At 71.6% G+C, this 45,553-nt stretch carries 48 protein-coding genes; 29 read left to right on the top strand and 19 right to left on the bottom strand.

Going from position 1 to position 45,553, the window contains the following annotated elements; all coding sequences use genetic code 11:
* From ASF17_RS14805 to ASF17_RS14820, 4 genes are all read left to right on the top strand, one after another.
* Window positions 1–253: RpiB/LacA/LacB family sugar-phosphate isomerase (locus tag ASF17_RS14805; RefSeq protein ID WP_200913512.1), on the top strand; the 253-nt coding region annotated here is incomplete at its 5' end.
* Window positions 250–1,050, top strand: coding sequence for a triose-phosphate isomerase family protein (locus ASF17_RS14810; protein ID WP_055801978.1), 801 nt, complete (start codon window positions 250–252; stop codon window positions 1,048–1,050). The genes ASF17_RS14805 and ASF17_RS14810, both read left to right, overlap by 4 nt.
* Window positions 1,047–1,850, top strand: a complete 804-nt coding sequence (locus ASF17_RS14815; protein ID WP_055801982.1) for a sugar phosphate isomerase/epimerase family protein — start codon at window positions 1,047–1,049, stop codon at window positions 1,848–1,850. Before ASF17_RS14810 ends, ASF17_RS14815 begins: the two co-directional genes overlap by 4 nt.
* Complete coding sequence (locus ASF17_RS14820; protein WP_055801987.1) at window positions 1,843–2,748, top strand: phosphogluconate dehydrogenase C-terminal domain-containing protein; 906 nt, start codon at window positions 1,843–1,845, stop codon at window positions 2,746–2,748. Before ASF17_RS14815 ends, ASF17_RS14820 begins: the two co-directional genes overlap by 8 nt.
* Before the next feature lie 139 nt (window positions 2,749–2,887).
* Here the strand turns inward: ASF17_RS14820 and ASF17_RS14825 are convergent, their stop codons facing one another.
* On the bottom strand, window positions 2,888–4,393 hold the full coding sequence (locus ASF17_RS14825) for a DHA2 family efflux MFS transporter permease subunit (RefSeq protein WP_055801990.1): 1,506 nt from the start codon (window positions 4,391–4,393) through the stop codon (window positions 2,888–2,890).
* A 274-nt stretch (window positions 4,394–4,667) separates the two neighbouring features.
* On the opposite strand from ASF17_RS14825, the gene ASF17_RS14830 reads away from it, so the two are divergent.
* Window positions 4,668–5,804: an AI-2E family transporter gene (locus tag ASF17_RS14830; protein WP_055801993.1), complete on the top strand. Its 1,137-nt coding sequence runs from the start codon at window positions 4,668–4,670 to the stop codon at window positions 5,802–5,804.
* A gap of 96 nt (window positions 5,805–5,900) precedes the next feature.
* Here ASF17_RS14830 and ASF17_RS14835 read toward each other — a convergent pair whose 3' ends face one another.
* The 3 genes from ASF17_RS14835 to ASF17_RS14845 all read right to left on the bottom strand — a co-directional run bounded on the left by ASF17_RS14835 (window position 5,901) and on the right by ASF17_RS14845 (window position 8,339).
* Entirely contained in the window at window positions 5,901–6,545 is a 645-nt protein-coding gene (locus ASF17_RS14835; protein WP_082475445.1) for an MOSC domain-containing protein, read from the bottom strand.
* A gap of 64 nt (window positions 6,546–6,609) precedes the next feature.
* Window positions 6,610–7,335 (bottom strand): TSUP family transporter, encoded by a 726-nt coding sequence (locus ASF17_RS14840; protein WP_055802000.1) that lies wholly within the window; start codon window positions 7,333–7,335, stop codon window positions 6,610–6,612.
* Entirely contained in the window at window positions 7,332–8,339 is a 1,008-nt protein-coding gene (locus ASF17_RS14845; protein ID WP_055802004.1) for an EamA family transporter, read from the bottom strand. The genes ASF17_RS14840 and ASF17_RS14845 overlap by 4 nt, the downstream gene beginning before the upstream one ends.
* A gap of 73 nt (window positions 8,340–8,412) precedes the next feature.
* Between ASF17_RS14845 and ASF17_RS14850 the strand changes: the two genes are divergently transcribed.
* Window positions 8,413–8,970 carry a CGNR zinc finger domain-containing protein gene (locus ASF17_RS14850; protein ID WP_082475446.1) on the top strand — a complete coding sequence of 186 codons (558 nt, stop codon included), beginning with the start codon at window positions 8,413–8,415 and terminating at the stop codon, window positions 8,968–8,970.
* A 59-nt stretch (window positions 8,971–9,029) separates the two neighbouring features.
* Here the strand turns inward: ASF17_RS14850 and ASF17_RS14855 are convergent, their stop codons facing one another.
* Window positions 9,030–9,362, bottom strand: a complete 333-nt coding sequence (locus ASF17_RS14855; RefSeq protein WP_055802008.1) for a DUF3140 domain-containing protein — start codon at window positions 9,360–9,362, stop codon at window positions 9,030–9,032.
* Between the two features lie 99 nt (window positions 9,363–9,461).
* On the bottom strand, window positions 9,462–10,244 hold the full coding sequence (map, locus tag ASF17_RS14860; RefSeq protein ID WP_055802010.1) for a type I methionyl aminopeptidase: 783 nt from the start codon (window positions 10,242–10,244) through the stop codon (window positions 9,462–9,464).
* An 81-nt stretch (window positions 10,245–10,325) separates the two neighbouring features.
* On the opposite strand from map, the gene ASF17_RS14865 reads away from it, so the two are divergent.
* The 5 genes from ASF17_RS14865 (at window position 10,326) to ASF17_RS14885 (ending at window position 15,836) form a co-directional block, all read left to right on the top strand.
* Window positions 10,326–10,604 carry a helix-turn-helix domain-containing protein gene (locus ASF17_RS14865; protein WP_055802013.1) on the top strand — a complete coding sequence of 93 codons (279 nt, stop codon included), beginning with the start codon at window positions 10,326–10,328 and terminating at the stop codon, window positions 10,602–10,604.
* Between the two features lie 83 nt (window positions 10,605–10,687).
* Window positions 10,688–11,662: an NAD(P)-dependent oxidoreductase gene (locus tag ASF17_RS14870; RefSeq protein WP_082475447.1), complete on the top strand. Its 975-nt coding sequence runs from the start codon at window positions 10,688–10,690 to the stop codon at window positions 11,660–11,662.
* Window positions 11,663–11,693: 31 nt separating this feature from the next.
* Window positions 11,694–12,350, top strand: coding sequence for a hypothetical protein (locus ASF17_RS14875; RefSeq protein WP_235476676.1), 657 nt, complete (start codon window positions 11,694–11,696; stop codon window positions 12,348–12,350).
* A gap of 226 nt (window positions 12,351–12,576) precedes the next feature.
* A complete protein-coding gene (locus ASF17_RS14880) occupies window positions 12,577–14,478 on the top strand; it encodes a flippase (RefSeq protein ID WP_055802016.1) in 1,902 nt (633 codons plus the stop codon).
* Window positions 14,475–15,836, top strand: coding sequence for a glycosyltransferase family 2 protein (locus ASF17_RS14885; RefSeq protein WP_055802018.1), 1,362 nt, complete (start codon window positions 14,475–14,477; stop codon window positions 15,834–15,836). The genes ASF17_RS14880 and ASF17_RS14885 overlap by 4 nt, the downstream gene beginning before the upstream one ends.
* Before the next feature lie 48 nt (window positions 15,837–15,884).
* Here ASF17_RS14885 and ASF17_RS14890 read toward each other — a convergent pair whose 3' ends face one another.
* Window positions 15,885–16,925, bottom strand: coding sequence for a glycoside hydrolase family 16 protein (locus tag ASF17_RS14890; RefSeq protein ID WP_055802021.1), 1,041 nt, complete (start codon window positions 16,923–16,925; stop codon window positions 15,885–15,887).
* 407 nt (window positions 16,926–17,332) lie between these two features.
* Between ASF17_RS14890 and ASF17_RS14895 the strand changes: the two genes are divergently transcribed.
* The gene (locus ASF17_RS14895) at window positions 17,333–19,636 is read left to right on the top strand and encodes a hypothetical protein (protein WP_055802025.1); all 2,304 of its coding nucleotides are present in this window, start codon (window positions 17,333–17,335) and stop codon (window positions 19,634–19,636) included.
* Window positions 19,637–19,707: 71 nt separating this feature from the next.
* On the opposite strand, the gene ASF17_RS14900 is transcribed toward ASF17_RS14895, so the two are convergent.
* The 3 genes from ASF17_RS14900 to ASF17_RS14910 are packed head-to-tail and all read right to left on the bottom strand — an operon-like array spanning window position 19,708 to window position 20,865.
* The gene (locus ASF17_RS14900; protein WP_055802028.1) at window positions 19,708–20,061 is read right to left on the bottom strand and encodes a PRC-barrel domain-containing protein; all 354 of its coding nucleotides are present in this window, start codon (window positions 20,059–20,061) and stop codon (window positions 19,708–19,710) included.
* Window positions 20,062–20,110: 49 nt separating this feature from the next.
* On the bottom strand, window positions 20,111–20,425 hold the full coding sequence (locus tag ASF17_RS14905) for a winged helix-turn-helix domain-containing protein (protein WP_055802031.1): 315 nt from the start codon (window positions 20,423–20,425) through the stop codon (window positions 20,111–20,113).
* On the bottom strand, window positions 20,422–20,865 hold the full coding sequence (locus ASF17_RS14910) for a hypothetical protein (RefSeq protein ID WP_055802036.1): 444 nt from the start codon (window positions 20,863–20,865) through the stop codon (window positions 20,422–20,424). Before ASF17_RS14910 ends, ASF17_RS14905 begins: the two co-directional genes overlap by 4 nt.
* An 89-nt stretch (window positions 20,866–20,954) precedes the next feature.
* On the opposite strand from ASF17_RS14910, the gene ASF17_RS14915 reads away from it, so the two are divergent.
* The 3 genes from ASF17_RS14915 (at window position 20,955) to ASF17_RS14925 (ending at window position 24,888) form a co-directional block, all read left to right on the top strand.
* Window positions 20,955–21,698, top strand: a complete 744-nt coding sequence (locus tag ASF17_RS14915; protein ID WP_162236440.1) for a gamma-glutamyl-gamma-aminobutyrate hydrolase family protein — start codon at window positions 20,955–20,957, stop codon at window positions 21,696–21,698.
* Window positions 21,699–21,975: 277 nt separating this feature from the next.
* Window positions 21,976–23,331, top strand: a complete 1,356-nt coding sequence (locus ASF17_RS14920) for an MFS transporter (protein WP_162236441.1) — start codon at window positions 21,976–21,978, stop codon at window positions 23,329–23,331.
* Between the two features lie 174 nt (window positions 23,332–23,505).
* On the top strand, window positions 23,506–24,888 hold the full coding sequence (locus ASF17_RS14925; protein WP_055802042.1) for an NtaA/DmoA family FMN-dependent monooxygenase: 1,383 nt from the start codon (window positions 23,506–23,508) through the stop codon (window positions 24,886–24,888).
* 121 nt (window positions 24,889–25,009) lie between these two features.
* On the opposite strand, the gene ASF17_RS14930 is transcribed toward ASF17_RS14925, so the two are convergent.
* The 6 genes from ASF17_RS14930 to ASF17_RS14955 are packed head-to-tail and all read right to left on the bottom strand — an operon-like array spanning window position 25,010 to window position 30,990.
* The gene (locus tag ASF17_RS14930) at window positions 25,010–26,476 is read right to left on the bottom strand and encodes an AMP-binding protein (RefSeq protein ID WP_055802045.1); all 1,467 of its coding nucleotides are present in this window, start codon (window positions 26,474–26,476) and stop codon (window positions 25,010–25,012) included.
* Window positions 26,433–27,587, bottom strand: coding sequence for an MSMEG_0565 family glycosyltransferase (locus tag ASF17_RS14935; RefSeq protein WP_055802048.1), 1,155 nt, complete (start codon window positions 27,585–27,587; stop codon window positions 26,433–26,435). The genes ASF17_RS14930 and ASF17_RS14935 overlap by 44 nt, the downstream gene beginning before the upstream one ends.
* A 25-nt stretch (window positions 27,588–27,612) precedes the next feature.
* Window positions 27,613–28,461 (bottom strand): carbon-nitrogen hydrolase family protein, encoded by an 849-nt coding sequence (locus tag ASF17_RS14940; RefSeq protein ID WP_055802051.1) that lies wholly within the window; start codon window positions 28,459–28,461, stop codon window positions 27,613–27,615.
* Window positions 28,462–28,470: 9 nt separating this feature from the next.
* Window positions 28,471–29,760, bottom strand: coding sequence for an MSMEG_0569 family flavin-dependent oxidoreductase (locus tag ASF17_RS14945; protein WP_055802054.1), 1,290 nt, complete (start codon window positions 29,758–29,760; stop codon window positions 28,471–28,473).
* Window positions 29,757–30,092 (bottom strand): MSMEG_0570 family nitrogen starvation response protein, encoded by a 336-nt coding sequence (locus tag ASF17_RS14950; protein WP_235476681.1) that lies wholly within the window; start codon window positions 30,090–30,092, stop codon window positions 29,757–29,759. The genes ASF17_RS14945 and ASF17_RS14950 overlap by 4 nt, the downstream gene beginning before the upstream one ends.
* Window position 30,093: 1 nt before the next feature.
* Window positions 30,094–30,990: a carbon-nitrogen hydrolase family protein gene (locus ASF17_RS14955; protein WP_055802061.1), complete on the bottom strand. Its 897-nt coding sequence runs from the start codon at window positions 30,988–30,990 to the stop codon at window positions 30,094–30,096.
* Window positions 30,991–31,248: 258 nt separating this feature from the next.
* Between ASF17_RS14955 and ASF17_RS14960 the strand changes: the two genes are divergently transcribed.
* The 6 genes from ASF17_RS14960 (at window position 31,249) to ASF17_RS15695 (ending at window position 37,015) form a co-directional block, all read left to right on the top strand.
* Window positions 31,249–31,779 carry an MSMEG_0572/Sll0783 family nitrogen starvation response protein gene (locus ASF17_RS14960; RefSeq protein WP_055802064.1) on the top strand — a complete coding sequence of 177 codons (531 nt, stop codon included), beginning with the start codon at window positions 31,249–31,251 and terminating at the stop codon, window positions 31,777–31,779.
* Between the two features lie 12 nt (window positions 31,780–31,791).
* Window positions 31,792–32,907, top strand: a complete 1,116-nt coding sequence (locus ASF17_RS14965) for an MSMEG_0568 family radical SAM protein (RefSeq protein ID WP_082475450.1) — start codon at window positions 31,792–31,794, stop codon at window positions 32,905–32,907.
* A gap of 1 nt (window position 32,908) precedes the next feature.
* Window positions 32,909–34,357 (top strand): MSMEG_0567/sll0787 family protein, encoded by a 1,449-nt coding sequence (locus ASF17_RS14970; protein ID WP_200913513.1) that lies wholly within the window; start codon window positions 32,909–32,911, stop codon window positions 34,355–34,357.
* A gap of 71 nt (window positions 34,358–34,428) precedes the next feature.
* Window positions 34,429–34,857: a cupin domain-containing protein gene (locus tag ASF17_RS14975; RefSeq protein ID WP_156357477.1), complete on the top strand. Its 429-nt coding sequence runs from the start codon at window positions 34,429–34,431 to the stop codon at window positions 34,855–34,857.
* Between the two features lie 259 nt (window positions 34,858–35,116).
* The gene (locus tag ASF17_RS14980) at window positions 35,117–35,686 is read left to right on the top strand and encodes a recombinase family protein (protein WP_055802067.1); all 570 of its coding nucleotides are present in this window, start codon (window positions 35,117–35,119) and stop codon (window positions 35,684–35,686) included.
* A 171-nt stretch (window positions 35,687–35,857) separates the two neighbouring features.
* On the top strand, window positions 35,858–37,015 hold the full coding sequence (locus ASF17_RS15695) for a hypothetical protein (protein WP_156357478.1): 1,158 nt from the start codon (window positions 35,858–35,860) through the stop codon (window positions 37,013–37,015).
* Window positions 37,016–37,172: 157 nt separating this feature from the next.
* Here ASF17_RS15695 and ASF17_RS15700 read toward each other — a convergent pair whose 3' ends face one another.
* Window positions 37,173–37,796, bottom strand: coding sequence for a hypothetical protein (locus tag ASF17_RS15700; protein ID WP_156357479.1), 624 nt, complete (start codon window positions 37,794–37,796; stop codon window positions 37,173–37,175).
* A gap of 291 nt (window positions 37,797–38,087) precedes the next feature.
* On the opposite strand from ASF17_RS15700, the gene ASF17_RS15705 reads away from it, so the two are divergent.
* From ASF17_RS15705 to ASF17_RS15005, 7 genes are all read left to right on the top strand, one after another.
* The gene (locus tag ASF17_RS15705; RefSeq protein WP_156357480.1) at window positions 38,088–38,825 is read left to right on the top strand and encodes a hypothetical protein; all 738 of its coding nucleotides are present in this window, start codon (window positions 38,088–38,090) and stop codon (window positions 38,823–38,825) included.
* 125 nt (window positions 38,826–38,950) lie between these two features.
* Window positions 38,951–39,166, top strand: a complete 216-nt coding sequence (locus ASF17_RS15710) for a hypothetical protein (RefSeq protein ID WP_156357481.1) — start codon at window positions 38,951–38,953, stop codon at window positions 39,164–39,166.
* 191 nt (window positions 39,167–39,357) lie between these two features.
* Window positions 39,358–40,092 carry an ABC transporter ATP-binding protein gene (locus ASF17_RS14990; RefSeq protein WP_055802073.1) on the top strand — a complete coding sequence of 245 codons (735 nt, stop codon included), beginning with the start codon at window positions 39,358–39,360 and terminating at the stop codon, window positions 40,090–40,092.
* Window positions 40,092–40,916 (top strand): hypothetical protein, encoded by an 825-nt coding sequence (locus ASF17_RS14995; RefSeq protein ID WP_055802077.1) that lies wholly within the window; start codon window positions 40,092–40,094, stop codon window positions 40,914–40,916. The genes ASF17_RS14990 and ASF17_RS14995 overlap by 1 nt, the downstream gene beginning before the upstream one ends.
* On the top strand, window positions 40,909–41,076 hold the full coding sequence (locus tag ASF17_RS15715) for a hypothetical protein (protein WP_156357482.1): 168 nt from the start codon (window positions 40,909–40,911) through the stop codon (window positions 41,074–41,076). The genes ASF17_RS14995 and ASF17_RS15715 overlap by 8 nt, the downstream gene beginning before the upstream one ends.
* Before the next feature lie 91 nt (window positions 41,077–41,167).
* Window positions 41,168–42,433: a sensor histidine kinase gene (locus tag ASF17_RS15000; protein WP_055802080.1), complete on the top strand. Its 1,266-nt coding sequence runs from the start codon at window positions 41,168–41,170 to the stop codon at window positions 42,431–42,433.
* A complete protein-coding gene (locus ASF17_RS15005; RefSeq protein ID WP_055802082.1) occupies window positions 42,430–43,098 on the top strand; it encodes a response regulator transcription factor in 669 nt (222 codons plus the stop codon). The genes ASF17_RS15000 and ASF17_RS15005 overlap by 4 nt, the downstream gene beginning before the upstream one ends.
* A gap of 60 nt (window positions 43,099–43,158) precedes the next feature.
* On the opposite strand, the gene ASF17_RS15010 is transcribed toward ASF17_RS15005, so the two are convergent.
* Complete coding sequence (locus ASF17_RS15010) at window positions 43,159–44,004, bottom strand: helix-turn-helix transcriptional regulator (protein WP_235476678.1); 846 nt, start codon at window positions 44,002–44,004, stop codon at window positions 43,159–43,161.
* A gap of 100 nt (window positions 44,005–44,104) precedes the next feature.
* Between ASF17_RS15010 and ASF17_RS15015 the strand changes: the two genes are divergently transcribed.
* The gene (locus ASF17_RS15015; protein WP_082475454.1) at window positions 44,105–45,076 is read left to right on the top strand and encodes an SDR family NAD(P)-dependent oxidoreductase; all 972 of its coding nucleotides are present in this window, start codon (window positions 44,105–44,107) and stop codon (window positions 45,074–45,076) included.
* A 111-nt stretch (window positions 45,077–45,187) separates the two neighbouring features.
* On the opposite strand, the gene ASF17_RS15020 is transcribed toward ASF17_RS15015, so the two are convergent.
* Complete coding sequence (locus ASF17_RS15020) at window positions 45,188–45,421, bottom strand: hypothetical protein (protein ID WP_055802085.1); 234 nt, start codon at window positions 45,419–45,421, stop codon at window positions 45,188–45,190.
* Between the last annotated feature and the right edge of the window lie 132 nt (window positions 45,422–45,553).

Here is a 45,553-nt window from a genome sequence, read left to right on the forward strand (position 1 = left end):
GGCGAACAAGGTGCCCGGCATCCGCGCGGTCACGGCGCACGACTCGTTCTCGGTCGAGCGCAGCGTGCTCTCGAACGACGCGCAGGTGCTCTGCATGGGGCAGCGCGTCATCGGCGTCGAGCTCATGCGCCGTCTCGCGAAGGAGTGGCTGACCTACCGCTTCGACACGACGAGCGCCTCCGCCGAGAAGGTGCAGAGCATCTGCGAGTACGACGGCTCGGCGCAGCCCGTCGGCCTCGACGGCGAGTCATGAGCCCCGCAGCCGACCGCGCCCCCCGGTTCACCATCGGGGTGAGCCTCAAGATGTACTTCACCCACGCGCAGACCATCGAGTGGTCGAGGGCCGTCGGCGAGCTCGCCGAACGGCACCCCGCGGTGCGGTCGGGTCTCGTCGAGCTGTTCGTCGTCCCGTCGTTCCCGGCCCTCGTGCCGGTTCGCGACGCCCTCGCCGGGGCTCCCGTGCGGCTGGGCGCTCAGGATCTCGCGTCGGCGGACTCCGGGGCGTTCACCGGCGAGGTCAGCGGCGTCGAGCTCGCCGAGATCGGCTGCACCCTGGCGGAGATCGGACACGCCGAGCGCCGGCGCCTGTTCTTCGAGGACGACGCCGTCGTCGCCGCCAAGACCGCGGCCGCCCTCCGCAACGGCATCACGCCGCTGCTCTGCGTCGGCGAGATCGAGCAGACCCCGCCCGCCGTCGCCGCCCTCGAGGTGACGTCGCAGATCGACTCCGCCCTCGCCGACGCGCAGGCCGCCGGTCTCACGGGCCCGCTGCTCGTCGCCTACGAGCCCGTCTGGGCCATCGGCGCCCCCGAGCCGGCAGCGAGCGAGCACATCGTCGCGGTCGCCCGCGCCGTCGACGAGCACCTCGCCGCGCTGCCGTCGCACGCCGGCAGCCGGGTCATCTACGGCGGCAGCGCCGGGCCCGGTCTGCTGACCGACCTCGGGGGAGACGTCGCCGGGCTGTTCCTCGGACGCTTCGCGCACGACGTCGCCGCGGTCGAGACCATCCTCGACGAGGCGCTGGCCCTCGACGAGGCGGTGCCCGCGTGATCGGCCTCAGCACCTACGCCTACTTCTGGCGCGGCTCCGACCGCGTGCCGGAGCCGATGACGCTCGACGACATGATGCGCGACACCGCGGCCCAGGGCGTCCGGCTGTTCCAGATCTGCGACCACGCGCCGCTCGCGGACTACGACGACGACCGGCTGCGCGCGCTCCGCGCCCTCGCCGACGAGCTCGACCTGACGCTCGAGCTCGGCACCCGGGGCACGGACCCGGCCGTGCTGCGGACGTATCTGCGTCTCGCCGTCGCGCTCCGCGCCTCCCTCGTCCGCAGCATGTGGACGGCCGGCGACGACCGACCCGACGCGATCGAGACCGACCGGCGCCTCCGCGCGGTGCTGCCGGAGTTCGAGGAGGCGCAGGTCACCCTCGCGCTCGAGACCTACGAGCAGGTGACCTCGACCGAGCTCGTGGCGGTCGTGCGCAGCATCGGCAGCGACCGGCTCGGCATCGTGCTCGACCCCGCGAACACCGTCGCGAACCTCGAGCACCCCGCCGATGTGACCGCCCGCTGCGCGCCCTACGTCAAGAACTGGCACGTCAAGGACTTCGCCTTCTCGCGGAAGGACGGCTGGGTCGGCTTCGCCCTCACCAGCACGCCCCTCGGCGACGGACGCCTCGACTACGACGGGATGCTCGCCCTCCTCGAGCCCGAGGCGCGCGGCATCAACCAGGTCGTCGAGCACTGGCTGCCCTGGCACGACGACCCCGAGACCACCACCCGCCTCGAGGCGGAGTGGACGACCCTGACCATCGAACACCTCAGGAAGAAGAACAGCAATGACTGACACCCTCAGCACGCAGACCGTGACCCAGGCCGCCGACCAGGGGACCCCCGACGTCACCGTCGCCGTCATCGGCGCCGGTGGGAAGATGGGCCAGCGCGTCTCGAACAACCTCGAGAAGAGCGGGTACACCGTCTTCTACAGCGAGGCGTCGCCCGCCGGACAGGAGCTCATCCGCGGTCTCGGACGCGAGGTGACCTCGACGGAGGACGCCATCGTCGACGCCGACGTCGTCATCCTCGCGGTGCCCGACGTCGTGCTCGGCAAGGTCTCCGAGAGCGTCGTCCCCGCCATGAAGTCGGGCTCGATCATCCTCACCCTCGACCCGGCCGCCGCCTATGCGGGACTCCTCGAGCAGCGCGACGACATCCACTACGCCGTCGCGCACCCCTGCCACCCGTCGGTGTTCCTCGAGCGCCGCACCGACGAGGAGTACGCAGACACGTTCGGCGGCATCGCGGCCCCGCAGGAGGTCGTCGCCGCCCTCGAGGGCGAGCCGACCGACGTCGTGCGTCAGCTGGCCACCGACGTCATCACGACGATCTACGCCCCCGTCATCCAGGTGCACTGGGTCACCGTCAAGCAGCTGGCGATCCTCGAGCCCACCCTCGTCGAGACCATCGCGTGCATGATCGGCGAACTGCTGCAGGAGGCGCTCGACACGACGGTCAACCAGGCCGGCGTCCCCGCCGAGGCCGCCCGGGCCATGCTCTGGGGCCACACGGGCATCGCGCTCACCAACGCGCTGCGCGGCTCGAACCCGTTCTCGGACGCCTGCCACATCGCCATGGACTACGGCCGCGAGTCGATCGTCAAGGACGACTGGAAGAAGATCTTCGACGACGAGCAGCTGGACCACGTCATCGCGCGCATGCTGAAGATCGACGCCGTCAAGCGCTGATCGGGTGCGGCGGCGTCGGTCGCCGCCGCCGGGCCCTGCGAAGCGGACCGGGCACTGCGACGATGTCGCGGCGCCCGGTCCGCTTCGCGTTTCCCGGCGCGAGGCCCCGCTGGGCCCCTGTCCCTGCGCCTGCGCTCGGCTAGCCGGCGTCGGGCGCGCTGGGCGCGGCGCGGCGCTGGTCGACCCGGCGCGGCAGCGCGAACACGAGCGCGAAGGCGAGCACGGCGAACGCCGCGCTGACGCCCATGGCCGCGGCGGCGGCGTCGGTGAAGCCCGTCGCGCGACCGGCCGCCGTGGCGAGCTCGCGCCCGCCGGGCAGCGACCCGAACAGCACGCTGCCGATGATCGCGATCCCCACGGCCGAGCCGATGCGCTGGATGGCCGAGATGACGGCGCTGGCCGAGCCGGCGTCGCGGGGGTCGACGGTGGCGACGATGAACTGCACGTTCGGGGCGATGAAGAACCCGTTGCCGAGACCGGCGACGAGCAGCGGCACGAGCAGCAGCCAGTTGGTCAGGTCGGCGGCGTCGGTGACCATCAGCAGGATCCACATCGCGCCGAGTCCGACGGCGACCAGCGCGGTGCCGAGCACGAGCACGTTGCGGCCGAGCTTCTGGGCCATGCGGTTGCTCTGCGACGACGAGATGATGCTGCCCACGGCGAACGGGATGGCGACGGCGCCCGACGCGAGGGCGCTGTTGCCGAGACCCGACTGCCAGAGGAGCGAGATCGTGAAGAAGATGCTCGTGAACGCGGCGAAGTAGACGAGGGCGAGCACGACGCCGCCGGTGAACGACGGGTGCGAGAACAGGGTCGGGGGCACGAGCGGGGTGCGGCCGCTGCGGGTGTAGCGCACCTCCCACAGGGCGAAGGCGGCGAGCAGCACGAGACCGGCGGCGATGGTCAGGTAGGTCCAGAGGGGCCAGCCCTCGTCCTGGCCCTGGATGAGCGGCACGAGCAGGGCGACGAAGGCGGCCGACACGAGCACGAGGCCGACGACGTCGAGGCCCTTGTCGGGGCGGGGCACGGACTCATCGCGCTTCGGCAGCAGGATGGCCGCCGCGATCAGCGTGATGACGCCGAAGGGCAGGTTGACGAAGAAGACCAGGCGCCAGCCGTTCTCGTCGCCGAACGCCTGGATGATGAGACCGCCGATGATGGGGCCGAGCGCCGACGAGACGCCGATGACGGCGCCCATGATCGCGAACGCCTTGCCGCGAGCGCGCCCCGGGAACAGCAGCTGGATGAACGCGGTCACCGCGGGCACGAAGATGCCGCCGGCGAGACCCTGCACCACGCGGAACACCACGAGCTGCACGTCGCTGGTCGCGACGCCGCAGGCGAGGCTGGCGAGCGTGAAGAGCAGCACGCCCGTGAAGTAGACCCACTTGTGGCCGATGCGGTCGCCGATGCGGCCGGCGGGGATGAGGGTCAGTCCGAAGGCGAGGGCGTAGCCCGAGATGATCCACGACAGCGTCGCCTCCGACGCGTCGAGCGAGGTTCGGATGGTCGGCAGGGCGACGTTGACGATCGTCGTGTCGAGCAGGGCGATGAACATGCCGAGCAGCAGGGCGACGAGCGCCAGCCAGGACTGCCGGGGGATGGCGGGCGCCGGGGAGGCGGCCCGGACGGAGGCGTCGGTCATGAGGAGCCTTTCGTGCGGCGCGCGGCCGACGGGGGACGGAAGAGGGGAGGAGGCGCGGGAGGGCGAGCGGGGGAGTCGCGGCGAGAGCGCAGTGACCGGTCGGCCGGAGCTTGCGATCGTACCCGACCCCTGGAGCAAAGATTCAGACTCTGCATTTTCTTCCCGGCCGAGGCAGGAACCCCGGGCGACGGATGCGGGGAACGGCCACGAGGCCGGACCACGCGCAGCGACCACGGGGCGGCCCCGCGCCGCGATGCCACGACAGGATGGACCCATGGCACTCTCCTCACGCGCCCGCGCCGTCCGACGCTCGGCGTCGGCGACCGGACCGACGGGCGCGACGCACCCCGCGCCTCCCGACCCCTCCCGACGCACCGGCGCCTTCCGCTTCGGACTGATCGCGACGCTGGGCGGCGGTCTCGGCGTGGGCATCATCGTGTCGCTGATGGCCCTGTCGACGATCCTCGTCTACATCGGGCTGGCGTTCTTCCTGGCGCTGGCGTTCGAGCCCGTCGTGCGTCGCCTCGTCGACTGGGGCGCGCCCCGGTGGGTCGGAGTCGTCGCCGCCGTCGTGCTCGTGGTCGGCCTCGTCGCGGGCATCGTGTCTGCCGTCGTGCCGGCCCTCGTCGAGCAGCTCGGCTACGTGATCCGCGAGACGCCGGCGACGCTGCAGCACCTGTCGCGCGAGCCCTGGGTGCAGCAGACGGTCGAGACGCTCGGTCTCGATCTCGACGTCGACGACGCCGTGGGGGCCGTCTCGGCCTATCTGCTCGACCCCGACAAGCTGCTCGCCCTCGGCGGCGGGCTGCTCGCCGTCGGTCAGGGCATCACCACCGGCATCACCGCCGTGATCGTCGTCGCCATCCTCACCCTCTACTTCGCCGTCACGCTGCCGCAGATGCTCCGCTCGCTCAGTCGGGCGGTGCCGCGCAGCCACCGCGAGCGGGTCATGGACATCGCCGACGAGATCTTCCTCTCGGTCGGCCGCTACGTCGCGGGTCAGGTCGTGCTCGCGGCCGTCAACGCCGTGTTCGTGTTCATCGTGCTGTCGATCGCCGGCGGACCGGTGCCCGTGCTCTTCGCGACCCTGGCGTTCCTCGGCGCCCTGATCCCGGTGGTCGGCACCGTCGTCGCGTACGCGATCATCATCGCCGCCACGATCACCGTGTCGCCCGTGACGGCGGTCGTGGTCGGGATCGTGCTGCTCGTCTACGCGCAGATCGAGGCGTACGTGCTGACGCCCCGCGTGATGTCGAAGGCGGTGGCGGTGCCCGGGGCGCTCGTCATCGTCGCGGCGTTCGGCGGAGGAGCGCTCGGCGGCGTGCTCGGCGCGCTCGTGGCGATCCCGATCGCGACGGCCGGGGTGCTCGTCTTCGAGCGCGTCGTCGTGCCGAGGCAGCAGCGGGTCTGACCCCGACCGGGGTCGCGGACGGCCGAGGAGGCGCGGGTCGGCCGAGCCGCGCCTCCTCGGCTCCCCAGGGCGGCCCGTCGACCCGGCGGGCCGGCGTCAGGCGTGGGCGGCGACCCGCGCGACGGCCTTCTCGGCGATGCCCCGCATCGTCTCGCTGAGACGCGGGCCGGGGGAGCTCAGCAGCGCTCGGGCCTGCTGCGCGTCGAGACCGGCGAAGACGTCGCCGATGGTGACCCCGTGATCGGGGCGGGACACGACCGAGACGGGGTCGCCGGCCTGGACGGGCCCGGCCTTCACGATCGACAGGTACGCCCCCGGGCGCCCCTCGGCCTGGAACCGGCGGACCCAGCCGCTCTCGCCGAGACGGCGCGCGAAGGTGGCGCAGGGCGTGCGGGGCATCGTCACCTGCAGCACGAGGGTGTCGCCGACGGCCCAGCGCTCGCCGATGACGGCGCCGGTCACGTCGACGCCCGAGGTGCGGAGGTTCTCGCCGAAGAGCCCGGGCACGACCTCGTAGCCGAGGATCCCCGCGAAGTGCGCGGCGTCGTCGTCGGCGTAGGCGTAGACGGCCTTGTCGGGGCCGCCGTGGTGGGCGCGGCTCGCCTGGACGTCGCCGCGGACGCCGAGCCGCTTGACCTCGACCGGGCCGTCGACGGGTCGCTTGTCGATGGCGGTGACGCCGACCGAGCCCGAGTCGTCGAGCAGGGCGTGGACGCGGCAGACGGCGGTCAGCGAGGGCATCCCGCCATGGTGCCGCACGGGGCGGCCCGGCGACAAGCACGGCGTGACCGGCCGACTCGGGCCGTCAGAGCAGCAGCAGGCCCCGGACCACGGCGGCGGCGCTGCCGACCGCGGCGAGCACGAGCACGAGGATGCGCCCCACCCGGGCCGAGACGTGACGGCTCAGGCGATGGCCGGCGACGGCGCCGATCAGGAGGGCGGCGAAGGCGCCGACCCAGACGCCCCAGGGTTCCGTCGGCACGCCCTTCGACAGCACCGACGCGAGGTTGACCGAGAGGAGGAACACCTGGCCCGTGCCGACGAAGACGTCCCGCGACCAGCGCTCGCTCGTCGCGTGCACCGTCAGCGCGGGGCCGCCGACCCCGGCCGTGACGTTCATGAAGCCGCCGAGGGCTCCGGCCGCCACCGCGCCTCCCGGGCCGGGCAGCAGCCGCACGGTCGACGAGAACGCCATGACGAGCACCCCGACCAGGGCGAGCACCCCGACGGTGACGGTCAGGGGCCCGGTCGGGGCGGTTCGGACGACCCAGGCCCCGATCGGGACGGCGACGAGCGCCGGCGCGACGAGCAGCAGGGCACGCCGCCACCGCACGGTGCGCCACGTCTGGGCCAGCAGCACCGCGGCGAGGGCGGCGGCGAGCACGTTGCCGACGGTCACGCCGGCCTCGGGGCCCAGCACGATGACGAGCAGGGGTGCGGCCGTGAGGGCGAAGCCGATGCCCGAGATGCGCTGGGTGAGCGCCCCGAGCATGATCGCGGCGGCGGCCAGGCCGAGGGTCAACGGGGTCACCGTTCCACGCTAGCCCCCGGGGGAGCGCCGGCCGGCGCCGGTGCCGGTGCCGACGCCGGGGCGATGGGCGTCGCCTCGGCCACGGCGTCTTCGGGCGACCCCTCGCGATCCGACCGCACGAAGGCGATCCCCGCGAGGATCGCCGCCCCGCCGAGCCCCTGCAGGAGGGTGAGGGATTCGCCGAGCAGGATCCAGGCCCACAGCGCGGCGGCGGCGACTTCGAGCAGGCCGACGAACGACGCCAGTCGCGACCCCAGCATCGTCGTCGCGGTGATGCTCGCCGCGTACGAGATCGCGGTGGCGACGACGCCGACGGCGAGCATCGGGACCCACCAGGGGGTCGTGGCGCCGAAGAGCCCGACGGGGGCGGCCGACGCGGTGAAGGGCACCAGGCCGGTCGCTCCGACGAGCACGAGCACGACGACCCCGACCAGCAGCCCCGCGCAGGCGAGCGCCACGGGTGGCAGTCCGCGGGCCGGTCGGGCTGCGATGACGAAGTAGGCGGCGCAGCAGACCATCGCCACCGCCGCCGACGCGAGACCGACGGGGTCGAGGCGCCCGCCGCCGCCGGGCGACACGACCAGCACGAGTCCGCCCGCGGCGACCGCCGCGCCGACCAGGACGACCGCGGCCGGCCGGCGGCGGGTCACGACCCAGGCGACGGCGACGAGGAGGAGCGGCGCCATGTACTCGATCAGGATCGCCGTGCCGACGGGGATCCGCCGGACGGCCGCGAAGTAGAAGACCTGCGTGCCGACCACGCCGACGACGGCCATGCCGAGGATGCGCCACCGCGCCGTCCAGAGCGTGCCGAAGCGGCCCCGCAGGGCGAGGAGGGCGAACGGCGTCAGCACGAGTCCGCCGACGAGGGCGCGCACGGTGACCGCTGCGGCCGGACTCCAGCCGCCCTCGAGGAGCGGCTTGACGAGGGCGCCCGAGACGCCGAACGAGGTGGCGGCGACGAGGGCGACGAGCAGACCCCGCGTGGTCGGGTGATGCGACATGGGAGGCCTTCTGGTCAGGGGCTCGAGCGGCTGGTGATCCTGACGCTAGGGTGTCTCACGATAAGGAGTCAACTTGCATTTCGCCCCTGACACGACCGACGTCCTCGCCTTCGACGTCGTGCTGCTCAACACGTCCGCCTCGGCGTCGAGGTCGGGCGCCGACGAGCTCGCGACGGTCGAGCAGCTCGGCGCTCTGCTCGCCGGGAGCGGCTTCTCGGGGCGCATCGACCACGACGAGCGCGAGCTGCGCGAGGTGCACGAGGCGCGGACGGAGCTGCGACGACTGTGGTCGCTCGATCGCGAGACCATGGTCGGCGAGGTCAACGCCCTGCTCGGCGACGCCGATGCGACACCGCGCCTCGTGCGGCACGACGGCTTCGACTGGCACGTGCACGCGACGGCTGACGACGCCCCCCTCGCGGTGCGGATCAGGGTCGAGGCCGCCCTCGCCCTCGTCGACGTCATCCGCTCCGACGAGGTCGGGCGCCTCCGGGCGTGCGAGGCGCCCGACTGCGACGGCGTGCTGGTCGATCTGTCGCGCAACGGCTCGAAGCGGTTCTGCAGCGTGCGATGCGGCAACCGCATGAACATGGTGGCGTTCCGGGCACGTCGGCCGCCGGGCGGCGCCTAGCCGCGCCTCCTCGGCTCCTTCCGACCCGAGCGGACCCGGCCCGCCCCGCGGATCCGGATCTACTTCAGGGGGTCGTTGCCCCAGTTCATCAGCGACCAGCGCCAGTGCGTGTCGGTGACGTCGCCCTCGGGGCGCTGCTTCGAGTGGCGGGCCACGTAGCCGACGACCTTGCGCATGTGGGCGTGGTCGTCGTCCGTGTAGTCGCCCTGCTTCTTCTTCAGGATGCGGACGATGTGACGACCGCTCGCGTGACCCGTGGACTCGTGGCCGTCGGTCTTCTGGCCGACCTCCTTCGATTCGTCGGTGTCGAGCCAGCGCTCGAGCTCGGAGGCGGTCATGTTGACGGCGTCGCCGAACTCGTCGCGCGTCGCCTTGTCGTCGTGGTCGCTCATGCGCCCATCGTGCTCCCGCGGTGCGCCCGGTGCTCGGGCGGCCGCGAGGCGCGCCGAGGTCAGGCGCGGAGGTGCGGGGTCAGGCGCGGAGGGCCGGGGTCAGGCGCGGAGGTGCGCCGGCAGCGTCATGATCTCGGCGCCGGTCTCGGTGATCGCGATCGTGTGCTCGGTGTGCGCGGTGCGGCTGCCGGTCGCGCTGCGGAGCGTCCAGCCGTCGGGGTCGGTGACGAGCCGGTCGGTGTCGGCCATGATCCAGGGCTCGAGGGCGAGCAGCAGACCCGGACGGAGCTTGTAGCCGCGGCCGGCGCGACCGGTGTTAGCCACGTGAGGGTCCTGATGCATGGTCGAGCCGATGCCGTGGCCGCCGAACTCGACGTTGATCGGATAGCCGTCGGCGCTCAGCACGTCGCCGATGGCGGCCGACAGGTCGCCCAGCCGCGCACCCGGGCCGGCCGCGGCGATGCCCGCGGCGAGCGCGCGCCGCGTCGAGTCGATCAGGGCGTCGCTCTCGGGCTGGGGCGAGTCGCCCACCACGAAGCTGACGGCCGCGTCGGCCGCGATGCCGTCGAGCACCACGGCCAGGTCGAGGGTCAGCAGGTCGCCGTCGGCCAGCACGTAGTCGTGGGGGAGCCCGTGCAGCACCGCGTCGTTCACCGCGGTGCAGATGTAGTGGCCGAAGGGCCCGCGGCCGAACGACGGCGCGTAGTCGACGTAGCAGGAGGTCGCGCCCGCCTCGAGGATCATCTCGCGGGCCCAGGCGTCGATCTCGAGCAGGTTCGTGCCGACCCGGGCACGGCCCGAGAGCTCGTGCAGGATGTCGCCCACCAGTGCACCGGTGCGCCGGGCTCGCTGGAGTTCGACGGGGGTGAGGATCTCGATCACGCGGGTGCCTTCCGGGGTGGGTGCGGGGTGCGGCCGCCGATAACTATACCGCCGCGCCTCGATCCGGGCTACGATCGGCGCATGGTCCGACTGCCGCTGAGCCCCGTCGAGGTCGAGCGCGGTCGCCGCCTCGGCGCCGCGCTCCGCCGCGCTCGGGGCGCGCGGTCGATGAACGAGACCGCCGTCGCCGCCGGCGTCTCGCCCGAGACGCTCCGCAAGATCGAGACCGGGCGCATCGCCACCCCCTCGTTCGCGACCGTCGCGGCCGTCGCCGGCGTGGTGGGCCTCTCGCTCGACGTCGTCTGGGCCGAGGCCAGCACGGGCGACCGTCTCGACGAGCCGGCGCTGACCGCTTCGTGACCCGCGCCTCCTCGGCTCCTCGTCGCGGCCGATCGCACGCCGGGGGACGGGACGCGATCCGGGCCGGCTCGGTAGGTTGACGCATGACCGATCTCGCCGTCACCGTCCTGCCCGCCGCCGACTCCGCCGCCCGAGGTGACGCCGGTCAGACCGACGCCTGGGGCGCCGCCCCCGCCCGGCGGGCCATCGCCGGGGCCGGGGCCCGGGAGGTCCCCCTCGGCGACGAGACGCGCATGATCGTCGTCGCCGGCGGCGTCGACCAGGGCGAGCTGCGCCGGGCGATCGACGAGCACCCGGGCGTCTCCGTCGTGCAGCTGCCGAGCGCCGGCGTCGACGCCTACCTCGAGACCATGCGGGGCGCACGGCGCGACGGACTCGTGTTCACCAGCGCCAAGGGCGCCTACAGCGCACCGGTCGCCGAGCACGCGCTCGCCCTCACCCTCGCCACGCTGCGCTCGCTGCAGATCAGGGCGCGCGCCACCTCGTGGGAGCGCGCCCAGCGGGGGATCTCGCTGAACGGCGGCCACGTGCTGATCATCGGCGCCGGGGGCATCGGCACCGAGCTGCTCCGACTGCTGCAGCCGTTCGACGTCGAGGTGACGATGGTGGTGCGCACCGCCCGCGAGGTCGAGGGGGCCGCCCGCACCGTCACCACGGACCGACTCGACGAGGTGCTGCCCGCCGCCGACGTCGTCGTGGTCGCCGCGGCGCTGACCGAGGGCACCACGAGTCTCATCGGGGCCGACAGGCTCGCCGCCATGAAGGACACCGCCGTGCTCGTCAACATCGCGCGCGGCGGGCTCATCGACACCGACGCGCTCGTGTCGGCGCTCGCCGAGGGCCGCATCGGGGCCGCGGGCCTCGACGTCGTCGACCCCGAGCCCCTCCCCGACGGGCACCCGCTGTGGAGCGAGCCCCGGGCGCTCATCACCCCGCACCAGGCGAACACGGACGTCATGACCGAGCCGCTGTTCGAGGGCCGCGTGCAGGCCAACATCGAGGCCCTCGCGAGCGGGGGCGAACCCGTGGGCGTGGTCGACGTCGACGCGGGCTACTGATCCCCAGCCGCCTCGGCGTACGGTCGCCCGCATGAGTCGTCGCCCGCACTCCGCCCGCCCGGCCGCCGCCCGCCCGGCCGCCGCCGGCTCCACCGCCGCAGCCCGCTTCGAAGGCCGGATCGCCGGGATCGGCACGGCGTCGGGCACCCGCGTCGTCATCGGCATGTGGGAGCGCTCGCCCCTCGGCCGCTTCACGGACGTCATGATCGAGGACGGCGCCGGCCACCGCCTCCTGCTGGCCCCGTCGCCCGAGGTGGCCGACTACGTTTCGTCGACCTACACCTTCGACGAGGTGCGCGTCGTGCCCGTCGACACGCGACGGGTCGACGGCGGCATCGCGGTGACGGCGGGAGATCTCGCGGTCCGGCTGACCATCGGCGGCATCTCGCCGCTCGGCATGCTGATGCGCCTCGTGCCGACGCGTCTCGCCACCGAGCCACGGTGGCTCCGGCTGATCGACCCGGTCGCGCGGGTGCTCGTCCGCGGTGCGCGGACGGCGGGCTCGGCCGGCGGTGGCAAGCGCGAGTACTACGGCGTGACGCTGGTGCGCGACGTGACGGCCGCCGTGACCACGCGGGGCGGCGCCGATCTCGGGCCCCTCGCGCCCCTCAGCCCGCCGGTGCGCTTCGGCTTCGGCTCGGCTCCGGCGCGTCCGAGCCTCGTCGACGTGGTGACGACGATCCGCTGACCGCGCCTCGTCGGCACCCGCCCGTGCCTCGTCGGCGACCGACCGCGACCCGGCGGCACGCGGCTGCGCCCCGAACGCGGCGTTGTCCGATCTCCGGCCATGAGATAGCTTCAGACTTCGACGCTCGACCCGGATCGCCTACCCCTCGGACCGGTCGACGCCCCTGACGCCCCCCGAAGCGTCGGGCAGGCTGCGTCCAGGACCCGAACCTGACAGGACATCACCCATGCGGTCTGCCCCGCCCGAGAGCCCCGACGACCCGTCCGCCGAGATCCCGCGGCGCTCGACCCCGCGCCACGCGGCCGACCGGCCCGTCGACGCCGCGACCGTCGCGGCCGCGCCCGTCGCAGCCGCACCCGCGGCGGATCCGCCGCCGCACGCCGAGCTGACCTGGAACCCCGAGGCGACCGGCGCGTTCGCCATGCCCTCCCTCGCGCCCCAGACCCTCGGCGCCTCCGTCCATCTGCCCCATCCCGAGGACGAGGCGGAGGCCGAGGAGGCGCGGGTCGTCGCCCGGGTCCGCACCGGCTCGATCGACCTCCCGCGTCGCGACGCCGATCGCGGGCCCCAGGCCGCCGGGGCGGACGCGGCCGTCGACGCCCCCGTCGCCGCGGCGGGCGTCCCCTCGGACGACGCCGGGACCGGAGGCGCGGAGGCGGCTCCCGACCAGTCGCGTCTGTTCGGCCGCGGTCTGCTCTACGTCGTCATCTGGTCGCTGCAGCTCGTCGTCGGCACCGTGGTCTCGCCCGTCCTCGCGCATCTGCTCGGCGTGACCGACTTCGGGGCCTTCTCGACGGCGCAGGCGATCTACCAGGTGCTCAGCGTGCTCGCGCTGCTCGGTCTCGACCAGGCCCTGGTGCTGCAGCACGCCGAGGACGGGAACGGCCGGAACGCCCGAGGTCTCGTGATGGTCGGCCTCGTGATCTCGTTCGCCGTCACGGCGGTCGCCGTCCTGACCGTCCCGCTCTGGGCCGAGGCGCTCGGCTTCGGCACCGAAGGCGATCTCGTGCTGGTCGTCATGCTCTGGGCGGCGCCGTCGGCGGCGGTCCAGGTCATGCTGGCGCTGCTGCTCGCGGAAGACCGGTTCCGGGCCTTCGCGACGACGAGCATCGTCTCGGCCGTCGGCGGGCAGGCCATCGGCCTCACGCTGCTGCTGACCCTCGGCGGCGGCGCTCTGACGTACGCCTGGGGCAGTGTGATCAGCCAGACGCTCGCCATGCTGATCGGCTTCGTCTTCACACGGCCGCTGGTCAGCGGCCTCGTGAACGGCCGGGTGAGCCGCCGCGCCATCTCGTTCGGAGTGCCGCTCGCCCTCGCGAGCCTCGCCTACTTCGTCCTCAACGCCGGCGACCGGATCGTCATCCAGCGTCTGATGGGCCCCGACGCCGTGGGGCAGTACCAGGTGGCCTACGTGGTGGGCTCGTCGGTGATCCTGCTGCTGTCGTTCACGAACAGCGCCTGGGCGCCGCACTTCGCGAAGATGCGCGACGAGGCGGCGCGGTTCGCGCTCGCCATGACCGCACGCGACGAGATCTACCGCCTGCTGAACCCCATCGTCATCGGGCTCACGCTGGCCTCGCCGATCGCGATGCCGATCCTCGTGCCCGAGGGGTTCGAGCCCGCCACCCTGACCATCGTCGTCTACGTCGTCGCCCTCACGGCGTACCCGGCGACGGCGGGCGGGGCCAGCGGTCGTCTGCTGACGATCGAACGGCGAGCGAAGACGCTCGGCGTCATCACCGGCATCGCGGCCGTCGCCAACATCGGGCTGAACCTCGTCCTCGTGCCGCCGTTCGGCATCCTCGGCGCGGCCATCGCCACGGTCATCGCCTACTCGGTGCTGGCCTCGCTGCAGCTCATCGTGCTGCCCAGGCGGGTGCCCTGGCACGGGTCGTCGGGCGCTCTGCTGCTGACGATCGTCGCGAGCGTCGTCTTCGCCGGCGCGACCACGGCGCTGCCGCAGACCCTCGAATGGAACATCGCGCGTCTCGTGGTCGCTGTCGCCTGCCTGCCCTGGTTCCTCCGCCGTCTGTCGGCGGCCCGCCGCCCGCCCGAGTCGCTGCCCGTCGACGCCGCGACCACCCCGGACGCCCCCGAGACGTCCCGTCACGACCAGGAGACCTCTTGACCCCCCAGCGCCCTCCGGCCGCCGAGCCGGCACCCCGTCGGGTCGTCGTGGTCGACCTCGGCGAGCCGCTGCCCGACCTCGTGGCCGACGCCCGCTACGACTCGGCCATGGTGTTCGGCACCTGGCACGGTCTGCCCATCGGCGTGGCCGACGTCGTGCTCTCCGCCGACCCGGGGGAGACCCGCGAGGCGCTCGCCCCGCTGACTGACCTGCGCGACGAGGCCGCCCGCTACGAGGCCGCCCGGCCCCCGCGCCTGCCCGACGAGCGCCTGCCGTCCGTCACGGTCGTCGTGTCGACGATCGTCGGACGCCGGGAGGACCTCGAGCTGCTGCTCGACGGGCTCGCCGCCGTCGACTACCCCGACGTCGAGTTCCTCATCGTCGACAACCGCCCCGTCGTCCCGGCCGACGACGTCCTGCCCGGTCTCGTCGCCGGCCGCGCCCGGGTTCGGTCGATCCACGAGCCCCGCAAGGGGATCTCGGCGGGTCGCAACGCGGGGGTCGCGGCCGCGCGCGGCGACATCGTGGTCTTCACCGACGACGATGTGCGCGTCGAGCCGAACTGGCTCCGCGAGCTCGCCCAGCGCTTCGTCGACGACCCGCGCGTCGACGTCGTGACCGGTCTGATCCTGCCCGCGGAGCTCGACACCCCGGCGCAGATCTGGTTCGAGCGCTACTACGGCGGATTCAGCGGCGAGCGCACCTGGCGTCCTCTCGTGCTCGACGCCGAACGGTGCTCGTCGCGGCTCGTCCGGGGCTCGCGCATCACCGTGTCCGAGGGCGGTGAGATCGTCCGGCGCTTCGCCGTCTACGGCGTCGGCGCGTACGGCGCGGGGGCGAACATGTCGTTCCGGCGGAGCGCGCTCGAGCGGATCGGAGGATTCGACCTGGCCCTCGGCACGGGCACGCCGGCGCGCGGCGGCGAGGACCTCGCGGCCTTCGTCGGCGTGCTCTGGACGGGCGGCCGCATCGCCTACGAGCCGGCCGCCGTCGTCCATCACCGTCACCGGGTGGGCACCGACGAGCTCCTGAAGCAGTTGCGGGGCAACGGTCTCGGCTTCACGGCCATGCTCACGTCGCTCGTGCTCGGCGACCCGCGGCACATCGCGGGACTCGCCTGGCAGCTGCCCCTCGCCGTCCGGTCGATGGCGGTGCAGAGCCTGTCGCGGATCTCCGGAGGCGCGGCGCGCGAGGTCGAGGCGCGTCCCGCCGGCCTCGAGGACGCCTACCCCCGGGCGCTCGTGCTGAACGAGCTGCGGCACTACCCGACCGGGCCGATCGCGTACCTGCGGAGCCGGCGGCTCGCGCGGCGGCTGGACGGCGGCGACGGACGCGGTGGAGGGGCCTCGCGGCGCTGACCCGCGCCTCCTCGGCTCCCGCCCGCCCGGCGGGGTCGCGCCTCGGACCTAGCCGTCGTAGCGGTAGATCGCGGCCCAGTCGATCTGAACGGCGCCCGCCGCGCCCTCGGGGGGCCGCTTCTTCGACGTCTCGATCTGCATGACCCAGTGCATGGTCGCCGTCGGGATGTCGCTGCGCGTCGTCCCGATCGTCACGCCGTCGATCGAGAACACGATCTCGTCGGGCTTCCACTCGATCGTGTACGTGTGCCACTCGCTGAAGGGAACGGCCGTGCGGCGCGCGAACGAGTTCTCGGCGGGGTCGCCCGGCGTGTGGTTGTAGGCCCGGACGTTCTTGTCGAGATGCCCCTCGGGGAAGTCGATCTCGCCGTCGTCCCAGTCGTTGTCGTCGCTCCAGAGCAGGAACGCGGCGCTGTAGCCGGGCACCGGGTCCGAACGGAGGCGCACGCTGTAGCGCCCGTACGTCGTCCCGCCCCACTTTCCGTCGACCAGAGGCACGACGGCGGACGAGGTGATGTCGTCGCCGAGGGCGGAGACCCCGAGCGAGAGCATGCCGTCGGCGACCGAGATCGCCGAGGCCCGGTACGTGCCGATGTCGGCGGTGTCGGTGAAGCCGTCGTAGGGCAGCCACGAGCTCGCGTACGGGCCGGGGAACGACCCCCGGTCGACGGGGGTGTCGAAGTCGTCGACGAAGGTCTGGGTCCAGCCGGGCAGATCGCCGACGGGGGCCGCCTCGCCGCTCGGCGAGGCCTGATCGGCCGCCGAGGGGGCGGACGACTCGCCGGAGGCCGGATCGACGGCGGGATCGACGGGATCGGCCGGCGCGGGGGTGGCGGTCGGGGCCGGCGGGTCGGTGGTCGTGTCGACGGGGGGCTGCGGGGCGACCGTGGTCGGGGCCGCGGTCGGCACGGGCGGCCGCCGCGCGGGATCGGGGCCGACGCTGAACGGGGTCATCGCGCCGGAGTCCTCGTCGAGCACCAGCAGGGGCACGCCGACGAGAGCGATGGCCGAGACGGCCACGACGGCGGTGACGGCCAGGCGCGTCCGGCGTCGTCGAGAGCGCTCATGAGGCCTCTCGTGGGTCGGCACGTCGTCGTTTCCTTCGGATACGGCCGTCGAGGAGGCGGGCTCGGGTTCGCCCGCCGCGACTCGGCGGTCGACTGATCATCACCCGCCGCGTGCCGCTGGTCAAGCGCCGTGTCCGTCTCGCGACGTTACACCCCCCGAGCGAGGGGCACCCCCCGGGAAACCCGTTCGTAGTCCACTGTTCACCTGTCCGAGACCGGATGGGGCGTATCGCTCGAGGGTCTCCGGAGGTTACCCTGTCATGAGCCGCCCTGCCCGATACCCACGAGTACGGCGACGACCCGAACCACGCCGACCCGAACTCGGCGCTCTGTACCCCGCCGATGGGACGACCCCCACCCAGGGTCGTGCACACCCGTCGGTCGAGCGCGCCGTCCGTGCGGAGAGGCGGCTACCCCTGGAGATCACTCGTGACCCGAGCTGACTCTGCCCTCGCGAGTGCGCGCCCCGACGGCGCCGACCCCGACCTCGCGAGACGCAGTCACCCGACCCTCGTCCCGACCCGCGACGCCTATGCGGTGATGACGCCCGCGTGGCGGCTCGCCGCGGCCGGCCTCGTCTGGGTCACCCTCGTCGTGATGGGCCTCGGCTTCGCGACCGGGGCGACCGCGCTCCGCGAGATCGCCGTCCCGGTGTTCCTGCTGCTCGAGCTCGGCATCGCGCCCGCCCTGCTCGCCGCGCCGATGCGCGCATCGCGGTTCGTGCTGGTGGCCGTGGTGACGAGTCTCTCGTCGACCGTGCTGATCGGCACCGCCATGGCGCGGACGGGCCTCTGGCAGCCCACCGGGACCATGACCACGGTCGTCATGGTCACGATCGTGCTGCTGGCCACGGCGACGGTCCGCGAGATCATGGCCGTCGGACTCGACCGCGCGGCGCGTGCCGACGACGGGGCGTCCGGCCTCTCGGCGGACTCCGAGGAGGCGCGGGCCGGCTCCCGAGGTCGCCTGCCCTGGGTGCCCCTCGCCACCGCGGCGGCCCTCGTGCTCGTCATCGGGTCGTCGCTGCTCGTCCGCAGCGACCCGACGCCCGGCGGCCTCTTCACCCTCGAGGGCCCGGGCTGGTTCGTGGGCCTGGCCCTGCTCGTGGCCGCGGCGGTCTTCGCCCTCGTCACGCACCGCAGCCCGGCGCTGCCGCTGCTCGTGCTGAGCGGGGTGGTCGTGCTCTCGCAGGCCATCGTCTACGGCACCCCGACCATGGTCAGCGCGGCCCGCCACGTCGGCGTCATCGACTCGATCCGCGTCAACGGCGGCGTGACCCTCGGCACGGACATCTTCCAGTCGTGGGCGGGCCTGTTCTCGGGCATCGCCTGGGTCGCCGACGTGGCGGGGATCCGCGACGTCATGATGATCGCCACCTGGTGGCCGGTCATGATCACCCCCGTGATCGCCCTCGCGGCCACCGTGCTGGCGCGTCGGTTCCTCGCGCACGACGGCCGGGCCTGGTTCGCCGGCGGGCTGTTCGCCCTGACGCTCACCCTCAACACCATCTACTTCTCGCCGCAGTCGCTCGGCATCGTGCTCTCGCTCTGCATCGGCGCGCTGGCTCTCAGCGCCGGTCGTCCCGCCGCCGAGACGGCCTTCGCGTCGAGCAGCCGGCCGGCCGACCCCGGCGAGCTGGTCGCCGAGGGCGACCCCGCCCACTCGACCCGGCCCCGCGCCTCCGGCGTGGTCGGCTGGTGGTCACTCGCGGCGATCCTCGTGCTCGGGTCGACCCTGGCGGTCACGCACCAGATCTCGCCCTACCTGACCACGGCCGCGCTCGGCGTGTTCGTCGTCTTCCGGCTCGTGCGTCCGTGGTGGACCCCGGCGCTGGTGCTCGTGCCGGCGGTGCTCTGGGCCCTCGCCAACCGGTCGGTGCTCGGCACGTTCCTCATCCCCTCCGCGGCGGGCAACGTGCTCGACAACGCGGCGCCGCCGGAGCACGACGGGGCGACCCTCGGCAAGCCGCTGGTCAACCAGCTGGCGTTCGGTCTGCCGGCGGTGGTCCTGGTGCTGGTCGGCCTCGCCGCCCTGACGGCCTTCGTGCTCCACCGGAAGTCCCGTCAGCAATGGGCTCTCGTGCTCGCGGCGGCCAGCCCGGTCAGCCTGATCATCGTGACGAACTACGGCGCCGAGGGGATCTTCCGGGTGACGCTGTTCGCCGCCCCGTGGCTGTGCATCCTCGCCGCCATGCTGCCGTGGCCCCGTCGCCTCTCGCGGAGGCTGGGGGTCTCAGCCCTCGCGGCGGCCCTCGTGCTGGTCGTCGGCGTCAACGTCTACGGCAACACGGCCCTCGACTGGAACCGCGTGGCCAGCGTCGACACGACCCGCGCGACGCTCGCCTTCGAGAACGAGGCCGCGCCCTACGCGGCCCTGCTCGTGCCGGGCAACGGCAACGCGACCCCGGGCGCCCGTACGGCCAAGTACGACCGGCTGCAGTACGTGCCCCGCGAGTCGCTGAACGGGTACGCCGAGACGGGCCCCGGCTACGACGCGGTGCAGGACGAGCGCGACCTCACCGAGCAGTTCGCCGTCGGCTGGGAGGCGTCGGAGTACTACGTCATCGTCTCGGACGTGCTCGGCGCCTACGACGAGCGCTACGGGTTCCAGACCTACGCGGACTACCAGGAGCTCGGTCGGGCGTTCGCCGACGACGACCGGTGGGAGGTCGTCTACACGAGCCCGACCGCGAAGCTCTACCGGCTGACCGACCCCGAGGCCGTCCGCGGCTGAGCGGGCTCGGAACGACCGACGGGGTCGGCGTCGTCCTGAGACGACGCCGACCCCGTCGGTCGTTCCCGGTGTCAGCGGCGCCCGAGGCGCCGTTCGCCGGTCGAGCCGACCGAGTAGGCCAGGCCGTAGTGCTCGAAGAGGGCGGGCTCGCGCGACGCCTCGAGCTCGCCGTCGGTGTCGATGGACGGGGCGTCCTTCACGATCTTCTTGTCGAACTGCACCTTGAGGTGCTTCGGTGCGACGACCGCGCCCTGCAGGGGCACGAAGAGGAGCTTCTTGCCGACGATGCCGGCCTGCACCGTGGCGAACGTCGCCAGCTGGGTCGACGTGTCGAAGTAGATGCTCTCGAGCGTCCCGACCTTGTCGCCGTTCGGGTCGACGACGGGCAGGCCGATCCAGTCACGCAGGTTCTCGGCTTCGAACATGGAGTCCCTCTCTGTCGACGCGGTCAGGGCCGGAGCGACCCCTCCGACGCTAGTCGCCCGGGGTCGCTCCCGACGCGATCTCGCGCAGCACGGACAGATGCTCGTGCCAGGCCGCCCGGCCCTCGGTGCTCAGCGCCAGCGACGTCCGGGGCCGTTTGCCGACGAAGCCCTTCTTCACGGTGACGTAGCCCGCGTCCTCGAGGATCGCGATCTGCTTGCTCAGCGTCGAGTCGCTCACCTGGACGGCGTCGCGCAGATCGCGGAAGTCGAGCTGCTCGGCGGCGGCGAGGGCGGCGGTCATCGAGAACCGCACGGGCTGATGCAGGGTGTCCGACAGTCGCAGACGGGGGTGCTCGCCGCTCATCGCCGGGCCTCGCGGGCCTCGATCAGGGCGCACCCGACCGAGACGACCAGGAGGGCGCCGGCCAGCAGGCAGGTCGCGACGACCCTCTCGCCCTGCGAGCCCGCGACGACCACCATCGAGACGACGTAGACGCCGAACAGGCCGACGATGTAGCCGACCCAGCGCTTGCCGAAGCCCACCTTGTGCGATCGCAGGAAGGCCAGCTGGAAGGCGATGATCACCCCGATCCAGACGAGCAGACCCGCCATCGCCACGAGGTAGTTCCGGCCCTCGGTGAGCCCGAGCGCGAGGGTGCCGAGCGAGAGCGTCGACCCGAAGGCGAGCAGCACGGCGACGGCGGGCCAGCTGGCGGCGGCGGTGGCCTGCCGGCCGGTGCTGTCGGCGTCGGACAGCAGTCGGCGGGCCTCGTCGGGGGTGGGGAGCGACGTGCGGTCGGTCATGATCTCTTCCTCTCGGTCGTGTGACTACAGACTAGAAAGTACTTTCTCGATTGGCAAGTACTTTCTCGGGATCACGTCGAGGTGCCATGATGACCGACATGACCCGCGCCTCCCGCCCCCTCCTCCTGGTCGTCGACGTGAGCGACGAGGGTCGCGACGACCCCGCGTTCCACGCCGAGCTCCGTGCGCTGACGGCGAGCGTGCTGCGGGCGGCCGACGAGGCGGGCTTCGACGCGACGCGCGTCGCGGCCGAGGCGGCGGGCGTCGAGGGGCTGCTCGCCGAGCTCGAGCGAGCCGACGCCGTGCTGCTGACCGGCGGAGACGACGTCGACCCCGTCTTCTACGACGGGCAGGCCGAGTACCCCGGTCGCGCCCAGACGTTCCCCGCGGCCGATCGGGCGCAGATGGCCCTCGTGGTCCGAGCCGTGGAGGCGCGGGTCCCGACGGTCGGCATCTGCCGCGGAATGCAGCTGGTCAACGTCGCCCTCGGCGGCGACCTCGTGCAGCATCTGCCGGGCGACGCCCACGTGCGGGCGGGGGCGCCCGACGACAGCATGGTCGATCACGACGTGCGGCTCGACCCCGCCAGCGATCTCGCGGCCCGGCTCGGGGGCGACGCGTTCGACGTGCGGAGCTCGCATCACCAGGCCGTCGGGCGGCTCGGCGGCGGGCTGACCGCGGTGGCGTGGGCCGACGACGGCACCGTCGAGGCGCTCGAGCACACCGCGGCGCCGCTCTGGTGCGTGCAGTGGCACCCCGAGGACGCCGGGGCGCGCGGCGACGTGCTCTCCGATCTGCTCGCGGCGGCCCGGGACGAGGTCGCTCCCGCGTGACCGGGGGCGGGCGCGCCTCCGTCGCCCTGCATGACCGTGGCGGGCGCGCCTCCGTCGCCGCCTCCAGTTCCGGGGCTTGCGGCCGGGGGAGGGGGATATGTCACACTGGATGAAGCGCCCTCGTCGTGGAGTGGCAATCCCCCTTCCCACCCGTCAGCAACGATCGCGGCGAGTGCGCATCGCCCCCGCGACCCGTGCCCCGGCACGCCTCGTGGCGGCGTCCTCCCGACGAGTCGTCTCGTCGTGCGCGCTCTCCGCCCGAACCGGAGGCACGCCCGTGACCGACACCCTCACCCGTCCGTCGTCGACGACCAGCCGGACGACCCACCAGCAGCCGCACACCCTGACCCCGTCCGCCGTCGTGGGCATCGCCGTGCTCGGGCTGTCCACCTTCTTCGCGATCACCACCGAGCTGATGCCCGTCGGCCTGCTCTCGACCATGAGCGCCGATCTCGGCGTCGCCGAGTCGCGCATGGGCGTCGTCGTCACCGTCTACGCGCTCGCCGTCGCGGTGCTCGCGCTGCCGTTGACCCGGGCCACGGCGCGCGTGCCGCGCAAGGCCGTGCTCGTGGCGACCCTCGTCGGCTACACGGTCTCGAACCTCATGGTGGCGCTGGCCCCGAGCTTCGAGTTCCTCTGCGCCGGGCGCGTGGTCGGGGGCGTCGCGCACGCCCTGTTCTTCTCGGTCGCGTCGGCCTACGCGACGCGCATCGTGCCTCCCCGTCTCGCCGGGCGGGCCATCGCCTTCGTCTACTCGGGCAGCTCCCTCGGCTTCGTGATCGGCGTGCCCGTCGCCACGACGGTGGGCGACCAGGTCGGCTGGCGCCTCGCCGTGACGGGAGTGGCGATCGCCTCGGCGCTCCTCGCCGTCGTGGCCCTGGTGTTCCTGCCCGCCGTCCGGGGCGAGGCCCACCCGCACATGGGCTCGGTCGCGTCGTGGGCCCGCAGCGGACTCCTCGCCGTCGTCGTCGCGGATCTGCTGCTGTTCGCCGGGCACTACGTCGTCTACACCTACATCGGCCCGTACCTCGTGGGCGCGGGGCTCGGTGCCGGCTCGACCGGGACGGCCCTGCTCGTGCTCGGCGCCACCGGCGTGATCGGCCTCCTCGTCGCGGGGGCGTTCGTCGACCGCGCCCCGCGGCAGACCCTCCTCGTCGCCGTCGCGGTGATGACGCTGGCGCTCGGCGCCCTGCCGTTCGTGCACGGCTCGCTCGTGGGCACCTTCGTCGTCGCCGGCGTCTGGGTGGCGGCCAACGGCACGACCGGCACCCTGTTCATGGCCGCGGCGATCCGCACCGGCGGCGTCAGCCCCGACATCGCCGGAGCCCTGATCAACGCCGGCTCGAACGTCGGCATCGCCGCCGGTGCCGCGCTCGGCGCCCGGGCGTTCGAGATGACCGGTCTGGCGGCGCTGCCGTTCACCGCGTCGATCGTCGTCGCCGGGAGCTTCGTCGTCGTGCTGCTGGCCCGGCGGGGGTTCCCGACCGACGGCCACTCGCAGGTGTCGCTATCGACCTCGAACCTCCGCACGATCACCTCGTCCGTGGCGGTCGTCACGGGCTCGATCCGGACGATCCCGTCGCGCACCGGATCCGTCCCCACCCTCGGAGGTCACTCGCGCCCCGACGCCTGACCCGCGCCTCCGGCCCGTCCGCGCCTTCCGCCCCTCCGGCCTCCGGGTCGCGGTCCGCGCGGGCCGCGGGAGATCCGCACACGGGGATGGCCGAGGAGGCGCGGCGCGGCCGTCGACGCGTCACCGGGGGTCATCGCGCAGCGGCGTCACGATCGGATCGGGCAGGATCGACGCATGACCGAGTCCTCCACGCCGAAGCAGCTCATCCTCAACCTCTTCGAGATGAACTGCGTCGGGCACATCACGCATGGTCTCTGGCGCCTGCCCCACAACCACCGCAGCGAGTACAAGGACCTGGCGTACTGGCTCGAGCTCGCGCGCCTGGCCGAGAGCGGCGGCTTCGACGCGATCTTCATCGCCGACGTGCTCGGGGCCTACGACGTCTACGGCGACAGCCCCGCGCCCGCCCTGCTCGAGGGGATCCAGGCTCCGAACAACGATCCGATGCTCGTCGTCCCGGCGATGGCGGCGGTGACCGAGCACCTCGGCTTCGGCATCACGTTCTCGACCAGCTACGAGCCCCCCTTCGCGTTCGCGCGGCGCATGTCGACGCTCGACCACCTGACGAAGGGTCGGGTGGGGTGGAACGTCGTCACGTCGTATCTGCCGAACGCCGCCCGCAACTTCGGCCTCGACGCCGAGATCCCGAAGGCCGAGCGCTACGCCCGCGCGGCGGAGTACCTCGACGTGCTCTACAAGCTGTGGGAGGGCTCGTGGGAGGACGACGCGGTGGTCGCCGACCCCGGCGCCGACGGTCTCGAGCCCGGTTCGGGCGTCTACACCGACCCCGCCAAGGTGCACGCCATCGATCACGAGGGTGCGCACTTCCGGGTGGCCGGGCCGCATCTCAGCGAGCCGTCGCCCCAGCGGACCCCGGTGCTGTTCCTCGCCACGGCGTCGCCGAACGGCGTCGAGCAGGCGGCCCGCAACGCCGAGGTCGTCTTCACGGGCGGCCCTGCGGTCAAGGCGGTGGGTGCGGCCACGCGGGAGGCGGCCGTCGAGGCGGGCCGGTCCGCCGACGACGTGCGGTTCATCGTGCAGGCGGGTGTCATCACGGGGCGCACCGACGCCGAGGTCGCCGAGAAGCTGGCCCTGTACCGGTCGTCCGCCAGCGCGCAGGGGCGGCTCGTGCACCGCAGCGTCCCGTTCGACGCGCTGTCCCACCCGAGCGATCGCACGGTGCGCGAGGCCCTCGAGATCGAGGGTCGTCTCGACCACCCGGGCGCCTCCTCCCTGCCCCTCGACATCACCGTCGGCCAGCTGGTCGATTCCGTCGACGAGGCCTGGGGCGGCACCTTCTTCGTGGCCGGCACGCCGACCGTCGTGGTCGACGAGATCGAGCGCTGGCTCGACGAGGAGGGCATCGACGGCATCAACCTCCGCCAGTACCACTCGTTCGACACGCTGCGCGACTTCGTCGAGCTGATCGTGCCCGAGCTCCGCCGCCGGGGGCGCGTCCGCGAGGCGTACGTGCCGGGGGAGACCCTGCGCGAGCGGCTCACGGGAGGCGGCCCGCGCCTCCCCGAGACGCACCCGGCGGCCGCCTACCGGCGCTGAGGGGGCCCGAGCAGGCTGGTGCGAGCACGCCGCTGATCGACCCGCTTCCGAAGAGCAGGCGCCTGGTCGGTTGCTCGGTCGGTTCCGTCCGACCGTCGTCGGGCGTGCACCGCGAGCATGTTCACGCCGTGTCGGCCCCTCGAGGTGGAGTCCGCGCAGCCCAGGTCCGTCGGTTCGTCTTGCCCGCGTCGTTCCGGACGGGTTCGTCGACGATGCGCACCGTCGCCGGGCATCTGGCCGGGTCGAGCCGCTGCTGCACCCAGGCCAGGATCTCCGCCGTGGTCACGGTCGCGCCGGCGACGTCGACCACGGCCTCGATGCGTTGGCCCAGGTCGTCGTCGGCGACACCGAACGCCACTGCGCTCCGGACGGCTGGATGCGTCTCCAGCATCCTCTCGACCTCGCTCGGGTGCACGTTCACGCCGGCCCGCAGGATCACATCGTCGACCCTGTCGACGATGTGCAGGTACCCGTCGTCATCCAGGCGTCCGAGATCTCCGATGGTGTCCCAACCGTCATCGGTGCGCATCGAGGGGGTGCCGAGGTACCGGTAGGTGGGGCCGCCTTCGCGCCGCAGCCAGACCTGTCCTGTCTCGCCGGTCGGCAGATCGACGCCGGCCGGTGATCGCACCGCGACCGTCGTGCCGCCGGCGGGCCGTCCGACACTGCCGGGGTGCTGGAGCCACTCGTCACCGCGGATCGCCAGCACGCCGTTCGACTCGCTGCCCGCGTAGACCTCGACGACCCGCTCGGCGCCGACCCAGGCCATGAACCGGCGCTTGAGATCCGGTGGGCACGGGGCCCCCAGGTGCAGCACGGTCTGCAGCGACGACAGGTCGGCTGCCGCCCGTTCGGCCTGGGGCAGCCGCAGCAGGCGGTGCATCATGGTCGGGACGAGCATCATCCACGTGACCCGGTGCTCGGCGATCGCCCGCAGCGTGTCCCGCTCGTCGAAGCGGGGCAGCAGCACGAGTTCGTGGCCGGTCAGGAGGCCGCGGAACGCGTACGTGAACGGCGCTGAGTGGGTCAACGGCCCGGAGACGAGCTGCACTTGGTCGCGGGGCAGGAAGGGCGCGACGGCGACGTCGGGATCGATCAGGGCGGGGCCGGCCGCCATCACGACCTTGGGTCGCCCCGTCGAGCCGGACGACGTCGGCGCCTTCCAGCTCGCGGCCCACATGTCGGGCAGGGGCCCGTCGTGGGCGGACACGGCGGGGGGAGCCCACCCGGCGGGCAGCCACGGGACGTCGGGCGACGACGACGGCGACCCGACGACGAGCGCGGGGCGGACGAGCTCCTCGAGTTCGGCCCGTTCGGCGATGCCGAGCCCGAGCGACACGGGTTGGGGCGTGGCCCCGCATCTCCAGATGGCGACGCACGCGACGACCGTCTCGACCGTGTTCGGCAGGGCGACCGTCACGAGCGAGTCCTGGCCGACGCCGAGGTCGAGGTAGGCCCGCGCCAGGGCGTCGGAGGCGCGGTCCAGCTCCGAGGTCGTCAGCGTCGCCGTGTCGTCGCGGACGACCACGCGGTGCGGGTCGGCCTCAGCGAGACCGCTGACGACGCGGGAGATCGACTGCCTGACCACGATCGCCCTCCTTCCCGACGGCGGCGTAGAAGTCCTCGTGCAGTCGGGCGACGTCGTCCCAGTCGTGCGTCGCCGCGAGGTCGCGGCCGGGACGGGCTGCGGGACCGGTGCCGTCCAGGGCGGCGATCAGCGCCTCCTCGATCGACCGGTCGTCGGTCGCGTACGCGACGGTCTCGCCGAAGACCTCGCGCAGCACCGGGAGGTCGCGCGCGACGACGGGCACGGACGCGGCCAGCGCCTCCATGGCGGCCAGCCCGAAGCCCTCCTTCGTCGAGACGAAGGCGAGCGCCCCGGCGGCAGCCACGAGCGCCGGCAGATCGTCGTCGTCGACGACGCCGAGGATCACCGGGTCGAGCCCGAGCGCGACGACCCGCTCGTCGAATGCGGCGCGGTACGACCGGTAGTCGAACAGGGTCTCGCCGCCGCCGAACACGAGGCGGACGTGCGGTCGCCGGGCGTGCAGCCGGGCGAAGGCCTCGACGAGGTCGATGCTGCCCTTGCGGGGCTCGATGCCGCCGAGCGCGAGCACGTAGTCGCCGAGTCGCTCGCGCCAGCGTGCCCTGCCGGCGTCGCTCGCGGGACCGGAGGCCGCGGCCGCCGCGAATCGCGCGGAGTCGACGCCGTTCGGGATCACGGTCGGCGTGACCCCCCAGCCGCGCTCGACGTCGGCTGCCACGGCGGCCGAGACGCAGAGTCGGGCGATGGGGTGACGGATCGCCTCGTCGTGGCAGCGCACGAGCTGCGGCGTCGTGAACTCGTCGAGGTGATGGATCGTCCGGAGGCACGGGCCGACGGCGTTCGCGGAGATGCAGTCCTGCGCGTGCACGACGTCGTACGCGGCCCGGGCGCGCTCGGTCGCGAACCCGGTGCCCATCGTCTCGATCGACCGTCGGATCCGGTCGCCGACCGACTCGTCGTCCCGCGCGGCGAACGGCACGACCCGCACCTCCACCGCCGGGTCGACGCGGCGGAAGAACGCGTCGTCACCGCCCCGGCCGAGCGTCCACACGGTCACGTCGTGGCCCCGACGCGCCAGGGCCTCCGACAGGGCGAGTGTGTGCACGACGCCGCCGCGGGGCTTCGTCGAGTACGTGATCTGGGCGATGCGCACGGGGCTCCTCGGGGTCGGGAGGTGGTCAGCGGAGGTCAGCGGCGTACGCGTCGGGGGCCCGCTCCTGGAGGTGGTCGATGGTGCGGCGTGCCCGGGCGACGCTCGCGACGACGTCGGCCGTGGCGACGGCGAGCCCGCCCTTGGCCCAGGTCTTCGCGACGACCTCGCCGGCGGGGTCGACGACCTTCGCCTGCCCGAGGAACCGCAGCCCGCCGAGCACCCCCGTCTGGTTCGACGACACGAGGTACAGCTGGTTCTCCGCCGCGCGGGCGCAGTCGTAGAGGTCGAACAGGTGAGCCTGGCGGTCGTTGCGCATGCGGTCCGAACGGTCGGTGACGCTGGCCGGCCAAGCGCTCAGGCAGGCGAGCAGCTCGGCGCCGTCGAGGGCCAGGGTGCGGGACGACTCCGGGAACGTCTTGTCGAAGTCGATCATCATGCCGAGCCGGCCGACGGGAGTGTCGAACGGCGTGAACGAGCTCCCCGCCCGGTACGCCTCCGACTCGCCGAGGGGGAGATGCACCTTGCGGTGGGTGCCGAGCAGGCGCCCGCCCTGCACGCAGACCGCGCTGTTGTAGCGGACGTCCTCGCCGCCGTCGAGCTCGCGCTCGGCGACGCCGAAGCAGATCGTCATGTCGCCCGCCATGTCGGCGACGGCCTGCACCTCCGGCCCGTCCATCTCGACGGCCGGCGGCAGGGCCTCAGGCCCCGGGTGGACCATGTCGAGCAGGTAGCCGCCGAGCGTGGCGTCGGGCAGCACGAGCAGGTCGACCCCGCGTTGGCGGGCCTGCTCGATCATGCCGGGCAGCTTGGAGAGCGTGCGCTCGACGTCCCGCCCGAAGTGCGCGGCGACGGCCCCCATCGTGATCTCGGCCATGGCCACAGGCTAGCCCGGCACCACGGCCTCCTCCGGCAGAGGCGACCGGCCCGCCCGGGCCGCGATGCTGTCCGCCACGTGCGCGGCGTCGCGGGCGACGGCCTCGAACCGGCCCGAGCCCCATGTGTGCAGCCACGGCAGCCCGAGGAAGTGCAGGCCCGGCGTCGTGGTCGTGCCGCGCTGGTGGGTGGGGTGGCCGGCCCCGTCGAACACGCCGATCTGCACCCACGAGTAGTCGGAGCGGAAGCCCGCCGACCAGACGATGCTCGTGATCCCGGCATCGCGCAGGTCGAGGCCCGTGACCTCGGTCTCGGGCCGCCAGACGGGGGTGTACCGCGCCTCCGTCGGGGCATCGAGGCCCTCCCGCTCGATGTAGCGGTCGATGTCAATCTTGATCGACTCCATCACGGAGTCCGCGTGGTCGAGCGACGCCTCGGCGGTCGGGCTGAACGTCAGTGCCGTGCCGTCGGCGGCGGTGAGGCGGCCGTGGAGCTGCATGCCCTCGAGCGCGAAGGCGCGCAGGTCGATGTCGCGGCCGCCGTCGCGTCCGGTCATGTAGTGGTTCGTCGACTCGCGCTTCGTGAGGCCGCCGACCTGCGCCTGGACGGGGATGTCGTAGACGCCCATGTCGCTCAGCCAGGCGATGCAGTCGCGACCGCGGTAGAACCGGGCGCACCGGGGTGCCGATCCGAGCGCGAGGTGCACGCGTCGGCCGGCGAGGTGCAGGTCCTCCGCGATCTGAGCGCCCGACTGGCCCGAGCCGACGACGAGCACGCCGCCCTCGGGCATCGCCCCGGGCGACCGGTAGTCAGCGGAGTGCACCTGCACGATGTCGGATGAGACCCCCGCCGCGACCGCGGGCAGCACGGGCCGGTGGTAGCCCCCCGTCGCGACGACGACCTGGTCGGCGCGGATCGTGCCCTGGTCGGTGACGACCTCGAAGCCACCCGTCGCAGCATCACGCAGGCGCGTGACGAGCACGTTCTCGACGACGGGCGCATCGAACGAATCGGCGTAGCGGCGGATCCAGGCGTGGACTTCGTCGCGGCCCATGAAGCCGTCGGGGTCGTCGCCGTCGTAGGCGAAACCCGGCAGCGCGCACTGCCAGTTCGGCGTGACGAGGGTGAAGGCGTCCCAGCGGCGGTCGATCCAGTCGTGCGCGATCGTGTCGCGCTCGAGCACGACGTGGTCGATGCGCTGCCGGGTCAGATGCCAGCTGATGGAGAGGCCCGCCTGGCCGCCGCCGACGACGGCGACCTCGACGTGCGTGCCGTCGACGACCCGGCGCGGTGCGGTCACGGAGCCACCTCCGACGAGGAGGCGAGCGAAGGAGGCGCGGGTGCGGCTGCGGGGGCGGGCGACGGCGGCTGCATCTCGAGCACCTGCACCGCGCCTCCGTCGTGCGTGGCGGCGAGGGCCGTGATCTCGCTCTCCTGCTGCATCGCGGAGGTGCACGCGAAGCCGTACTTCGCGGCGACTCGCTCGCTCGCCACCCGGAGCGCGGTGGTCGACCGTTCGACGAACTCGGCGAGGGGGTACTCGGCCCCCGCGACGAGGTAGTCGTGCATCACCAGGCTCGGGGAGTAGCACGCCGTCTCGGTGCCGTCGGGCCAGCGGACCTGGAACGTCATCTCAGGCACGGGCGAGCACCCCCGCAGCAGCGGTCGCGGCGGTGGCCTCGCCCGTGCGGTAGGCGTCGGGTCGACGGTCGCGCAGGTGGAACATGCCGCCGCGCATCGCCCGGAACGTTCCCTCGACGTCGATCTCGGCGATGGCGAGGCCGGCGTCGAGCAGCGTCGTGGCGAGCACGTTGCCGCCCGGGTCGACGACCTTCGCGTTTCCGACGTAGCGGAGCGAGCCGAAGGTGCCGGCCTGGTTCGAGGCGATCCAGAAGACCTGGTTGTCGAGGGCTCGGGCCAGGTCGAGGAGGTTGAAGCGGTAGGTCCAGCGGTCGTCCTGCAGGTTCTCGGCGGTGGCGGTCCGGGCGACCGGCCAGGCCGACATGCTGACGATGATCTCGGCGCCGTCCATCGCCAACGAGCGGGCCGCCTCAGGGAACGCCTTGTCGTAGCAGATCTGCATGCCCAGGCGTCCGACGGGTGTGTCGAACGCCTCGTAGACGTCGCCGGCCGAGTACGACATGGCCTCGCCGAGGGGCTGGTGCACCTTGCGGTACGAGCCGTAGATCTGCGAGCCGTCGAGGCAGACGGCGGCGTTGTACCGGGTCTCGCCGTCGTCGGCCGACTCGCAGAAGCCGATGCAGACGACCATGTCGCCGACGATCCGCTGCACTCGACCGATCTCGGGGCCGTCCAGCGTGATCGCGGGCGGAAGGGACCGGGTGGTGGTCTTGAGGGTGTCGCCGTGGTTGCCGAGCGACGACAGGTAGCCCCCGATCGCAGCCTCGGGGAAGACCAGCAGCTGGACGCCCGCCTCGCGCGCCTCGTGGACGAGGCTCTCGATGAGCTCGTAGTTCTGGTCCAGGTCTCGGGTGAAGTTCGCCGAGACGGCAGCGACGGTCGTTGCCATGGTGTCTCCTTGCGGTGCGTCGGTGGGGCCGTTCGCGCAGGGTCCTGCACGCCTCCAGTGAACGTCACATCGTGTTTCTGATTGGTTTCGGCGGGAATAAGACCTCGTTTCGACGGTCGGGGCCGCAATAGATGAGTGCGATCGGCGGTCCCGAAACAAAAGAACGTCCCCTGGTAATCAGCCGGTAACACTCGGGCCGAAGACTCGAGCGCAGATCGACCGGCAGTTCCTCATCCGACCCCGCAAGGAGCCCGCACCATGAGCGACATCGACTACGACCAGCAGATCCTCGACAACATCGAGACCTCGCGAAACGAGATCGCGCACCCGTCGCTGCCCAAGGGCAGCAACATCTACGGATCGACGAAGATCTTCCCCGACTACACCGCCACCAAGGACGAGTACTACTTCCAGCTCGTGCACGGGATCGCGCACGAGTCGTCGGTGAGCTTCGTCGCCGTGCTGCAGGCGACCAGGGCCCTCCGCAAGGGCTTCACGAGCGTGCTGTACTTCTACGGCCCCGGCTCGATCAACGCCATCGCCAACCGGGGGTTCCCGACGACCGGCGCCGACGGGTTCCCGGGCGAGAACAACATCAACAACGCCCTCGAGACCTTCATCGCCGAGGGCGGCACCGTGTTCGCGTGCCGCTTCGGCCTCGCCCTGCACGGTGCGCGCGAGGAGGACCTCATCGCCGGCGTCATCCCCGCCCACCCGCTCGACGTGCAGGACGCCGTCATCCACTACGCCCGCAAGGGCGCCATCATCAACAGCACCTACATGGTCTGAGCCGGTGATCGCATGACGATCACCAACGAGTCGCAGGCCCCTGCTCGCCGTGCCGGTGGCATCTCGAACGGAGGCGCGCTCTCCGCCCGGGTCGACGTCGCCATCCGCGGCATCCGCGTCGCCGCGCCCGTCCACCGAGAAGGAGGCGCCGGTCCCAGCGACGACGGACACGTGATGTTCCAGGGCCTCCAGACCGCGATCCCGCAGAACCAGGACAGCCCGTACCTCGTCGACGACGGCAAGCTGTACCTCGACGGCGAGGACACCGGCATCGAGGTCACACCGGTCGGACGGCCCCGGTTCTACGATCTGTCGACCGCCGACGGCGTCTCGTACGAGAAGATCGCGCGCCTCCACGGGGCGAAGGTGCTCGCCACCACCGTCGTGCAGACCTGCGTCCGCTACGACGTCGCCGAGCGATGCCGCTTCTGCTCGATCGAGGAGTCGCTGAACGCCGGCGCGACCGTGGCCGTCAAGACGCCGTCGATGATCGCGGAGGTGGCCGAGGCCGCCTGGCGACTGGACGGCGTCGAGCAGATGGTGATGACCACCGGCACCTCGAAGGGGCGGGACCGCGGAGCCACGCACCTGGCGCGGTGCGTGCGCGCGATCAAGGCCGTCGTGCCCGGGCTCGAGATCCAGGTGCAGTGCGAGCCCCCGGGGGACCTCGCGACGATCACCGACCTCTACGACGCCGGAGCGCGCTCGATCGGCATCCACGTCGAGTCGATGGACGACGATGTGCGGCGCCGCTGGATGCCGGGCAAGTCGCGCGTCTCGATGGACGAGTACCGGGCCGCCTGGCGCGAGGCCGTCCGCGTCTTCGGCCGCAACCAGGTCTCCACGTACCTGCTGGTCGGGCTGGGCGAGGACCCCGACGAGTTGGTCGCCGGGGCGCAGGAGCTCATCGACATGGGCGTCTACCCGTTCGTCGTGCCGTTCCGTCCGCTGCGGGGGACCCTCGCCGTGGACGTCGACCACGTCCCGGCGCCGCACGGCTCGGTCCTGCACGACATCACGTTCAGGGTGTCGGAGGCGCTGATCGCCGCGGGCATGAAGGGCACCGACCAGAAGGCCGGCTGCGCCGCGTGCGGCGCGTGCTCCGCGCTGCAGACGGCGGGGGGCTGACGTGGCGCTGCTCGACGTGCCGGCCCTGATGGGGCCCCGGGTCGTGGTACCGCCCGCCGAGTTCCTCATCGGGATCGCCGACGGGCGCGACCTGGAGGCGTACCGCCGCCTGCGCCACGTCGCGTTCGTCGACGAGCAGGGCCTGTTCGACGGCAGCGACCAGGACGACCTCGACGACGACCCGCGCACGATCGTGCTCGTCGCCCGGGCAGGCACCGTCATCGTCGGCGGTGTGCGCCTCGCCCCCGAGGGCGAGCGGGACATCGGCTGGTGGACGGGGTCCCGGCTCGTCGTGGCGCCCGCCGCCCGCAGCGCGCTCGGCATCGGTTCCGCCCTCGTCCGTGCTGCATCAGCCCTGGCCGAGCAGCTCGGCGTCGTCCGCTTCGATGCGACCGTGCAGGTGCGCAGCTCGGTGCTCTTCCGCCGCCTCGGCTGGGAGACCACCGGCACCTGCGTGATCGGCGGGGTCGACCACCTGCGGATGCGCTGGCCGATCGACCGCTACCAGCGTCTCGTCGACGCGACCAAGACGCTCCTCGAGACCGTGCTCGAACCGCACACGGCATGGGCGTCATCGCCCGTCGGCGCCCTCGGCGGCCCCGGCTGGGTGGGCGACGACGGCGCCCCCGTGCCCGGGACCGACGTGGTCGCCGCATGCGACGCGATCCTCCCGTCCATGGTCGAGCGTGACCCTGAATGGGCCGGCTGGTGCGGCGTGCTCGTCAACGTCAACGACCTCAGTGCCATGGGCGCGACGCCCGTGGGGATCCTCGACGCGGTCGGCGGCCGAGACGCCGCGCTCGTCCGCCGGGTGATGACCGGCCTGCGGCGCGGCGCCGAGGCATGGGGAGTCCCACTGCTCGGCGGCCACACGCAGGTCGGGGTGCCGGCCGCCCTGAGCGTGACGGCCCTGGGACGCACGGCGCACCCCGTGCCGGGTGGTGGCGGTCGCTACGGCGATGCACTCAGCCTCACGATCGATGTGACGGGGGCATGGCGCGAAGGTCAGCACGGCACCCAATGGAACTCCACCGAGGGGCGCCGCTCGCACGAGCTGCGTGACCTGGCCGGCACCGTGGCACGAGCCCGCCCGGCAGCGGCGAAGGACGTCAGCATGGCGGGGATCGTCGGTACCGTCGGCATGCTGGCCGAGGCCAGCGGCTACGGCGCGGTCGTCGACGTCGCGTCCGTGCCCACACCCGTGGTGCCGAACCCCGGAGGTGCCGGGCACGGGGTGAGGGACGTCACGATGGGCGACTGGCTGAGCTGCTTCCCGGGGTTCGGCATGGTGACCGCCGACCGCGCTGGGGAGTCCCGGATGCATTCGTCGCACGCGGAGACCGCCGAGGTGGGCGTGCTCACCCTCGAGCGCGGCGTCCAGCTGCGCTGGCCGGACGGCGTCACGACTCGAGCCGTCACAGGCGGCGTGACCGGTCTCGGGCCCGCCTGACCGCACCACGATCGCTGACACGTTCCGCCGCTCCTCACACGCCGAGCATGACCTCCCCCGAAAGGATCGCCATGACCGAGATCACGGACAAGGCCGAGACCGTTCCGACCAACCAGACAGACGTCATCGTCGCCGATTCGAGCCGGATGCCGTGGGAGACGTTCCTCGTGCCCCAGACCGGGGCCGAGCTGCCGAGCAAGAGCCTCTTCAGCGACCCCGACACCGGCATGCAGGTGATGATGCTCCGCTACGCGGCGGGCTTCACGAACACGTGGCACACCCACCCTCATGCCCACGGGATGTACGTCCTCGACGGAGTGCTGAACACGCACCGGGGGCAGTACGGGCCGGGCAACTTCGTCTGGTTCCCCGAGGGTGGGTGGATGGAGCACGGGGCGACCGCGGACAACGACGTGACGTTCCTCTTCATCACGAACAAACCATTCGGAATCGTCTACGCGAGTGACGATGATCAGCCGTATCCGATGTTCGACGCCTGAGCAGATGGGGCGGCTTCCGCGGAGTCTTCCCGCCCTGGAAGCACTCGGGCGGGGCGTCGATCCGGTCGCGAGTCTGCAGCCGGTGTCTCTGTCTGCGGTGACGAATCCCTCTGGCTGTCCGACAGGCGGTCGTTCATCGGGACACCTGCTCGAGCTGCTCCTGACCGGCTCAGATCAAGTGGCGTCTGGCCTGCGTATTCGCATATGCCTGTCCCGCAAAAATGCCCGGTGACGGGGGTCTAAACGCTACAGTCGTCGGTTGCTCATCGGATACGCCCGCGTCTCGACCTCGGGACAAGATCTCGCAGCACAGCGTGATGGTCTTGCAGCGCTCGGTGTTGACGATCAACACGTGCACGTTGACCACGGCTTGTCGGGGACGACTCGAGCGCGGCCCGGCCTCCGCGAGGCCCTCGCTGCGTGCCGCGCCGGCGACGTCCTGGTCGTCACCAAGCTCGACCGTCTCGCTCGCTCACTTCGGGACGCGACAGACATCGCGGATGAGCTGACGAAGAAGGGTGTCGCCCTGAATCTCGGGGGAGCGGTCTACGACCCCACCGACCCCGTCGGCCGACTCTTGTTCAACGTGCTCGGCATGGTCGCCGAGTTCGAGGCGGACCTCATCCGAGCCCGCACCCGCGAGGGCATGGCGATCGCCAAGGCCGCAGGCAAGCTCCGCGGCCGCAAACCCAAGCTCACCCCCTCGCAGGAAAAGCACCTCGTGCAGCTCCACCGCACCGGCGCACACACCACAAGCGAGATCGCGGAGCTCTTCGGCGTCGCCCGATCGACGGTCTACCGCGCGATCCAACGCGCCGAGACGTCCTAACCATAGAGCTGCGCGCTGCCCTGCACATTTCCCGTTCAAGACGCTTGTTGCCGGCTTCTATGGAGTGCAGGTGCTGTGTAGATTCAGGGAATGGGCAAAGCGTCGCGACGTAAGCAAGAAAAGGCCCACGCTCGAGCACAGGTAGACCCATCTGGGAATCTGACTCTCATCGTGGCCACGACTCCTGCTTCAACTCAGGAGGGTCTCTCCGTTCTTGAAGACGTCCGTCTGACTCGTGCAGCGTTGCTTTATGCCGATCGAGTGGAGCTCTGGTCACCGGCGGCCTCGTTCATTGCGGTCATGGCAGCCGGGGTGCAGCAGGATCCGTTGACGCTCCTCGAAGCTCTAGACCAGATGTCCGATGAGCAGCTTCGGAACTTCAAGGCTGACCCAGACCAACTCCGTCCGATGGTGCGCGAAGTGCGCCGCTGGAGTCAGATGCCCAGAAGTGAGCGGCGGGGAGTTCCCGTTGCCCAACGTAAGGCGTTTGAGGCAGCGACCGGATCGATTGTTGAGATGGCCCGAGGCGAGTCCTCCGTGCTTTCGAATCTCGACGATCAATGGCGAGCGGGGGGTGGAACGGAACTCAATGAAGCAGCAGAGGCCGGCCTGCTAGATATTCGGTACCCACAGTGGATCACCGGTGCGAACTCAGGTCGACACATGGAGGCTTACGTCGAGGAACTCAGAGAATTGATTGCGGTACCGAGTAAGCATGTTCTTTTCGACGAGCAAATGGCTAGGTTGCTCGCGAGCTTTGAGAAGGAAGGACGTGGTCAAGCGTCCCCTCAAGCACTAGCAAACGCTGCAGATGCTGGGGCCGGAACGCACTTCATTGAGCGACTTAGTGCCTTCCCGGACGCGTCCATGACGTCCGTCCTCGAGGCTCGGCTCGAGCTTGCCGATGAGCTGATCCACTACCGCCGTGGGATAGCGGAAGTCACCAAGCGATTGAGTGTCGATGCCATCGATCCTGGCTTCGACGCTGAGGTTCAGCGAGTTTGGCGAACCGATGTCGAGCCGGCACTGGTCGACCTGCGGAATGCAGTTGGGGGGTCTCGTATTGCACGGGAAACTGCAGGCGCGCTAGCTGGCGACAAGAGTTTCGTGGGGGCGGTCCTGGGTGTTCCTAGCCTCTGGTTTGGGCTGCCGGCGTTTGCACCCGAGGCGCCAGACGCCCTCGCCATCGCAACCTCGATCGCCGCGGCAGCCGTCGCGAGCGTACGGGCCGTCCAGACTCGTAGTGAACGTCTTGAGGCAGCTCCTAGAAGAGATCTTCTCTACCTCCTCTCGCTCGACAAGCAGTTGGCCACGAGACCATCTCCATAACTCGCCCTATAGGGGATCCTTCACCGAGATCGATTCCGAAATGATCTATCGAGACGATCTGGGCTCAGCAACTACGGGGGAGTGGCCGCTGCCCTCGGGCGTCTGGTGACGGATCGCGTACCGGGCGTCCGACGGTGGAGCAGACACGTCTCCAGGTTCACTTTCGCTCGAAGACTGATTGAACATGCTTGTCGAACGCCGCCTGCATATGCCCCACGTTTGTTACAGCTGCACGTGTCGCTCTGTCTTGTGGTGTCGCCCGGAGCCAAGCGCCGAGCACCGCGAAACCAACCGCTGCAACATTGCGCACGATTTCACGGTGAGTGCCCCAAGGGCCTAGCTTCGTTATTTCGGGCGCTTCGTTCATCACGAGCATGCACAGGAGAACTTCCTTGCGTGTTGCATCGTCGGTGATCAACTCGGCATCCACGCTCAGCTCGGAGAGCGACCTCCACCACAGCGGAAACTCTTCTTCGAAGGTCCGCGTGTATAGAACCTCGCGCCACTCGTCCTCGGCTATCTGCACCCGCTGGGCGTCTGTCTCATCCGGCTCGACGGTGTTCGAATGGGCTTTCTGGAACAACTCGACGAGGCGGAGAACTGCTTCACGCTCGGTGTCGCGCCGTCGCGCTTCTCGATCCGCGGTAAGCCTTTCGACTTCTCGCTTCGCGGACTGCCTGTCCCGGACAGCGGCACGTCGATTCGCATCTATGGCTATAACTGCGCCAAATACAGCGGCGGCGGTCCCAGGTATCCAGGTCAAATCAGGGGGCGGTGGCATGAGCCAATCGTAGGGAGGCTATCGATGGCGGCGCGACCGCGTCGTGTGATAACTAGATCGCCGACCACAAAATCCTGCCTGCGCAGGTGACAGGAATTCGGCTCAGGTCGCCGAGCTCGTGGACGTGGCCTATCCGTCGGGTGTGCCCGATAGGGGATCAACTGCCGGTCCCCGCGCTCTAGGGGTGGGGTGGCATCTTGGGTCTGCGCGAAAGTGGAGTTGGTGTGGGGTGTGGACGCCGCGCAAATGCCTACATCGCATTCGGCCTCTTGATGCGTGGAGAATGGCTTCATGAGCGACGAAGTCTTTCCCGACCGTTCAACTGTCCAGAGTGCCGTTGTTGGAGTCGCTATGGCTGCTGCAAGCCAGGTGCCCGGCCTCGGTATTGTCCTGGGCGGCATCCAGGCAGCTATCGAGACTCGACGACAAGAGGTCCAAGACGAGTACCTGGCTTCGCTCGCAGCGCGAGTGCGATGGTTAGAAGAGCAGAACGGCGAAACTCGGTTCAATCCGGCGGACCCGAGCTTCTACGCGGCAGTGAACAGGCTTTTACGTGCCGCTCACGAGTCCGCGGACGACGAGAAGCGACGACTCCTTGCAGAAGCTGCCGCAGGAATCGGCGCAAGCAGCGCGGCTGTACCGGAGCAGCAGGAACGTTTTATTGACTGGGCGGCACGTCTCAGGCCCTGGCATATCCGTCTACTCGTGGCCTTCGACAACCCCGCCGGTTGGATCGCATCTCACGGCGGAGACCCGGAGAAGTATGAGCAGACGACATTTGCGTCCCTCCACACTTTCATTCGCGACGACATCGCTGGCGGTGACGGAGAGCTGAAGGGACACCTCACTGACATGGTCGCCGAACTGGATCGCGAAGGGCTCTTGACCCTCCCTGCTCGTATCCTAGAAACGACCACGACGGGCTCCGCGCTCACGCACATCCGGACGACTGAGCAGGGGCGGCGGTTCCTGCAGTTCCTTGGAACTGGCCAAAGACGCACGGGAGAAGTTGGCAACGAGCCTTTCTAGCGCTTTTGCCGTACGTAGAGTCCGACGGTGGTTCAACACAGGTGCTGACGCTGCTCCAGCATCGTCCCGATAGGGAATCGTCTATCGGACGCGGGGTCCTAAACAAAGATCTCTAGGCTGACCGCATGAGGAACGAGCCGACCCCTGCACAACGCCGCAGACTCCGTCCCCTGATCACGCTCGGTTCACTCGTTCTTGCGCTGAGCGTGGGAATACCGTTGGTCATCCTCGGCGTGCCGCAAGTGGTCGCCATCATTGGCGGAATCGTCGTGTTCCTGATCGCACAGCAAACAGCGAGCCGTTGGCTGTCTACGGCCCCATCCACACCCGACGAGGAATGAACCGGCGGGTGATGCCGTAGCCCATCCATTACCGGCCCTACTGCGTCACGACGGGCGGTGACCAGGGTGGTCGGCCGTGAATGCTGGCCCGCCGCCTGATTCGACGTCGTCGGGCTTACTGGCCAGAAGGACGGGAGGAGCTGTGCCAGCGGCGGGGGTGCCGCGGGGCTTGTGTCGCGAGGGTGGACAGCATGAACGAACCGACCCCCCTGCCCCTCGAGGTGCGCGGACTCCGCAAGGCCCACCGCGGCCGCCCCCGCGTCGCCGACGTCTCCTTCTCCGTCCGTCCCGGCCATGTCGTGGGCCTGCTCGGCCCCAACGGCGCGGGCAAGACCACGACCATCCGTCTTCTCCTCGATCTCGTCTCCCGGGACGGAGGTGACGCTCTCGTCCTCGGCGCCCCCTACCGCGAGCTGGTGCACCCGGCTCAGCAGGTGGGCGTGGTCCTCGACGCCGGCGGCCTGCACCCGGCCCGCACGGGCCGACAGCACCTGGCGATCGCTGCCCTGCGGGCTGGGGTCGGCGCCGACCGTGTCGCTGCGGTCCTCGCCGAGGTCGGGATGAGTCAGGACGCCGACCGCCGTGCCGGCACGTATTCGCTCGGCATGCGCCAGCGGATCGCGATCGCCGCGGCTCTGCTCGGCGAGCCGCGCCTCCTCGTCCTCGACGAGCCCGCGAACGGTCTCGATCCCGCGGGCATGCACTGGCTCCGTCAGAGGCTCCGTGCGTTCGCGGCCGACGGGGGCTCCGTGCTGGTGTCGTCGCACCTGCTGTCGGACATCCAGGAGATCGCCGACGACGTGGTGGTCATCACCGAGGGCCGTGTCGTGGCCGAGGCCACGATGGCCGATGTGCTCGCCGACCCGACCGGGACCCTCGAGGGCTACTACCTCGAGGTCACCGGCACCGAAGGGGTGGTGCGCTGATGTTACGCGCGGAGATCCTCGGGCTCGTCACCACGACGGCCACCAAGGTCGCCGCCGTCGTCGCGCTGCTGGGCCTGGTCATGACCCAGCTCGTGTTCGTCGTCCTCCTCCCCGCCCTTGCCACGGGTCAGGTCGGCCCGGGGGCCGAAGCCCTCGGCGATGATCTTCCCGTCGTCGACCTGACGGCCGCGGCGACGCAGCTCGACGCTCTCTCTCCGCTCGGGACAACGCTCGGCGGCGGGTCGATCGGCCTGGCGCTCGTCGCGGTCGTGCTGTTGGGGGTCCTCGCGGGGACGAGCGACGACCGGCACGGCGGCATCGTTGGCGCCGTCCTCGCGAGCCCTCGTCGCAGCCGTGTCGTCGTGGCGAAGGCCACCGCCGTCGGCGCCGGCGCAACGGTCGTCGGGATCGTGCTGGCGATCGTCAGCCTGCTCACCCTGATCGGTTCCCTCGCGCTGACCGCGACGCCCTTCACCGCAGCCACCGGCGCCGTCGTCGCGACATCGGCACGCGGGGTCCTCGCCATCACCTGCCTCGCGGTCATCGGCCTCGCGGTCGGCATCCTCTGCCGATCCCAGCTCACGGGGGTGCTCGTCACGATCGGCGCCCTCGTCGCCGAACCCATCGTCGCCGCCGTCGCCCAGCTCGTCGGCGGGGGAGCGGCGGCCTCGTGGACGCAGTTCCTGCCCGTCGCCCTCGCGCAGTCCGTCATCCACGGAGGCGCGGGCACGGTCGGCGGAGGGGTCGCGATCGCTGCGCTCCTGGCGCTCACGGCCGTGGCCCTCGTCGCGGCGTCCGTGGCGCTGTCTCGACGCGATGTCTGAGCGAGAGGGGCGGCCCCGCAACCGCACGAAGGTCGTCGTCGTCGTGGTCGCCTCGGTGCTGATCGTCGGCGCGGTCGTGTCCGGCATCTGGTCCCGTGTGTCCGGTCCGACCGGGGAGCCGGCGTGGATCGGCGTGATCGAGACGATGACGGGCCTGTGATGTTCCTCGCGAGCAGGGCACGATGACCTCCGCCGCCCGCCCTGACGCCGACCCCACCGGGGGTCGGCGTCGGTCGTGGTTGACTCGTCCCATGGATCCGCAGCCGCGTCGCGCACCCGCGTCGCGCCTCCGGTCGGCGTTCCCGTCGTTACTGGTCGCGGCCGTCGCGCTCGGGTACGTCGCGCTGGATCTCGGGGGCGAGCAGATCCCCGCGACGGTGCCCGGCGACGTGCCGCCCCTGGTGCACGCGGCCCTCGTGCTCGTTCAGGCGCTGTCGCTGCTGGCGCACCGGCATCGGCCGTTCGCCGTGCTCGCAGTCGTCGTCGCCGCCGATCTCGTCGTCCTCGCCACCACGGAGGGTGAGCTCGGCATCGGCGCCCTGGGCGTCGTCGTCGCTGCGTACACGGTCGCCCGCCGAGTCGACCGCACCGCCCGGCTCGTCGCGCTCGTGGCCGCGGCGTCCGCGACCGCCCTGGTCGGGGCGGCGGCGATGGTCGTCGGCCCGCTGGGTTCGCCCGGCGGGGTCGTGCTCGCGACCGCGGCGGCCCGGGTCGTCGTGCTGTACCTGCTGCCGGCGGTGGCCGCCGAGCAGGTGCGTGGTCGTGAGCGCCTCCGGGAGGCGCTCGAGGCGCAGGAGCGCTCGGTGGAGCGGGAGCGGCGGGAGGATGCCGACCGCGCCGTGCGGTCGGAGCGTGCCGCTCTCGCCCGTGAGCTGCACGACATCGCCGGCCACCACCTGTCCGGGATCATCGTCGGGGCGCAGGCGGCCACGGCCCTGGTCGTCAGCGACCCCGAGCGGGCGCGGGAGATGCTCCGCACCGTGCAGGACGACGCCCGCATCACGCTCGGCGATCTCCGCCGCACCGTCGGCCTGCTGCGCGACGATGAGCCCGAGGCGTCGGGGCGGCCCGTCGCGGCGCCCACCATGGCCGGCATCGAGGGGCTCGCGGAGGCGGCACGCGAGCGCGGCCAGGACGTCACGACGATCGTCGAGGGCGAACCGCGCCGGCTCGGCCCCCTGGCCGAGGCGACCGCCTACCGGATGGTGCAGGAGTCACTCGCCAATGCCGCACGGCACGCCCCGGGAGCGCCCTGCCGTGTCGCCGTGACCTGGACGGACGACCAGGTCGAGGTGGTGGCGCGGAACGAGGCCGCCGATCCGGCCCTGATCGCCCTGGGCACTAGCACGGGCACGGCTACGGGCACGGAAAGGAGCCGGGGCACCGGCTATGGACTCGCCGGTATGGCCGAGCGCGCCGAACTCGTCGGCGCCCGGCTGACGACGGGCCCCGACCGGCACCACGGCGGCTGGACGAACCGACTCGTCCTCATCGGCGACACAGGGCGCGCCTCGTGATCCGCGTCGTGGTCGCCGACGACCAGATGGTCGTCCGGGCCGGGCTGTCCGTCGTGCTGGGCGCCGTCGACGACCTCGAGGTGGTCGGCCAGGCCATCGACGGGGCCGAGGCCGTCAGCCTCGCCCGCAACCTGCGCCCCGACGTGGTGTGCATGGACATCCGCATGCCCGGCACGGACGGCATCACCGCCACCCGGCAGATCACTGCCGACCCGACCATCGACGCGGGAGTGCTGGTCCTCACGACCTTCGACGTCGACGCTGACGTCTTCGCCGCGCTCGAGGCGGGCGCAGCCGGGTTCCTCCTCAAGGGCACGGACGAGGCCACCTTGGTGAGCGCCGTCCGATCGGTCGCGGCTGGGGAGGGCACGCTCGATCAGAGGCTCACCCGCCGCGTGCTCCGAGAGTTCGGCGAGCGTCGCGCAGGCGCCGTGGGGCGGGCGACGCGTGAGAACGCGGAGGGTGCCGGGCTCACCGCTCGTGAGCTCGAGGTGCTGCAGCTGCTCGCTCTGGGGTCGTCGAATGCGGAGATCGCGCAGAGCCTGTTCGTCGAGCTGACGACCGTGAAGTACCACCTCGCCGGGCTTCTTCAGAAGACCGGTTCCCGCGACCGGCTGCAGGCAGTCCTCTGGGGCATCAGAGCCGGACTCGTGCAGGTCGGCTGAACGACGACCCTGGCCATGCGCGTCCACAGGAGACGACGGTGAGCGATCGCTGCCCGGGCGCTACTGGCTGATCCTCGACGTCTCCACGGCGCCCACCGACAGCAGCACCAGCGCGCGCGCCGTCCCCGAGCCGGCTTCGCAGCCGTAGACGACGAGCTGCAGGCCCGGCGCCCCCTGCACGGCGAAGGTGTGGGCGTCGAAGTCGAGCCGCCCGACCTCGTCGTGCGCGAACCGCTTTCCTGTGGTCGTCTTGCGCTGGACTCGCTGCGTGCTCCACAGCTCGGCGAAGTCGGGGCTCGCGTCGTTCACGTCAGCGACCAGGCGAAGGAGGCGAGGGTCGGCCCCGAACTCCGTGGTCGCGGCCCGCAGGCTCGCGACGGTCGAGTCGGCGGCTCTGGCCCAGTCGACGTGGAAGCGCCGCGCCACCGGGTCGAGGAAGGTCATCCGTACAAGGTTGTCGAACCGTTCGAAGGGTGCGTACACCGCTCGGGCCAGGGCGTTGGCGGCCAAGACGTCGTGCACCGGGTCGATCACGAACGCGGGGTGCGTGGACCACGAGTCGAGCAGCTGCCCGAGGGCGGGCGTCACCGACCTCGCGACGCGGGGGAGTCGCGACGGAGCCATCAGCCCTGCCAGCGCGAAGAGGTGGTCGCGCTCGTCGCCCTCGAGCTCGAGCCCGTCAGCGATGCCCACGAGCACCGCCGCTCCGGGGCTGACCTCCCGCCCCTGCTCGAGGCGGGTGTAGTAGTCGACGCTGAGGCCCCCCAGCACCGCTACCTCCTCGCGTCGCAGCCCGGGCACCCGGCGCACGCCGCCGCCGGGCAGCCCGAGCGACTCCGGGACGAGGCGGCCGCGGACGGCACGCAGGTACGAGGCGAGGGTCAGGTCATCGGCGGGCAGGGTCACGGGACCAGGGTAGGTGGCCGGCACCGCGCCTCCCTGGCCCTGGCGCACCCCGGAAGGACAGGGCACGGGGCCCCGGATCGCAGGCGCCGAGAGTATCGGCATGGACACCACCAGCACAGCCCTGCCTGCCCACCCGTACCTCGGCCTCTGGGTCACGGCCGACGGCCGCATCCGTCACGAGCTGCGGGCCGACGGCCGCTACGTCGAGGCCCGCGGCGACCGCGAGGCGGCCTACGTCGGCCGCTACGAGGTCGACGGCGACCACATCGACTACCGCGACGACACCGGCTTCACCGCGGACGGCGACTTCCGCGACGACGTCCTGCACCATGCGGGCATGGTCCTGCATCGACGGAAGGTCGTCCTCGTGACGGGCGCCTCCAGCGGCATCGGGCGTGCGACGGCCGTCCGCCTCGCCGCGGCCGGCCACTCCGTCGTGCTCGGAGCCCGGCGCACCGACCGCCTCGACGCAGTCGTCACCGAGATCGAGGAGGCGGGCGGCACGGCGATGGCGGTGCCGCTCGACGTCACCGAAATCGCATCGGTGCAGGGCTTCGCGACGGCTGCACTAAGACGTTTCGGGCGGATCGACGTGCTCGTCGCGAACGCCGGCGTGATGCCGCTCTCGCCCCTGGCATCGGGCCTGGTCGACGAGTGGGACCGGATGATCGACGTCAACGTGCGAGGCCTCCTGCACAGCATCACGGCGACGTTGCCCGCCATGCTCGCGCAGGGCACGGGCCACGTCGTGACCATCGCGTCCGTCGGAGCGTACGACGTCTCGCCCACGGCTGCCGTCTACTGCGGCACGAAGTTCGCAGCGCGAGCGATCACCGAGGGGCTTCGCCTGGAGTCGCCGCGCGGGATCCGGGTGACGACCGTCTCGCCCGGCGTCACCGAGTCCGAGCTCGCGTCCACGATCACCGACGCCTCCGCAGCCGCCGCGATGGACGTCTACCGCGCCGAGTCGATCTCAGCCGACGCGATCGCCCGCGCCGTCTTGTACGCCGTGGCCGAGAGGCCCGACGTCGATGTCAACGAGATCGTCGTGCGCCCTACCGCGCAACGCTGAGTCGCTCCCCGACGCACCGGCGGTTCGTCCAGCGGACGTCGGGAGAGATGGCCGGTGTCACCGTTCGGGCGTCTCAGTCCCGATAGCCGATCGGGCTACGGACGGGCGGGGTCAGGCCGTCTTGGCAAGCTCGCGCTGTTCTACTGACCGAAGTTTCAACCGGGTGTAGATGAAAAGGGCTACGTTCACGGCCGTGAAGATGATCCCGAGCCCCATACCTGTGAAGCCGTTGAGGTCAGTACGAGCATCGAGTACCGCGAACAACACGAAGATGGCCAGCCATGCCACCGCGCTGATCAGAGCTAGGCGTGCTCGCCCTTTGTGCTTCTTGATATCGGGACTCATGACGTCAGCGTAGGGGCGACGCTGGCGTCTCGATAGACGATGGCTTACGCGGACACTCGCGGGGTACCCGGTGCTCGCAAAAGAGCGACCAACCAGACGAGCAGCGTCGCAGGGATGAGCAGTTCTATCAGC

The sequence above is a fragment of the Frigoribacterium sp. Leaf263 genome (assembly GCF_001422285.1).
Classification (GTDB): domain Bacteria; phylum Actinomycetota; class Actinomycetes; order Actinomycetales; family Microbacteriaceae; genus Frigoribacterium.

What these genes read in the sequence shown, in the direction of transcription:
- ASF17_RS14975 (WP_156357477.1), top strand. Translation starts at nt 34,429, where the DNA reads ATGACCGAGATCACGGACAAGGCCGAGACCGTTCCGACCAACCAGACA.
- ASF17_RS14910 (WP_055802036.1), bottom strand. Translation starts at nt 20,865, where the DNA reads ATGACCGACCGCACGTCGCTCCCCACCCCCGACGAGGCCCGCCGACTG.
- ASF17_RS14835 (WP_082475445.1), bottom strand. Translation starts at nt 6,545, where the DNA reads ATGCCCTCGCTGACCGCCGTCTGCCGCGTCCACGCCCTGCTCGACGAC.
- ASF17_RS14810 (WP_055801978.1), top strand. Translation starts at nt 250, where the DNA reads ATGAGCCCCGCAGCCGACCGCGCCCCCCGGTTCACCATCGGGGTGAGC.
- ASF17_RS14845 (WP_055802004.1), bottom strand. Translation starts at nt 8,339, where the DNA reads ATGTCGCATCACCCGACCACGCGGGGTCTGCTCGTCGCCCTCGTCGCC.
- ASF17_RS14990 (WP_055802073.1), top strand. Translation starts at nt 39,358, where the DNA reads ATGAACGAACCGACCCCCCTGCCCCTCGAGGTGCGCGGACTCCGCAAG.
- ASF17_RS14905 (WP_055802031.1), bottom strand. Translation starts at nt 20,425, where the DNA reads ATGAGCGGCGAGCACCCCCGTCTGCGACTGTCGGACACCCTGCATCAG.
- ASF17_RS14865 (WP_055802013.1), top strand. Translation starts at nt 10,326, where the DNA reads ATGGTCCGACTGCCGCTGAGCCCCGTCGAGGTCGAGCGCGGTCGCCGC.
- ASF17_RS14925 (WP_055802042.1), top strand. Translation starts at nt 23,506, where the DNA reads ATGACCGAGTCCTCCACGCCGAAGCAGCTCATCCTCAACCTCTTCGAG.
- ASF17_RS14950 (WP_235476681.1), bottom strand. Translation starts at nt 30,092, where the DNA reads ATGACGTTCCAGGTCCGCTGGCCCGACGGCACCGAGACGGCGTGCTAC.
- ASF17_RS14830 (WP_055801993.1), top strand. Translation starts at nt 4,668, where the DNA reads ATGGCACTCTCCTCACGCGCCCGCGCCGTCCGACGCTCGGCGTCGGCG.
- ASF17_RS14995 (WP_055802077.1), top strand. Translation starts at nt 40,092, where the DNA reads ATGTTACGCGCGGAGATCCTCGGGCTCGTCACCACGACGGCCACCAAG.
- ASF17_RS15015 (WP_082475454.1), top strand. Translation starts at nt 44,105, where the DNA reads ATGGACACCACCAGCACAGCCCTGCCTGCCCACCCGTACCTCGGCCTC.
- ASF17_RS14855 (WP_055802008.1), bottom strand. Translation starts at nt 9,362, where the DNA reads ATGAGCGACCACGACGACAAGGCGACGCGCGACGAGTTCGGCGACGCC.
- ASF17_RS15020 (WP_055802085.1), bottom strand. Translation starts at nt 45,421, where the DNA reads ATGAGTCCCGATATCAAGAAGCACAAAGGGCGAGCACGCCTAGCTCTG.
- ASF17_RS15715 (WP_156357482.1), top strand. Translation starts at nt 40,909, where the DNA reads ATGTCTGAGCGAGAGGGGCGGCCCCGCAACCGCACGAAGGTCGTCGTC.
- ASF17_RS14940 (WP_055802051.1), bottom strand. Translation starts at nt 28,461, where the DNA reads ATGGCCGAGATCACGATGGGGGCCGTCGCCGCGCACTTCGGGCGGGAC.
- ASF17_RS14915 (WP_162236440.1), top strand. Translation starts at nt 20,955, where the DNA reads ATGACCGACATGACCCGCGCCTCCCGCCCCCTCCTCCTGGTCGTCGAC.
- ASF17_RS14870 (WP_082475447.1), top strand. Translation starts at nt 10,688, where the DNA reads ATGACCGATCTCGCCGTCACCGTCCTGCCCGCCGCCGACTCCGCCGCC.
- ASF17_RS14900 (WP_055802028.1), bottom strand. Translation starts at nt 20,061, where the DNA reads ATGTTCGAAGCCGAGAACCTGCGTGACTGGATCGGCCTGCCCGTCGTC.
- ASF17_RS14965 (WP_082475450.1), top strand. Translation starts at nt 31,792, where the DNA reads ATGACGATCACCAACGAGTCGCAGGCCCCTGCTCGCCGTGCCGGTGGC.
- ASF17_RS14820 (WP_055801987.1), top strand. Translation starts at nt 1,843, where the DNA reads ATGACTGACACCCTCAGCACGCAGACCGTGACCCAGGCCGCCGACCAG.
- ASF17_RS14875 (WP_235476676.1), top strand. Translation starts at nt 11,694, where the DNA reads ATGAGTCGTCGCCCGCACTCCGCCCGCCCGGCCGCCGCCCGCCCGGCC.
- ASF17_RS15000 (WP_055802080.1), top strand. Translation starts at nt 41,168, where the DNA reads ATGGATCCGCAGCCGCGTCGCGCACCCGCGTCGCGCCTCCGGTCGGCG.
- ASF17_RS14955 (WP_055802061.1), bottom strand. Translation starts at nt 30,990, where the DNA reads ATGGCAACGACCGTCGCTGCCGTCTCGGCGAACTTCACCCGAGACCTG.
- ASF17_RS15710 (WP_156357481.1), top strand. Translation starts at nt 38,951, where the DNA reads ATGAGGAACGAGCCGACCCCTGCACAACGCCGCAGACTCCGTCCCCTG.
- ASF17_RS14825 (WP_055801990.1), bottom strand. Translation starts at nt 4,393, where the DNA reads ATGACCGACGCCTCCGTCCGGGCCGCCTCCCCGGCGCCCGCCATCCCC.
- ASF17_RS14960 (WP_055802064.1), top strand. Translation starts at nt 31,249, where the DNA reads ATGAGCGACATCGACTACGACCAGCAGATCCTCGACAACATCGAGACC.
- ASF17_RS14880 (WP_055802016.1), top strand. Translation starts at nt 12,577, where the DNA reads ATGCGGTCTGCCCCGCCCGAGAGCCCCGACGACCCGTCCGCCGAGATC.
- ASF17_RS15700 (WP_156357479.1), bottom strand. Translation starts at nt 37,796, where the DNA reads ATGCCACCGCCCCCTGATTTGACCTGGATACCTGGGACCGCCGCCGCT.
- ASF17_RS15705 (WP_156357480.1), top strand. Translation starts at nt 38,088, where the DNA reads ATGAGCGACGAAGTCTTTCCCGACCGTTCAACTGTCCAGAGTGCCGTT.